Below are 57671 nucleotides of genomic sequence, written 5' to 3'. Positions count from 1 at the left end.
ACGGCGAGCACTCCGCCGCCGTGCCCGACGAACTCACCGACTACATCAAGTCCCGCGAGGGCTACGACTACTCCCACCACGGACGCAGCGGGAACCCCGACACCCGGTTCGTGCCCGACGAGATCGTCGACCGGTTCTGCCTGATCGGCACGGCCGAGCAGCACATCGAGAAGCTGAACGCCCTGCGTGAGCTGGGCGTCGACCAGTTCGCCCTGTACGACATGCATGACGCTCAGGAGAGCGTCATCGAGGCGTACGGATCCACGGTGATCCCCGCGGTGAACAGGTGACCAGCTGACGGAAGGCCTCAAGTCCGTCCCCTTCCCACCTCCCCGGGAAGTGGACCGCACCACCCGTCCCCACGGCGCCGCCCGCACGGCCTCTCCCGTCCCACCTCATCGATTGGCCTGCTCATGACCGACACCGTCCCCACGGGGCCGCCGATATCCCAGTCCGCCGACGCCGACGGCCGGATCGAACTCAGCCCCGGCGCCTTCCCCACCGACAGCCCCTTCGCCAACGAGGACCTGCGCCCCGTCGCCGTCTCCGAGCGCACGTGGACGACGTACAACTTCGCGGCGCTGTGGGTCTCCATGGCGCACTGCATCCCCAGCTGGACCCTGGCCTCCGGCCTGGTCGCCCTCGGCATGGACTGGAAACAGGCCGTCTTCACCATCGCCCTCGCCAACGTCATCGTGCTGCTCCCGATGCTGGCCACCGGGCACGCCGGACCCAAGTACGGCATCCCCTTCCCCGTACTGGCCCGTGCCTCCTTCGGGCTGCGCGGGGCCAACGTCCCGGCGCTGATCCGGGCGGCCGTGGCCTGCGGCTGGTTCGGCATCCAGACCTGGATCGGCGGCAGCGGCATCTTCGCCCTGGGCTCCAAGCTGACCGGCGCCGAGTGGGAGGACGCGGGGCGGATCGCGGGCAACCCCTGGCCGCTGTGGCTGTGCTTCGTGCTCTTCTGGGCGGTGCAGATCGCCATCATCCACCGCGGTATGGACTTCCTGCGGCGCTTCGAGAACTGGGCCGCGCCCGTCGTGATCGTCGGCGCGTTCGTGCTGCTGATCTGGATCTCCGTGCAGGCCGACGGCTTCGGCGCGCTGCTCGACCAGCCCTCGAAGCTGGGCTGGGGCGCCGACTTCTGGCCGGTCTTCTTCCCGTCCCTGATGGGCATGATCGGCTTCTGGGCGACCCTGTCCCTCAACATCCCGGACTTCACCCGCTTCGGCGCCAGCCAGCGGGCGCAGACCTGGGGCCAGTCCCTCGGACTGCCGACGACCATGACGCTCTTCGCGGTCCTCGCCGTGCTGGTCACCTCCGGCTCCGAGGCCGTCTACGGAGAGGCGATCTGGGACCCGGTGGCCCTCGCGGCCAAGGCGGACAACGCGTTCGGACTGTTCTTCGCGCTCGTCATCGTGCTGGTCGCCACGGTCTCCGTGAACATCGCGGCGAACGTCGTCTCACCGGCGTACGACCTGTCCAACCTGGCGCCCAAGTTCATCAACTTCCGTACGGGCGCGCTGATCACGGGTGTCATCGGCGTCCTGATCTTCCCGTGGAAGCTGATCTCCACCCCGGAGTTCTACATCTTCACCTGGCTCGGTGTGGTCGGCGGGCTGCTCGGCACGGTCGCGGGCATCCTGATCGCCGACTACTGGATCGTCCGCCGTACGGTCCTGCACCTCGCGGACCTCTACACGGCCGGCGGACGCTACTGGTACACCAACGGCTGGAACTGGCGGGCGGTGCTGGCCTTCGCGGTCGGCGGGATCCTGGCCGTCGGCGGCTCGTACTCGAACGTCGACGCCGAGGGGGCGAAGCTCGGCCCGTTCCCGGTCGACGGACTCATCCCGTTCCTCGAGCCGCTCGCGGACTACGGATGGGCGGTCGGGCTCGGCTCGTCGCTCGTGCTGTACGTCGCGCTGATGGCCCCCGTGGCACGGGCCGAACGGGAGGAGCGCGCCACCGGCCCCACCGAGGCCGGCTGACCGCGCCCGGCCGCGCCGGGAGCCGCCGCTACTGGGCGGCCTCCAGCGCGGCCATCCCCTCCTTGGCGGCCTTGATGGCACCCTTGTTGATCTCGTCCGTACCAGGTGCCTTCTTGCTCTCGAAGTCACTGCCGTTGTACGTGACGACCACCAGGGCGTTGGACGCGTGGACGATCACCATGCCCTCGCGGGTCTGCTGCTTGTCGTCGGTGGTGAGGTTCACCACCGAGTAGGCCTCGTCCCCGAGACCGGGAACCTCGCCCCCGCCGCTCTTCTCCGCGGTGCGCTGCTTGTAGGAGGCCAGGGCGGTCTCGTCGGACTTCTTGATCTCGTACGAGATGTCCAGCCAGCGGTAGTCGAATCCCTTGAGCGCGTTCCAGGAACAGGTGCGGCGCAGGGACTCGTCGGTCGAGGGGATCTCCTTGCCCGCCGTCTTCGCGCCGGGCACCAGCGAGGTCACCGTCTTCTTGGTCACGCCCTCGCAGGGCGCGGGAGAGTCACGGTAGGTGCGGGTCGCGGCGGCGGTCGCGGGTGCCGAAGGCGACGCCCCGCGGTCGGGCTCGGCCTTGTTCTCCGTGGTGGGAGACGCGGCGAGCGGCCCGGACGACAGCGCCCAGCCCGCCGTGGCGAGCACGACGACCGGCGCAAGACGCGCGGTGAGAGCGAGGGGAAGAGATCGCACGGCGCACATTTCGTGGGGGACGGTGCGGAGGGGTCCGCACGGCGGGCGGGACGCCAGTGTCACATGAGTGGCTGTAGGGCGGAAGTGAGAACTCGCTCCGTGGCCGCGCGGTGACAGGAACGCGCCCCCGCCCCTCGCCGGCCGCCACCGGTACGGCGGCGCCCGGGGCAGCGCCCGCCCGACGCGGTCCACAGCCGTGCACGCGCCGTACGCGATCAGCCGGACCGGACAGCGGTCCGCGTACGACGGCCCGGCCTGCGGGCCCTGCCGAGGTCGCCGTGCAACTCGGCCACGGGGCGGCTGAGTTGACGATACGGACCGACGGCGACGGGTCCGCCGGAGCGGGCGGAGACACCCGGTCGGGAGTGCCTCGTGCGCGCCGCGGACGCGAGGTCACCGCGTTCGCCGCCCGGGGCCTCACCGGCTGTGCCACGGGACGCGGTGGCGGAGGGAAGGCTTCCGGCGAGGCTCGTGTGATGATCTGCCCGTGATCGCGACACCCCCGAGAACGTCCCGGAGCGCCGCCCTCGCCTGCCTGCTGACCTTGACCCTGGCGTTGGCGGCGAGCGGGTGCGGGCTCTCCGCCGAACTGGAACGAGAGCGCAACCCCGAACTCAAGCCGCCACCGGCACCGTCCCCGACCGTGCGGCCGCCCCGGTCTCCGTCCCCGCCCCCTTCCCCGTCCTCGCCCCCGGGGCTCTCGCTCCCGGAGCCGTCGCCGGCCGTCTCCGCGGACCGCACCGGGAGCTGCCCGGCGTCCGGCCTGCGCTTCGAGGCCGACCAGGGCGACGCGGCGATGGGGCTGCGCGCCATGGGCCTGGACGTCACCAACTGCGGTGACCGGCCATACAGGTTGAACGGCTATCCGGCCGTCACCGTGCTGGACTCCTCGCGCGACCCCTTCCCGGGGGTACGGACCGTCGAGGGCACGGACAAGGTGTTCATGGCACCGCACGACCCGGGCCCCCGCGCGCTCACGCTGGCCCCCGGCGAGAGTGCGCACGCGTCCCTGTACTGGCGGATGAACAACACCTCCGGCGTATACCTGCGCGTCGCCCCGAAGAAGGGCGACGCCACGGTGACCGTGCAGCCGCCGTATCCGCTGGACATCGGCCCGGAGAACGTCCTGGGGACGACCGCCTGGCAGCCCGCGCGGCCCCGGTCCGTACAGCCCGCACAGCCCCGGTGACGGGGTCGGCCACGGGGGTTCAGACGTCGGCGGCGGCCGCGGTGGCCTCCAGGACGGCCATGGCGCTGGGCAGCTTCATCGCGGCCTGGGTCCAGGCGAGCGAGCGCGGCCCGTCGAGTACCTCACCGGAGACCTCGTCGCCCCGGTGCGCCGGCAGGTCGTGCAGGAACGACGCGTCCGGCCACCGGTCCAGCAGCGCGGCGTCGACATGGAACGGCCGGAACGTCTCCCGCCATGCGGGATCGTCCTTGCTGGTGCCCGTGGTCTGCCAGCGCGTCGTGTACACGACGTCCACGTGGTCCGGCACCTCGGCCACGTCGTGCGTCTCGCTCAGCACGGCACCCTTCTCACCGGCGATCCGGCGCGCCGTCCCGAGCACGTCCGCCGCCAGCCCGTACCCGGGCGGTGTGACGAAGACGGCACGGGCACCGGGCACCGGGGCGATGCCGTACGCCAGCGCCACGGCCGTGTTGTTGCCCTCACCGATGTACAGGAGGCTGAGACCGTCCAGGTCGCCGTGGACCAGGGCGAGCGTGGCCAGGTCGCACACCCCCTGGGTCGGGTGCTCCTCCGCAGCCATGGCGTTGATCAGCGGGAGCCCGCCCTCACGGGACAGCTCACGGAGCTCGTCGAGGGGGCCGGAGGTCCGGGCGACGAGCAGGTCCAGCATGGAGCCGAGGACCTGTGCCGTGTCGCCCACCGACTCCCCGGTGTCCAGCTGGAGATCGTGCGGCCCGTAGGCGATCGGCACGCCGCCGAGTCTCGCGATGCCCGTCTGGAAGGCCGTGCGCGTCCGTGTCGAGGTGCGGGTGAACAGCACGCCGCCCAGCCGCCCGCGCAGCGGCAGATCGTGCGCCCCGCGGTCGTGGAACAGCTCGACCGACCGTGCGACGAGCGTCCGGAGCGTGGCGGGATCCGTCTGGGCCAGCGAGAACAGCCCGCGCTCGGGGACGGCGTCCGGTCTGCCGTAGAGACGGTTCACTCGACATCCTTCCCTGACACCACTGCCCGTCGGCCACTGCCACTGCGAGGATGTCAGTACGCCGCCGGAGGGACACCGGCGAGAACCGGCCATGCCGTCGGCACCGACGGACGGAATCACCCGGTGCTCCTGCGGTCCGCGCCCCTCTCCGGGTGGTAGATCTGCCGCATGAGTACCTACGCCGACAAGCTCGCCCCGACGCCTGGAGAGCGTTCCGGCCGGGCGCCCGAGGGCGGGCCGCTGTCCATGGGGGTGGAGGAGGAGTTCTTCGTGGTCGACACACGGACGCAGGAACTCGTCGACAGCGCGGACCTGCTCGACCGGGTGTGCCGGGACGACACCGAGCACTACAGCTCGGAGCTGCGCCCCTGCATGGTGGAGAGCCGCACCGGCATCTGCTGGAGCCTGGCCGAACTGCGTACCGATCTACGGGCCAGGCGGGACGCGTTGACCGGTGCCGCGGCCGGCACGGGCACCTCCGTCGTCTCCTCCGGCACCTACCCGCCGGCCGACTGGCGGCGGGTGGGCTTCACGGACCGGCCCCGGTACGAGCACATCGCCGAGGCCTTCGCGCGGCTCGCCGACGAGCACCTGATCTGTGCCTGCCATGTGCATATCGGTGTCGAGGACCGTGACACCGCTGTCGAGGTGATGAACCGTGTACGGCGCTGGCTGCCCGTCCTGTCGGCCCTGTCGGCGAGTTCGCCGTTCTGGACGGAGCAGGACACGCGGTACGCGAGCTATCGCAGTACCGTCTGGTCCCGCTGGCCGATGGCCGGGGTGCCGCCCACCGTGTCCTCTTACGCCGACCACTGCGAGCGCGTCGGCCGGCTCGTCGGTACGGGAACCAGCGCCGACGCCGGGCAGGTGTTCTGGGACGTCCGGCCGGGCACCAAGTACCGCACGGTGGAGTTCCGCATCGCCGACGCCTGCACGACGATCGACGAGGCCGTCCTCCAGGCCGCTCTGTCGCGGGCGTTGGTCCACCGCTGTCTGACCGACATCGCGCGGGGCGACCCGGCTCCCGAGGTGGCTCCCGAACTGCTGAACGCGGCCAGGTGGCGCGCCGCCCGCTTCGGGCTCACCGAGAAGCTGATCGATCCCTCGACGGCCGAACTCGTCCCGGCCGCCGAGCTGGTGGACCGGCTGCTCGACCATGTCGGAGGGCCTCTGGTGGCGGCCGGGGACTGGGCGGAGGTCACCGCGCTCGTACAGCGGACTCTCCGGTGGGGAAACTCCGCCGACCGGCAGCGACGGGCTTTCGCCGACAGCGGCAGCCTCACCGACGTGGTCAAGCAACTGATCGCCGAAACGATGACCGACGAGAAGGGATGAGGCCATGAGGCCCGAGACCGAGTGTGTGATCACCGCCTACCCGGACGGCCCCTACGTGGTACGCGGAGCGCGGCGCGTCGTCGACGCGGACGGCAACGAGTTCGAGATCACCCGGCCGGCGGTCGCCCTGTGCCGCTGCGGGCTCTCCGGGCAGAAGCCGTGGTGCGACAGCACCCACAAACTGGCCCGCCTGCGCAGCCAGGCCCGGCGAAGGCACGAGCGCGAGCTTGAACACGGGCGCGAGCATGAGCACGAGCACGAGGCGGACTGATCCGGTCGACCATCCGGCCGTCCGGCCATCCGGCCATTGGGTCACCCGTCATCCGGTCGGCCGCAGTGTCGGCACCCCCTTCTGCCAGCGGCCGAGCAAGTAGTCGCAGGACGCCGCGTCAAGACCGGCCCAGGTCCGGGCGCCGAAGAGCACCTCGCGCGCCGCCGCAGGTTCCTGTGCCAGCAGTCCGCCCACCAGGTCGTGCAGCGCGATCATGTCGTGCACGGAGTCCGCGATCACGTGCTCGTCGAAGAAGTCCGTGGCCGAGGGGCCCAGACCGAGCCTGCGCAGTCCCTGAGCGACGTTCTTGTTGGCGAGCGCCGAGGTCAGCTCCGAGATCGCCAGGTGTCCCGCGACAGCCGCCCGCATCCGCCGGTGCAGGCCGAACATCGAACCGGCGTTGACCGCCGCCAGTGTCGGACCCGGCAGCGCGTCCAGGTACGCGCCGTAGCGGCTGTCCAGGTCCAGCGCGTCCATGGTGTTCCGGTACAGCACCGCGTGGATGCGGTCGGCCCGGCCGCTGCCGAACTCGTCGAACTCGACCTCCATCAGCGCGGCCTTGGCCTTCCCCGTCAGCCGCGGGACGGCCCAGGCGTGCGGGTCCGCCTCCTTGAGCTGGTAGGCCGACCGGTGGACGAGATAGTCCCGGAACTCCTGGCGGGTGGCCTCCTCGCGCAGATACCGCGACAACGACGGTCCGGGCTCGTCGGCCATCCGCCTCAGGGCCGCCACGGCGTCGGCCGCGCCCTCCGGCACGTCGAACCTGACGCGCAGCGCCGCCTCGAACTCCCGCTCCAGCCGGCCCCGCAGACCGAGCAGCGCGGGATGCCACTCCCAGCGGTCGTCCACGCCCGAGAACCCCCGGTAGTGCAGCTCGTAACACACGTACAGCGCGAGATGCAGGTCGTCGTCCGTGACCGGGTCCTCGGCGGTGACCGCGGGAGCCACGAACGGCCCCGGCTCGCCCGCCAGCGCGCGCAGGAGGGCCTCCGTCAGCGGGCCCCGCGGCGTCGGCAGCGGCGCGGCCTCGTGCTCCGAAGGCTCAGCAACGGTCTCTGCAACGTGTGCGCCCGCACCCATCCCAAGCCCCCTCATCACGCCGTCCGCGTACGGTCGACGGCCGACGGCCGTCCCGGTACGACCGACAGTAGAGCGAGGACCACCACCGTTCAATACCACCCGTAATCACTCATGTTCACAGTGTGATCGGAGGTGTGCCGGACGCCTGGGACGCCGAGGGCTCCACGGCGCCCGCCGACACAGGGCCGAGCTCTAACCTGAGGTCATGTTCACGACGCGACCCACGCTCCAGGGCACCTTCGGAATGGTCTCCTCCACCCACTGGCTCGCCTCGCAGTCGGCGATGGCGGTTCTTGAGGACGGCGGCAACGCGTACGACGCCGCCGTCGCCGCCGGTTTCGTACTGCACGTCGTCGAACCGCATCTCAACGGCCCCGCCGGTGAGGTCCCGATCATCCTCGCCCCGGCGGGCGGCGGGATACGGGTGCTGTGCGGGCAGGGCGTGGCACCGGGCGGGGCCACGATCGCCCACTACCGGGGACTCGGCCTGGACCTCGTCCCCGGCACCGGGCCCCTCGCGGCCGCCGTGCCCGGCGCCTTCGACGCGTGGATGATGCTGCTGCGCGACCACGGCACGAAGTCCCTGGCGGACGTCCTGAAGTACGCCATCGGCTACGCGGAGGACGGGCACGCGCCCGTGGAGCGCGTCGGCGAGACCGTGGACAGCGTACGAGTGCTCTTCGAGAGCGAGCCCGAGTGGGCGTCGTCCGCCGCCGTGTACCTGCCGGACGGGGAGCCTCCGCGGCCGGGCGAGCTGTTCCGCAACCCCGCCCTCGCCGCGACCTGGCGACGCCTGCTCGCGGAGGCGGAGGCGGAGGCGGAGGCGGAGGGGGCGGAGGCCGGGTCCGCAGCCCCCAGCTCACCCGGACCCGGACCCCGGCCCCGGGCGGGCGACAGCCGTGTCGCGGAGATCGAGGCCGCGCGGCGCGTCTGGCGCGAGGGATTCATCGCCGAGGCGCTGGTGCGGCAGGCGGCCCGGCCCACGCTGGACACCAGCGGCGAGCGCCACCGCGGCACCCTCACCGCGGCCGACCTGGCCTCCTGGTCGGCGTCCTACGAGGCCCCGGCCACCTACGAGTGGCGCGGCTGGACCCTGTGCAAGGCGGGCCCCTGGAGCCAGGGCCCGGTGCTCCTCCAGCAGCTGGCCCTGCTGCCGCCCGAACTGCCGCGGTACGGCTCCGCCGCGTACGTCCACCTGCTGATCGAGGGCTGCAAGCTCGCGATGGCCGACCGGGAGGCCTGGTACGGGGACGCGGGCGAGGTGCCCCTGGCGGACCTGCTGTCGCCGGAGTACAACGCCGGGCGGCGCGAGCTGGTCGGGGAGAAGGCCTCCCGTGAGCTGCGGCCGGGAAGTCCGGGCGGGCGCACTCCGCTGCTCAGCCACCACGCGCGCGCGGTGGCCACGGGGGAGCCCGGGTTCGACGTGCTCGCGGCGCCGGGGGCGGGGGAGCCGACGGTGGCCCGACCGCCGACCTCGCCCGTGCCCGGTGAGCCGGTCGTCTCGGCGGACGGCGGTACCCGGGGCGACACCTGCCACCTCGACATCGTCGACCGCTGGGGCAACATGGTCGCAGCCACGCCCAGCGGCGGCTGGCTGCAGTCCAACCCCGTCGTGCCCGAGCTGGGCTTCCCGCTCGGCACCCGGCTCCAGATGGCCTGGCTGGACGAGGGACTGCCGAACTCCCTGACCCCGGGCCGCCGTCCGCGTACGACGCTCACCCCGTCGCTCGCGCTGCGGGACGGCGTACCGGTCATGGCGTTCGGCACGCCCGGCGGTGACCAGCAGGACCAGTGGCAGCTGCACTTCTTCCTGGCCGTCGCCCTGCGCGCGGAGGTCCGCGGCGGCCTGGACCTGCAAGGCGCGATCGACACCCCGAACTGGCACAACGACAGCTTCCCCGGCTCCTTCCACCCGCGCGGCATGCGTCCCGGCAGCGTGACCGTCGAGTCCCGCACGGACCCCGGGGTCGTCGAGGAGCTGCGCCGCCGGGGCCACGACGTCCAGGTCGGCGACGCCTGGTCGGAGGGGCGGCTGTGCGCGGTGGCCCGGGACCCGCGGACCGGGGTGCTGTCGGCCGCGGCCAATCCGCGCGGGATGCAGGGGTACGCGGTCGGACGCTGACCTGTGCGCACCCGTTGTTCATGCCGATTCCACCCGTGATGCACCCACCAGGTGGGGATTGTCAGTGGCGCGTGCTCTCATGGAGGCATGATCGAACACATGGAAACCATCGACGAGTTTCTCGCACACCGCACCGCAGACGTCGAGGAGGCCGTGCGGAAGGCGGCCGCCGACGAGATCATGCCGCGCTTCCGGCAGCTCGAGGCGCACGAGATCGACGAGAAGAGCGGCCCGCACGACCTGGTCACGGACGCCGACCGCAAGGCCGAGGAGTACCTCACCGAGGTGCTGGTCAAGCTCCTGCCCGGCTCGGTGGTGGTCGGCGAGGAGGCCGTCCACGCCGACCCCGCGACGTACGAGGCGCTCCAGGGCGAGGCCCCCGTCTGGATCGTCGACCCGGTCGACGGCACGCGCCAGTTCGTGCACGGCGACCCCGGCTTCAGCACCCTGGTCGCGCTCGCCCAGGGCGGCGTGGTCCTGGCGTCCTGGACCTTCGCGCCGGCCCGTGAGCAGCTCGCCGTCGCGGTGCGCGGCCGGGGCGCCCTGCTCGACGGCGTACCCCTGCGGGCCGGCTCGCCCGCCCCGGGCCGTGACCTCGAAGTGGCCACGTCCCACCCGGACTACACGACGGACGACCAGAAGCGCGCGCTTCTGGGCCTGCGCACGCAGGGCGTCGCCCCGCGCCCCTGCGGCTCGGCCGGGCTGGAGTACCTCGCCGTCGCGCGCGGCGAGTTGGACGCCGTCGCGTTCTCCTGGGAGGCCGCCTGGGATCATGCGGCGGGGCTCCTGCTCGTCGAGGAGGCGGGCGGCACGCAGCTGACCCTCGCACAGGAACCGTTCCGGATAACCGGCGGCAACACCTTGCCGTTCACGGCGGCGCGGGACGAGGCCACCGCCCGCCGGGTCCTCGCACTGCTGTCCGGCGGTGTCTGAGCCCCGACAGCGTGGGGCTGAGGCAGGACCGCCGGCGGTCCGGCATATCCTGATCCTCCGTGGCCATCGGCTGACAAAGGAGTCCGAAGGTGCCGTCGATGCTCGATGCCGTCGTGGTGGGTGCGGGGCCGAACGGACTGACGGCCGCCGTGGAGCTGGCCCGCCGCGGCTTCTCCGTGGCCGTCTTCGAAGCGCGCGACACCGTCGGGGGAGGTGCCCGCACCGAGGAGCTGACCCTCCCGGGCTTCCGGCACGACCCGTGCTCGGCCGCGCACCCCCTGGGCATCAACTCGCCCGCCTTCCGCGCGATGCCCCTGGGCCGGTACGGACTGGAGTGGCTCCAGCCCGAACTGCCCATGGCGCACCCCTTCCTGGACGGCACGGCGGCGGTGCTGTCCCGGTCCGTGGCCGAGACGGCGGCCTCGTTCGGACCGCGCGACGCGGGCACGTACCGCAGACTCGTGGAGCCCTTCACCCACTCCTGGGACACGCTCGTGCAGGACTTCATGTCCCTGCCGCTCAGCGCGCTGCCCCGCGACCCGGTCACCCTGGCGCGCTTCGGTCTGGCCGGGCTGCCGCCCTCGACCTGGCTGATGCGCAGATTCCGCGACGAGCGGGCGAAGACGCTGTTCGCGGGGCTCGTCGGGCACGTCATGTCCCCGCTGGGCGGCTTCGCCACCGGTGCCGTCGGCCTCGTCTTCGCCCTGGCGGCGCACGCCCGCGGCTGGCCCGTCGCCCGCGGCGGCTCCCAGGCGATCTCCGACGCGCTCACCGCGTATCTGAAGGACCTGGGCGGCGCGGTCCACACCGACTACGAGGTCAAGCGCCTCGACGACCTGCCGCCCGCGCGCGCGTACGTCTTCGACACCTCGCCCACCGCGCTGAGCCGTATCGCGGGCTTCGGGCGGTACTACGAGCGGTACCGGTACGGGGCGGGCGTCTTCAAGATCGACTACGCGCTCGACGGACCGGTGCCGTGGACCGCGAAGGAGGCCCGCACGGCCGGCACGGTGCAGGTCGGCGCGGACCGCCACGAGATCGGGGCCGCCCTGCGCGCGGCCTCCCGGCAGGGGCGGACCTCCGACACGCCGTTCCTGATCACCGTGCAGCCCAGCGTCGTCGACCCGTCCCGCGCCCCGGCGGGCAAGCACGTGTTCTGGGCGTACGCCCATGTCCCGAGCGGCTGGACCGGAGACCTCACGGACACCGTCGAGCGCCAGCTCGAGCGGTTCGCGCCCGGCTTCCGCGACCGCGTCCTGGCCCGCGCCACGGCCGGCCCGCCCGAACTGGCCGCCCGCAACGCCAACTACGTGGGCGGCGACATCGGCTGCGGCGCGGCCTCGGGACTGCAACTGCTGCTGCGCCCCAAGCTGTCGCCGTTCCCGTACAACACCCCGCACCCGGCGGTGTTCATCTGCTCCTCGGCCACCCCGCCGGGCCCCGGCGTCCACGGCATGTCGGGACACAACGCGGCCAAGGCGGTCTGGCGGAGGCTGCGCCGGTGACCACCCTGGAGCTCGTACGGGGCGACATCACCCGGCAGAGCGTGGACGCGATCGTGAACGCGGCGAACTCCTCGCTGCTGGGCGGCGGAGGCGTGGACGGCGCCATCCACCGGCGCGGCGGCCCCGAGATCCTCGCCGAGTGCCGCAGGCTGCGCGCCGGGCACTACGGCAAGGGCCTGCGGACCGGTCAGGCCGTCGCCACCACCGCCGGCAGACTCGACGCGCGCTGGGTGATCCACACCGTCGGGCCGGTGTTCAGCCCGAGCGAGGACCGGGCCGAGCTGCTGGCCTCCTGCTACCGGGAATCCCTGCGGGTCGCCGACGAACTGGGCGCGCGGAGCGTCGCGTTCCCGGCCGTCTCCGCCGGGATCTACGGATGGCCGACGGCGGACGCCGCGCGTATCGCGGTCGGCACGGTGCGGCGCGCGCGGACACAGGTGGCCGAGGTCAGATTCGTGCTCTTCGACGAGCAGGCGTACGAGGCGTTCTCCGCCGCGCGCTCCGGCTGACCTGGCCTCAGGATCACACAGAGTCCGACAAGGTCATTGCTCTGATTGTGTTGGGGTCCTAGGGTTTTCTGTGCCCCACTAGGTGCCTTTGTCCTCAGCAGTCGCATTCTGGCCTGACATCACCTGCCGTATGTCAACCGCATCGATCAGCTTCGATCAGATCTGATACTCCCTCAGTTCGTGCATCCCGCTGTCGTACCGAGGAAGGCCACAGCATGCCGCACCCGCATCCCCACCCCCGCCTCCCGCAGCTCTCCCCTGTCAGCCGCCGCCGGCTTCTCGAGGGCGGAGCCGCCGTCCTCGGCGCGCTCGCCCTGCCCGCGTCGTCCCCCCTGGCCCACGCGGCCACCCGGCCGGTGGCGGCGGACGGCTCCCCGGAGTGGAACGGCGCCATCGACGTCTTCCAGGTGGGATCCGAGCCGCCGCACACCACCCTCACGCCGTACGCGGACGTCGGGCAGGCGCTGGCCGGCGACCGGGCCCGCTCGCCGTACCGGATGAGCCTCGACGGGAAGTGGCGGTTCGCCTACGTCGACCGCCCCGACGACCGGGACACCGACTTCTACCGCACCGACGTCGACGACAGCTCCTGGGACACCATCCCGGTCCCCTCCGCCTGGCAGCTGCACGGGTACGACTTCCCGATCTACATCAACATCACGTACCCCTACTGGGGTCCCAACGGCCAGGGCGAGGAGCCGCAGCCACCGGCCGCCCCGACCCGCTACAACCCGGTGGGCCAGTACAGACGTACCTTCACCGTCCCCGAGGGGTGGTCGGGGCGGCGGACGTTCCTGCACTTCGAAGGGGTCAAGTCCGCCCACTACGTGTGGATCAACGGAGAGCTCGTCGGCTACCGCGAGGATTCGTACACCCCCGCCGAGTACGACATCACCGAGCATCTCAAGCCCGGCACCAACCAGATCGCGGTGGAGGTCTACCGCTACTCGGACGGTGACTGGCTGGAGGACCAGGACATGATCCGGCTGAGCGGCATCTTCCGCTCGGTCCACCTGTACTCCACCCCGGCCGTGCACCTGCGCGACTTCAAGCTGGACACCCCGCTGAGCGACGGCTACCGAGCCGCCGAGCTGTCGGTCACCGCGAGCGTCCGCGACTACGGCGGCACGGACACGGGCGCAGGGGCGGGCGGCGGGGCTTCGTACTCCGTCGAGACCCAGCTCTACGACGCGCGCGGGCACGCCGTCTGGCCACGCCCGCTGCACCAGGCCGTCGACCTCGGCGGGGCCCCGGCGGGCGAGGACGTGACCGTGCGGGCCGCCAGGGCCGTGCCCGCGCCGAAGCTGTGGTCGGCCGAGGACCCGTACCTCTACACGGCCGTGCTGAGGCTGCGCGACCCGGCGGGCAAGGTCGTCGAGACGCTCTCGCACCGGGTCGGCCTGCGCGAGTTCGCGCTCACGGACGGGCTGATGCGCATCAACGGCCGGCCGGTCTCCCTGCGGGGCACCAACCGGCACGAGATGCACCCCGACCGGGGCACCGCGCTCACCCGCGCCGACCTGGTCCGGGACATCGAGATCGTGAAGCGGATGAACATCAACACCGTCCGCACCTCGCACTACCCCAACAACACCCTCTGGTACGAACTCGCCGACGAGTACGGCCTGTATCTCGTGGACGAGACCAACCTGGAGACCCACGGCATCCGGGACCAGTACCCGGGCGACCACGCCGACTGGAGCAGGGCGTGTGTGGCCCGCGCCCGGAACATGGTCCACCGCGACAAGAACCACGCCTCCGTCGTCATCTGGTCACTCGGCAACGAAGCCGGCGGCGGCAGCACCTTCGTCGCCATGCACGACTGGATCCGCTCGTACGACACCACCCGCGTCATCCAGTACGAGGGCGACGACCGGCCGGGGATCAGCGACATCCGCTCGGCGATGTACGAGAGCCCCGCGCGCATCGAGGCCCGCGCCGCGGACACCTCGGACACCCGCCCGTACGTCATGATCGAGTACGCCCACTCGATGGGGAACTCGACCGGCAACCTCAAGAAGTACTGGGACGTCATCCGCCGGCACGAGGTCCTGCAGGGCGGCTGGATCTGGGACTTCGTCGACCAGTCCCTGACCGAACCGACCCCGACCCGAGTCCTGTTCACCGAGTCAGGACCGGGCTCCGTGCACGGGGAGATCCAGGCGGGCAGCGCGACCTTCGACCGGAAGAACGGCCTCTCCGGCAGCACCGTCTTCGCCCGCGACACCGGCCTCGACATCACCGGCTCCCTGACGCTGGAGGCCTGGGTCACCCCGCACGTCACCGGCTACCACCAGCCGCTCGTCACCAAGGGCGACACGCAGTACGCCCTGAAGCAGACGAGCGAGAACCTGGAGTTCTTCATCCACAGCGACGGCGAGTGGATCAGCGCGACCTGGCCGCTCCCGGACGACTGGACCGGCGAGGAGCACCACATCGCGGGAGTCCTCGACACGGCGGCGGGCACGCTGACCCTCCATGTCGACGGCGCGGTCAGGGCCACCCGGAGCACCACCCGGCGGCCCTCCGTCAACACCGCGCCGCTCTCGCTCGCCACGGACGTCGACAACCCCACCCGGGAGTTCAGCGGCACCATCCGGCGGGCCCGCGTCTACGCCCGCGCCCTGTCCGCGGCCGAACTCGCGTCCGAGGGACGAGCCCCCGGCGACGACGGGGTGCGGTTCTGGTTCGACGCGGCGACCGTCCAGGTCACCGAGAAGCGCGCGAAGGAGCGCACGTACTTCGCGTACGGCGGCGACTGGGGCGACCACCCGAACGACGGCGCCTTCGTCGCGGACGGCATCGTCACCGCGGACCGCGCACACACCGGCAAGGCCGCGCAGGTCAAACAGATCTACCAGGCCGTCAACGCGGCCCCGGCGTCCGGGAAGACCCTCGCCGCCGGCGCGTCGGTCACCCTGACCAACGAGTATCTCTTCACGAACCTCCGTGAGTTCGACGGCAGTTGGGCCCTGGTCGCCGACGGCAAGGCCGTACAGCGCGGCAAGCTCAGCCGGGCCCAGCTGGACGTCCCGCCGCTCGGCAGCAAGGACGTCACTGTGCCGTTCAGGCTCCCGGCCACCCCGGCGCCCGGCACGGAGTACTTCCTGCACCTGTCCTTCACCCTCAAGGAACGCACGAAGTGGGCCAAGGCCGGCTTCGAGGTGGCCAAGCAGCAGCTCCCGGTCGACGCGGGCAGCCGGGCCGCGGCGCCCCTGCCCCTGGAGCGCGTGCCCGCCCTGCGCCACCAGGACGGCGAACGGTCCGTCACGGTGCGGGGGAAGGACTTCTCCGTCACCCTCGACAAGCGCACCGGCGTCATCACGTCGTACGAGTCCCGCGGCACCCGGCTGATCACCTCCGGGCCCGTGCCGAACTTCTGGCGGGCACCGACCGACAACGACCGGGGCAACAGCCAGCACCTGCGCAACCAGACCTGGCGCGACGCCGGGAGGCTGCGCGAGGTGACGGACGTCAGCGTCAGCGCCCTGCGCGACCGGGCCGTCCGGATCAAGGTCACCGGGACCCTGCCCACGACCACCGAGTCCACGTACACCACCACCTACACCGTCTTCGGCAACGGCGAGATCAAGGTCGACAACACCCTGCACCCGGGCGCCGCGAGCCTGCCCTACCTGCCGGAGGTCGGCACCCTGCTGTTCCTGCCGGGCCGCCTGGAGCACCTGCGCTACTACGGCCGCGGCCCCGAGGAGAACCACTGGGACCGCAACGACGGCACCGACGTCGGGCTGTACTCCGGGACCGTCTCCGAACAGTGGTCGCGCTACATCCGCCCGCAGGAGAACGGCAACAAGACCGACGTCCGCTGGGCCGCCCTGACCGACCGCGGCGGCGCCGGACTGCTCGTCTCCGGTGAACCGCTCATCGAGGTCAACGCCTCGCACTTCACTCCGGAGGACCTGTCGGTCGGCACGCGCCACGACTACCAGCTGACTCCGCGGGAGGAGGTCGTACTGCGCCTGAACCACCGGCAGATGGGCATCGGCGGTGACAACAGCTGGGGCGCGCACACGCACGACGAGTACAAGCTCTTCGCCGACCGGGACTACGCGTACACCTACCGGCTGCGCCCCCTGACCGACCTCGACGAGGCGATGGCGGCCTCCCGGCGGCCCACGGCGGGGGAGTTCTCCGGGTAGCGGCCGCGACACACCCACCTCACGGTCCCCGAAACCTTCGAGTTCGCGTACGCGGCGGACGTACTCTCACCCGAACCGGGGACGAACGGCGCGGGGCCGCACAGGTGGGGACATGATGCACCACGACGAACCGATCAGATCATTACCGGAGTTGCTGAGACACCATGCCGCCACGGCGGCGGACCGGATCGCGTTCTCGGACTCAGCGCGACGCGTGACGTACGGGGAACTGGAGCACCGCACCCGCAGGCTCGCCGCACACCTGGCGGGCGCGGGGCTCCGGCGCGGCGACCGGGTCGCGGTGGTGCTGGGCAGCCGCGTCGAGCTGGTGGAGAGCTGTCTGGCCGTCACCCGCGCGAGCGGGGTCGGCGTCCTGCTGAACCCCCGCTCCTCCGACGTCGAACTCGCCCGTCTGCTGACCGACAGCGGGGCGTCCGTGATCGTCACGGACGCGCCGAACCTGCCCCGACTGGCGCGCCTGGGTGCTGGGGTGGACCCACCGCGGGTACTGCTCACCGGGCCGGGGCCGGTGCCCGCGGACGCACCCGCCGGGACCGTGCTGTTCGACGAAGCCGTGGCCGGCGAAGGCGCGGCACCGGCACGTGACGACCTCGGCCTCGACGAACCGGCCTGGCTGCTCTACACCTCCGGAACCACCCATCGCCCCAAGGGAGTCGTGTCCACGCAGCGCGCCGCGCTCTGGTCGCCGACGGCCTGCTACGGGCCGGTCTTCGGCCTCTCGGCCGGTGACCGGCTGCTGTGGCCGCTCCCGTTGTTCCACAGCTTCGGGCACTCGCTCGCCGTACTGGGCGTCGTCGCCACCGGCGCGAGCGCGCACATCACGGGTGAACTACTGCCGCCAGGCGGGCTGTTGGGGGTGCTCGACGAGGCGCACCAGGGGCCCGAGGGGCCCTTCACGGTGCTGGCCGGGGTACCGGCGACCTACCACCGGCTGGTGTCGGAGGCGGGCGAGGCGAGCGAGGCCGGCCGACGCCCGCGCCCGCGCACGGGACTGCGGTGCTGTGTCGTCGCCGGTGCCCCGGGTCCGCCGGCGTTGCGGCACGAGGTCGAGGAGGCGCTCGGGGCGATGCTGCTGGACGGGTACGGCAGCACCGAGACCTGCGGGATGATCGCCGTGAACCGGCCGGAGGGCCCCCGGGTCGACGGTTCGTGCGGGCCCGAGGTGCCCGGCGTGGACGTACGGCTGGTCGATCCGCGCTCCGGGCACGACGTCGCGGACGGCGACGAGGGCGAGGTGTGGGTGCGCGGGCCGGGGCTCATGACCGGCTACCACCGTCAGCCCGAGGCGACCGAGGCCGTGCTGAAGGACGGCTGGTACCGCACGGGAGACCTGGCCCGGCGGGTCGAGCACGGCCACCTCGCCCTCACCGGCCGCGTCGGTGAACTGATCATCAGGGGCGGCGAGAACATCCACCCCACAGAGGTCGAACAGGCCCTGCTGAGCTGCCCCGGGGTGGCCGACGCCGTCGTGACCGGAGTCCCGCACGACGTCCTCGGCGAGGTGCCGGTGGCCTTCGTGGTGCCCGGCCCCGACGGACTCGACGCGCGGCGCGTCCTGCGGACGTGCCGGACACTCCTGTCCGAACACAAGGTGCCCACGGAGATCCATGAGATCGCCGCGGTGCCGCGTACGGCATCCGGCAAGATCCTCCGGCACGCCGTGGCGGGCCTCGCCCGGCCGACGCACGCGCCCGCCTCCACGTCCGCGCCCGCGCTGCGTGAGCGGCTGGCCGCCTTGTCGCCGGAGGAGGGCGAGGGGGTGGTCCGCGACCTCGTGCTCTCCGCGCTGACCGAGGCCGGCGGCGGGGAGCGGTCGTACGGGCGGCAGGACGGGGACCGCTCCTTCGCCGATCTGGGCCTCACCTCCCTGGGCGCCGTCACGCTGACCGACCTGCTGGGCGAGAGCGCCGGACTGCGCCTGTCGGCAACGCTTGTCTTCGACCACCCGACACCCGGCGAGGTGGCGCGCCACCTGCTGAGCGCGCTCTCGACGGCAGAGTCCGCTGAGCCGGCAGGAGCCGGCGCCGATGGTGTCGATGCCGGTGTCCCGGTCGCCGACGACCCCGTGGTCGTGGTCTCCATGGCCTGCCGTTACCCCGGGGACGTCGAGTCCCCCGAAGACCTGTGGCGACTGGTCTCCGAAGGCCGGGACGCCGTCTCGGACTTCCCGGCCGACCGAGGCTGGGACCTGGCGGCCCTGTACGACCCTGATCCGGACCGCCTCGGCACGTCCTACGCCCGTACCGGCGGATTCCTCCATGGGGCCACCGAGTTCGACGCCGGCCTGTTCGGCATCTCGCCGCGCGAGGCGCTGGCCATGGACCCGCAGCAGCGGCTGCTCCTGGAGACGTCCTGGGAGGTCTGGGAGCGCGCCGGGATCGACCCGGCGTCCCTGCGCGACAGCGACACCGGTGTGTTCGTCGGGGTGATGTACGGCGACTACGCCGACCGTCTGGGCACCGCGCCGCACGAGTTGGAGGCGCACCTGGGCCTGGGCTCGGCCGGCAGTGTCGCGTCCGGCCGGGTCGCCTACACGTACGGCCTGCGCGGTCCCGCGATCACCGTCGACACCGCGTGCTCGTCCTCCCTGGTGTCGCTGCACTGGGCGGCGCGGGCGCTGCGCTCGGGCGAGTGCTCGATGGCACTGGCGGGCGGGGTCACCGTGATGGCGACCCCGCGCTCGTTCACCATGTTCAGCAGGCAGCGCGGACTGTCGCCCGACGGCCGCTGCAAGTCGTTCTCCTCGTCGGCGGACGGCACCGGCTGGGGCGAGGGCGCCGGTCTCGTCCTCCTGGAGCGGCTGTCCGACGCCCGCCGCAACGGCCATCCCGTCCTCGCGGTGCTCCGGGGCTCCGCCGTCAACTCCGACGGGGCGTCCAACGGCCTCACCGCGCCCAACGGCCGGGCGCAGGAACGGCTCATCGCGCGGGCGCTCGCCGACGCCGGACTCCGCGCGGCTGACGTGGACGCGGTGGAGGGGCACGGCACCGGCACCACACTGGGCGACCCGATCGAGGCGGGCGCGCTGCTGGCCACGTACGGGCAGGGGCGTTCACCGGAGCGGCCACCGCTCTGGCTGGGCTCGGTGAAGTCCAACCTCGGACACACCCAGGCGGCGGCGGGGGTCGCCGGAGTCATCAAGATGGTGCAGGCCATGCGGCACGGGCGGCTGCCCGCGACCCTGCACGCCGAGACACCGTCACCGCACGTGGACTGGTCCGCCGGCCGGGTGGAACTGCTGACGGCGGCCCGGCCCTGGGAGCCGTCGGACCGGCCCCGCAGGGCGGGCGTGTCGGCCTTCGGGATAGGCGGGACCAACGCCCACGTGATCCTGGAGGAGGCCCCGGCCCCGCCCCCGGACCGCCGGCAGCCCGGGAACACCGCGTCGCCCTCGCTGCCCTGGCTGCTCTCCGGAGCCGACGAGTCCGCGCTGCGTGCCCAGGCCCGGCGACTGGCGGCCCAGGTGGCGGCCCGGCCCGGTCTCTCGCCCGTGGACTCGGCCGACATCGCCTACTCGCTCGCCGTGACGAGGCCGGCGCTCGCACACCGGGCCGCGGTGCCCGGGGGCGAGCGCGCGCTGCCCGCGCTCCGGGCGCTCGCCCGCGGCGACGGCGACCGGCACACCGTACGGGGTGTCGCCGAGCCGGGGATCCGCACGGCGTTCCTGTTCACCGGCCAGGGCGCCCAACGCGCCCGTATGGGACAGGACTTGAGCGAGTCCTTTCCCGTGTTCGCCGCCGCCTTCGACCAGGTGTGCGAGGCTCTCGACGGCGGTCTCGAACGGCCGCTGCGGTCCGTGGTGTTCGCCGAGGACGGCTCGCCCGACGCCCTGTTGCTCGACCGCACGGACTTCACTCAGGCCGCGTTGTTCGCCTTCGAGGTGGCGCTGTTCCGGCTGCTCGAATCCTGGGGCGTACGGCCTGAGTTCCTGGCCGGGCACTCGATCGGGGAACTGGTCGCGGCACACGTGGCCGGGGTGCTGGACCTGCCCGACGCGGCCCAACTCGTCGTGGCCCGCGGCCTGTTGATGCAAGCCCTGCCGACAGGCGGGGTGATGGTCGCGCTGGACGCCTCCGAGGCCGAGGTCGCTCCCGTACTGACCGCCCTCGCCGGCACGGACCTGGTCGCGATCGCCTCGGTCAACGGCCCGCGTTCCGTGGTGATCTCGGGTGCCCGGGACGCCGTACTCGCCGTCGCGGACAGGTTCGGCGAGCGCGGGCGCGGATCCACCCGGCTCCGGGTGAGCCATGCCTTCCACTCGCCGCTGGTGGAACCGATGCTGGACGAGTTCCGCCGCGTCGCCCGGCGGCTGACGTACCGGCGGCCCCGGATCCCGGTCGTCTCGACCGTGTCGGGCCGCCCGGCCGACACCGAGTCCGGTGAGCTCCGCTCGGCGGAGTACTGGGTACGGCACGCCCGGCTGCCGGTGCGCTTCGCGGACGCCGTGCGGTACCTCGACGAGGAGGAGCAGGTCGGGACCTTCCTGGAACTGGGCCCAGCGCCCGTCCTCACCGCGGCGGCCGAGGAGGTGCTGTCGTCGTCCGGCACGGAGGGCAGGGGCAGGCGGGCCGAGTGCGTCGCGGCCGTAGGGCCCGTGACGGGGCGGTCCGGCTCGCCGGAATCCGAGTCACTGCTCCACGCCGTGGCCCGTCTGCACGTGCGCGGTACGGGTGTCGACCGGGCCGCGGTGTTCACGGGCCCGGGAGTGCGGCGCGTGGAGCTGCCGACGTACGCCTTCCAGCGGCGCCGGTACTGGCTGGACGCACCCCGGCCCGCCGGACCCTCGGCTGCCGACGGCCCCGGGCATCCGCTGCTCGGCCCGGCGTTCACGGTGCCGGACACGGACCGGACGGTGCTGGCGGGCCGGCTCTCCACGGACGCGCAGCCCTGGCTCGGCGATCACCTGATCGCCGGGAAGGTGGTGGTCCCCGCGACGGCCTTCGTGGAGATGGCCGTACGCGCGGGCGACGAGGTCGGTTGTGACCTCCTGGAGGAACTCGTCGTCGTGGCACCGCTCGTGCTGCCCGACAGGACCGGTGTACGGGTCCAGGTCGTGGTCGGTCCTGAGAACGACTCCGGCGGACGTCCGGTCGACCTCTACTCGCGCCCGGAGAGGGCGACGGGGGAGGGCTGGACCCGGCATGTCACGGGGGTGCTCGGCAGGGCGCCCTCGGCGGCGGACCCGCCGGACGGCGACCTGGAGGTGTGGCCGCCCGAAGGTGCCGTCGCGATCGAACTGGCCGACGCGTACGAGTCGTTGGCCGACGGGGGAGTCGGGTACGGGCCCGCGTTCCAGGGCGTCGGCGCCCTGTGGCGGCGGGGCACGGAACTCTTCGCGGAGGTCCGGCTGCCCGAGGAGGAGGTGTCGGGCGCGGCGCGGTTCGGCATGCATCCGGCGCTGCTGGACGCGGCGGTGCACAGCATGTTGCTGGCCGAGCCAGGCACGGGTGCCGACCGTGGCTCCGACTCCGACTCCGACTCCGGCTCCGGCTCCGGCTCCGGTCTGGGGCTCGTGCGGCTGCCGTTCGTGTGGAGCGGGGTGCGGCTGTACGCCGAAGGGGCGGTCGCGGCGAGGGCGCGGCTGACGCCGACGGGACCCGGAGCGGTCACGGTGACGCTCGCCGACACGGCGGGGAAGCCGCTGGCCGTGGTGGGTTCACTGGTCACCCGGGAGGTGCCCGGCGGAGCCCCGGACGACACCGACGAGGTGGTGCGACGGGCGTTGCTGCGCCTCGACTGGCGACCCCGCGCCCTTCCCGCCGACCTGCCCGACGACGACACCGGCGGCGGGACATGGACACTGCTGGGCCAGGAGGGCTCGGAGAGTTCGGACGGCTCGGACGAACTGAACATCGGGGCGCACATCCCGGTGGCGGCGGCTGCGGGGACGGCCCGGTCGGCCACGGACGTCGTGGTCCTCACGGCCCTCACCTCCACGGCCGACCCCGGTCCGGTGGCCGCCACGCACCGGCTGACCGGCACGGTCCTGGAGGCGCTGCGGAACTGGCAGCGCGAGCCGGGACCGGCGGCGGCACGGCTGCTCGTGGTGACCCGGGACGCCACCGCACCGGACCCGGACCTCGCGGGCGCCGCCGTGTGGGGACTGGTGCGCACGGCCCAGTCGGAGACGACGCCGGGCCGTATCGTCCTGGCCGATGTGGACGGGCGCCCCGAGTCGTTACGGCTGCTCCCCGCGGCCCTCGCCACCGGCGAGCCCCAACTCCGCATCAGGGCAGGCCGGTTGACCGTCCCCCGGCTGACCCGCGGCGCCGTGGAACCGCACGGGACCGGCACGTTCGGTGCGGGCGGCACCGTGCTCGTCACCGGCGGCACCGGGGCACTGGGCGCCGAACTGGCCCGGCATCTGGTCACCGAGCACGGGGTGCGGCATCTGCTGCTCACCGGACGACGCGGCCCACAGGCGCCGGGCGCCGAGCAACTGCGCACGGAATTGGCGGAGTTGGGTGCGGCGGTGCGGGTCGTGGCCTGCGACGCGGCCGACCGCACCGCGTTGGCGGCGCTGATCGCCCGGTGCGACCCCCCGCTGAACGCCGTGGTGCACGCGGCCGGCGTGCTCGACGACGGCGTACTGGACTCGCTGACACCGGAGCGGATGGCGGCGGTGCTGCGGCCCAAGGTGGACGCCGCCTGGCACCTTCACGAGCTGACCCGCGAGCTGGACCTCTCGGCGTTCGTCCTGTTCTCCTCGGCGTCGGGGCTGCTCGGCCGGCCAGGACAGGGCAACTACGCGGCGGCGAACTCCTTCCTGGACGCGCTCGCCCACCACCGTGCCTCGCTCGGGCTGCCCGCCGTCTCCCTCGCGTGGGGGCCGTGGGGGCACGGCGACGGCATGGCGGCCCGGCTCCCTGACACCGCTGCGCTCCGGACGGCGCCGGGTGGGCCCGACCTGGTCCGGGCCCTGTCCCTCGCGCAGGGCATGGCTCTGTTCGACGCGGCGCCGGGTGACGGTGAGCCCGTACTGGCCCCGCTTCTCCTGGACCGGAGCACGCCCCGGTCCGCCGGCGTGCCGGTGCCTCCGTTGCTGCGGGAACTGGTCCGCGGCGCCCGCCCGGCAGCAGCCGCGTCCCATTCCGGAGCGGGAGCGGGAGCGGGAGCCGGAGCCGGAGCCGGGAGTGCGGCTGAGGCTCGGGCACAGGGCGCGTGGCGCGAGCAGTTGGCGCTGCTGCCGGGGGAGGAACGGGCGACCGCGCTGGAGAAGCTGTTGCGTGAGGCGGTCGCCGTGGTCCTCGGGTATCCCGACGGCGACACGCTGCCGACCGGAAGACCCCTGGCCGACCTCGGCTTCGACTCCCTGATGGCGGTCCAGATCCGCAACAGGCTGACCGTGGCCACAGGGCTGCGACTGCCCGCCTCGGTGGTGTTCGAGCACGCCACGACGGACGCGCTCGCCCGCCACCTGCTCGGCCTGCTCGCCGCCGACCTGTCCGACGACGAGAGCGCGACCGGGACCGCGACCGGGACCGCGGCCGAGACCGGGACCGGGACCGGTACCGAGACCGAGGCCACGGTCCGGCCCCCGCAGACGCTCGCCGCGCTCTACCGCGCGCTCTGCGCCAAGGGCGAGGAGGCGGCCGGCATGCACATGCTGGTCTCCGCCTCCCTGGCCCTGCCGACGTTCACGGCGGCCGGGAGCGAGGCCCACGCGCTGCCCCCGCTCCGCCGGGCCGAGGGCCTCCGTGACCGTCCGGTGCTCGTCTTTCTCGCCGGGCAGCACCCGCCCTTCACCGTCCCCGGCGGGGAGTTCGGGGACTTTCACCGCTCCTTCGAGGGCGAACTGGACGTCCTGGAACTCGTCCACCCGGGCCTCGGCGGGGGCGAAGCAGTCCCCGCCGACCGTGCGGCGTTCGCCCACACGCACGCCGAGACGGTGCTGCGGCAGGTCGGCGACCGGCCCTTCGTACTCGTCGGGGCGTCCACGGGCGGGGCCTTCGCCCACGCGGTGACCCGGCGGCTCGAAGAAGTCGGCAGGCCACCGGCGGGTCAGGCGCTGCTGGACACCTACCTGATCGACGAGGCCACCAGCCGGAAGGACTGGCTGCTGGCCCTGCCCGCCACCGTCGCGCCCCGCCTGTACGAGGACGCCGGCGCCGCGGCCATGGGTGCGTACGCCCGGATCTTCATGAACTGGGACCCGGAACCGGTCGACACCCCGACCCTGCTGGTCCGGGCCTCGCAGCCCACGCCCCGGATGGCGGCGGACCCCGGCGCCGAGGACTGGCGCACCCGGTGGCCGCTGCCGCACGAGGAGGTGGAGGTGCCGGGTGACCATCTGACCCTGCTCCAGGAGCACGCGCGAACGACGGCGTCCGCGGTCCGCGCCTGGATCAGGTCGGTGAGCCAGGCCGGTGAGACCGGTCGGTGAGGCATGGGGTGAGGCGGCGCGGTGCGTCAGGCAGATGTCGGATTCCCGCCAGCCATCGCCATGACCAAGGGTGATGCTGGGAGACATGCAGAACGGGATGCACACCGAGTCGGAGCGCTGTGTGCGGGCTGTCCAGTCGAAGGACGCCCGCTTCGACGGATGGTTCTTCACGGCGGTCCTGACCACACGGATCTACTGCCGGCCCAGCTGCCCCGTCGTGCCGCCGAAGCCGGAGAACATGACGTTCTACCCGAGCGCGGCCGCCTGCCAGCAGGCCGGTTTCCGGGCGTGCAAGCGGTGCCGCCCCGACACCAGCCCCGGCTCGCCCGAGTGGAACCAGCGGGCCGACCTGGTGGCCCGTGCGATGCGGCTGATCGGCGACGGGATCGTGGACCGCGAGGGAGTGCCGGGCCTCGCGACCCGCCTCGGGTACAGCACCCGGCAGATCGAACGCCAGCTCCTCGCCGAACTGGGCGCGGGACCGCTCGCCCTGGCCCGTGCCCAGCGTGCCCGGACCGCGCGCCTGCTCATCGAGACGACACCGCTGCCGATGGCGCAGATCGCCTTCGCCGCGGGCTTCTCCTCGATCCGCACCTTCAACGACACGGTCCGCGAGGTCTTCGCCCTGGCGCCGAGCGAACTGCGCACCCGGGCCCCCAGGAACGGCACCGGCTCCACCGGCACACCGGGGGTGCTGGACGTCCGGCTCCCCTTCCGCGCCCCGCTCAACCCGGACAACCTCTTCGGCCACCTCGTCGCCACCGCCGTACCCGGCGTGGAGGAGTGGCGCGACGGCGCGTACCGGCGCACCCTGCGGCTGCCGTACGGCCACGGTGTCGTCGCGCTCACGCCGAGGCCCGATCACATCGGCTGCCGGCTCGCCCTCGGTGACCTGCGCGACCTGACCGTCGCCATCAGCCGCTGCCGCCGCATGCTCGACCTGGACGCCGATCCGGTCGCGGTCGACGACCAGTTGCGTACGGACCCGGTGCTGGCGCCGCTCGTCGACAAGGCGCCGGGCCGTCGAGTGCCCCGTACGGTCGACGAGGCCGAGTTCGCGGTACGGGCCGTGCTGGGCCAGCAGGTGTCCACGGCCGCCGCCCGTACGCACGCGGCACGCCTGGTCACGGCTCACGGGGAGCCGATCGACGACCCCGGGGGCGGTCTCACCCACCTCTTCCCGTCCGTCGGCTCCCTGGCGGCCCTGGACCCCGGGGCGCTGGCCATGCCGGTCAGCCGCCGGACCACCCTCACCACACTCGTCGGCCGGCTGGCGGACGGCACCCTCAACCTGGGGGTCGAGGGCGACTGGGCGGAGATCAGGGCACAGCTGCTGGCCCTGCCCGGGTTCGGCCCCTGGACCGTGGAGGTCATCGCGATGCGCGCCCTCGGCGACCCCGACGCCTTCCCGGTCACCGACCTCGGAGTCCGGTACGCGGCAAAGGAGTTGGACCTTCCCGCCACCCCCGCCGCCCTGACGGCGCGCGCCGCGGACTGGCGGCCCTGGCGCGCGTACGCCGTCCAGTACCTGTGGGCGACGGGCACGCACCCGGTCAACTTCCTCCCCGAACAAGCCTGAACGAGAACGAGAAGGACCTAGTGAGTGAGAAGGACCTAGTGAGTGAGAACGACACAGTGAGCGAGAAGGACGCAGTGAAACAGCACACCGTCATCGACAGCCCGTACGGCCCGCTCACGCTCGTCGCCACCGACGGCGTCCTCTCCGGGCTCTACATGACCGACCAGCGCCACCGCCCGCCCGAGGAGACCTTCGGCCGGCCGGACGACACGCCCTTCTCCGAAGCGGCCGAGGAGCTACAGGCCTATTTCGCGGGCGAGTTGAAGGACTTCTCCGTGCGACTCCACCTGCACGGCACCGCGTTCCAGCGCTCGGTCTGGGAACAGCTGCGGAAGATCCCGTACGGCGAGACCCGTTCGTACGGTGAACTCGCGGACGCCCTCGGCAATCCGAAGGCGTCACGAGCGGTGGGCCTCGCCAACGGCAAGAACCCGCTGGGCATCATCGTGCCCTGCCACCGCGTGGTGGGCGCGGACGGCAGCCTGACGGGATACGGCGGCGGTCTGCACCGCAAGCAGCGACTGCTGGACTTCGAGCGGGGAGCGGCGGACGCGGCACTGTTCTGACGGTCAGGGGTACGAAAGGTCAGTGGACCCGGTGGCCGTTCTCCAGCTCGGCCGTTCCCGTTCCCTGCGTGAGCACGTCCAGGGCGGCGGTCACGCGGCGGCCCAGGGAGCCCGGCATGTACTGGGGCACGTCCTCGCGCGGGACCAGCCGCCAGGACAGCAGCTCCGACTCCTGGAGGCGGATCGACGTGAACTGCTCGTCCGACAGCACTCCACCGTCGTACAGGTACGCCACGATCGGCGGCCGCGCGGTGCCCGGCACCCAGTCCACCGCGAGCAGCCTGCCGAGCTCCAGGTCCAGGCCGATCTCCTCCAGCGTCTCCCGGTGGGCACCCTGCCGCGGGGTCTCGCCCAGGTCCGACTCGACGGTTCCGCCGGGCAGCGCCCAGCCCTCGCGGTAGTTGGGCTCGACGACCAGGACACGGCCCTCGGTGTCACGGAGGAGCGCGGCGGCGCCGACGAGCACACGGGGGAGGCCCGCGATGTAGGTGTCGTAGTCAAGGGTCGTCATCAGGGCAGCCTAGCGAGATCGACCGGGTGGCCCGCGCGGTCGTCACCCTCCCGACGGACGTACACCGCGTGTGTCGAGTCCCTGCCGCTGTCCGGGTCCTGAGAACCGCCCTGGGCAGCGGCACCCTCCTGCGGTTAGGGTCGCAGCGGCGCGACTGCCTTGACGTGTGCAAGGCCCGAGGAGCAAGGGGAACGCAAGGTGGCGGACGCTGCAGAGAACCGGACCGGCAGCCAGATCCAGCGAGTACTCATCGCCGCGGACAAGTTCAAGGGCACGCTCACGGCCGTACAAGTGGCCGAGCGGGTCACGGCGGGACTGCGCCGGGTCGCGCCGCACGTCGAGGTCGAGGCGCTCCCGGTGGCCGACGGCGGTGACGGCACGGTCGCCGCGGCGGTCGCCGCCGGGTTCGAGCGGCACGAGGTGCGGGTCGCCGGGCCGCTCGGGGGAGAGGTCGACGCCGCGTTCGCGCTGCGCGACGGGACCGCGGTCGTGGAGATGGCCGAGGCCAGCGGGTTGCAGCGGCTGCCCGCCGGGGTCTTCGCGCCGCTCACGGCGTCCACGTACGGGTCGGGTGAGCTGCTGCGGGCCGCGCTCGACGCCGGGGCGCGCACCATTGTGTTCGGCGTCGGCGGCAGCGCGACCACCGACGGCGGGGCCGGGATGCTGTCCGCGCTCGGGGCGCGGTTCCTCGACGAGGCCGGCGAGCCGGTGCCTTTGGGCGGCGGTTCCCTCGGGAAGCTCGCCACGGCGGACCTGGCCGGTCTCGATCCCCGGCTCACCTCCGTCGACGTGGTCCTCGCCAGTGACGTGGACAACCCGCTGACCGGGCCGAAGGGCGCGGCGGCGGTGTACGGGCCGCAGAAGGGCGCCTCGCCCGACGAGGTGGCGGTGCTCGACGCGGGGCTCGCGCACTTCGCCGCGGTCCTGGAGAAGGCGATCGGGGGCAGGGCCGCGGAGTACGCGGTGGCGCCCGGCGCGGGGGCCGCCGGCGGGATCGGGTACGGGGCTCTGGTGGGGCTGGGGGCCGGCTTCCGGCCCGGGATCGAGGTCATGCTCGACGTGCTGGGCTTCGCGCCCGCGCTGGAGCGGGCGACGCTGGTCATCACCGGGGAGGGGTCGCTGGACGAGCAGACCCTCCATGGGAAGGCTCCCGCCGGGGTCGCGGCGGCGGCGCGTGCGGCGGGGAAGGAGGTCATCGCCGTGTGCGGGCGGTTGTCCCTCGCGCCTGAGGCGCTCGGGCGGGCCGGGATCCGGCGGGTCTATCCGCTCACGGAGGTGGAGCCCGATGTCGGTCGGTGCATTGCGGATGCGGGGCCGATCCTGGAGCGGCTCGCGGAGCGTATCGCGGAGGACTTCCTCACCTGACGCGCACGTTTTGGTGGCCGCGATGGATGGGTGCGGGTTGGTGGGGGCTGGGCGCGCAGTTCCCCGCGCCCCTTGAAGGCGGGGCTTCGCCCTCGCCTCCCCGGGTGTGTGCGTCGGGTGCGGGTCGGGTGTGGCTGGTCGCGCAGTTCCCCGCGCCCCCACCACCCAGCCCGTCCGGCGTTTGAGGACGAGGCCGTTCAGGCCGATGTGGGGGGCTGGGGGCGGCAGCCCCCAGGGCGAACAAAGGCTTTCAGGACAAGCGGTACGCGTCCAGTGCCAGGGTCATCTCGATCAGGTCCCGTGGCCGCGCCAGCGACCGTGACGTCAGCTGTTCCAGGCGGCGCAGCCGGTTGAACACCGTGTTCCGGTGGCAGTACAGACGCCCCGCGGCCCGCCCCGCGGACCCCTCGCAGCACAGCCACGCGTCGAGCGTCTCCAGCAGCACCGCCCGGTCCGCCGGCTCCAGCTCCAGCAGGGCACCGAAGACGTCCGCCACCAGCCGCCCCGCCAGCTCGGGCTGGCTGACGACGAGCGCCGTCGGCATCCGCTGGTCGAGCCGTACGACGGCACTCGCGTCCGGCGCACACGTACGCAGCGCCAGCTCGGCGAGCCGCCGGGCCCGCCCCAGCTCGGCCAGCCCGGCGACGACGGGACTGATCCCGCCGGGCCCTGAACAGCGCCCGTCGAGCGCCCGCGCCACCCCGTCGAGGCCCTGCCCGGCCGCGAGAGCCACCACCCCCACCTCGCAGTCCGCCCGCATCCGCCACACGAACCGCAGCCCGTTCGCCTCCACGGGCCGCCGAACGGGCTCCCGCCGCTCCGAGCGCAGCACGACCACCGCGTACGGACCCCGCTCGGGCAGATCGAGCCCCGCGGCCGCCCGAGCCGCGAGACCAGGTGCCTCCTGCCCTTCGAGGAGCGCGTCGAGAAGCGCCTGGAGCCGCTCGTCGGTCCGCCGCCGAAGCTCCGCCTCGGTCGCCAGATACGCCTCGCTCGCCACCGCGGCCTGCGCGTCCACGGCGGACCACACCATGGTCGCCGACCGCATCAGCACCCCCAGCCGATCCGGCTCCCGCCCGGCCGCCCCCTCCAGCAGGGCGTCCCACACCAGATAGCCCGCGGAGCGGTACGCGTGCACCAACAGCTCCAACGGCAGCCCCTGTTGGGCCCGACGCCGCCCCGCGTCCTCCGCGTACTCCAGGTCACGGCGCGGCGCGTCCCGGCGCGCGGAGATCGTCTCGATCCCGATCCGCATCGCTTCCTCCGCCTCCCGCCACTGCTGGTCGTACGGCAGGAACTCCCCGTAGACCGGGGAGTGTTCGGCCAGTTGTCGCATGTGCTCGTCGACCAGCTCCGGCAGCCGCTCCAGCAGCGCCGCGCAGGATTCGCCGAGCACTTTCCAGTCATGACCGGTACGCCTTCTGCGGGCTCCCATGGCCGGAGGATGCCACCCCCGAGCCACCCCGCACAGGCCCCTGACACGCGGTGTTGTGCGCGCGCACAACGCGCGCCCGCGCCCGCTGGTCACCCGCAGCGATTCGCCCGCACCCCGTGGACGCGACGCTCCACCGGTGCTGTGGTGAGCGCCACACCGGCCGTGAGAACCGGGGTGCACGGCGATCAGGAGCGCTCGGGAGCGCGACGACAGGGGGAATGCCATGGGTGGTTCGGGGCTGGCCGTACAGGACCTGTCGGTCGGATACGGTCCGGTACGAGCACTGCGCCAGGTGTCCCTCGACGTGCCGGAGGGAGCCGTGGTCACGGTCCTCGGCGGCAATGGCGCGGGCAAGTCGACCCTGCTGCGGGCCATCTGCCGGACCCTGTCCTTCCACGGCGGCGCGGTCACCGGGGGCACGGTGAGCTACGACGGCCGCCGCCTCGACGGACTCTCGCCGGACCGGGTGGTCGCCGCCGGGATCTCCCAGATCCCGGAAGGGCGGCGGGTGTTCGCCCGGATGACCGTCGCCGACAACCTGCGGGCCGGGGCGCTCGGCGCCACCGGGAGCCGCGCGGAGCGGGCCGCCGCGCTGCGCCGTGTCCACGAACTGTTCCCCGTCCTCGCCGACCGCGCCCAGCAGCACGCCGGACTGCTGTCCGGCGGCGAACAGCAGATGCTCGCGGTCGGCCGTGCCCTGATGGCGGGCCCGAGAATGCTGCTCCTCGACGAACCGTCCCTGGGACTCGCCCCGTTGATGGCCGAGCGGATCGCCGAGACGGTACGGGAGATCAGCACGCAGGGCACCTCGATCCTGCTCGTCGAGCAGAACGCCGCCCTGGCCCTGCGGCTCGCCACCAGCGCCTACGTCCTGGAGGTCGGCGAAGTCACCCTGTCGGGGCCCGCGGACGAACTGGCCGCCTCCGACGAGGTGCGCCGCCGCTATCTGGGCGTCGTCGACGAGGACGCGGCGGCCGACGCCGGGCGGGCCGCCGCCACCCACCCGGCGCTGACCCGATGGAAGGGGTGAGCACCGCCATGCCGAACGACACGCCACCACCGCCCACTTCACCCGGACCCGGACCCGGACCCGGACCCGAGCCCGAACCCGGAGCCGAGTCCGCCTCCGGAGCCGACGCCGACGTGCCGACGCTCCACGTCCGGGACCTGACCGTGCGCTTCGCCGGGCTGACCGCCCTGGACGCCGTCGACTTCACCGTGCGCCCCGGCACCGTCCACGCCCTCATCGGCCCCAACGGCGCCGGAAAGTCCACCTGTTTCAACGTCCTGTCCGGGGTCTACCGCGCCACCGCCGGCAGCGTCCGCTTCGGCGAGCACGAACTGACCGGCATGCCCGCGCACCGCATCGCCGGTCTGGGCGTCGCCCGTATCTTCCAGAACCTCGCCCTGCCACCGCTCGCCACGGTCGAGGACAGCCTCCTGCTGGGCCGCCACCGGCTGACCCGCACCGGATTCCTCGCCGCAGGCCTGAGGCTGCCCGCGGCGGCCCGTGAGGAGCGCCGTCACCGTGCACGCGTGCGGGAGATCGCCGAGTTCGTCGGCATCTCGTCCTGTCTCGACCGCCCGGCCGGCTCCCTGCCGTACGGGCAGCAGAAGCTCGCCGAACTCGCCCGCGCCCTGTGCATGGAGCCGCGTCTGCTGCTCCTGGACGAACCGGTCGCGGGCATGACCGCCGACGAGCGCCGCCGGACCTCCGCCGTGATAGCGGGCGTCCGCGACAGCCTCGGCATCTCGATCGTCCTGGTGGAACACGACATGGGGGTGGTGATGCGGCTCGCCGACGCGGTGACCGTACTGGACTTCGGGCGCCGGATCGCGGACGGCGCCCCCGCCGACGTACAGAACGATCCGGCGGTCGTACGCGCCTACCTGGGGGAGCGCCCCGGGGGAGAGGAGACCGCGTCGTGAGCACCTTCGCCGAACTGCTCCTCAACGGAGTCTCGATGGGGTCGGTCTACGCCCTCATCGCCCTCGGCTTCGTGGTCATCTTCCGGGCCACCGAGGTCGTCAACTTCGCCCACGCGTCCCTGCTTCTCGCGGGCGGCTACGTCACCGCGACCCTCCACGACGACATCGGCTTCTGGCCCGCCCTGCTGGTCGGGATCGCCGGGGCCGCCGTGGTCGGGGCGGCCGTCGAGTTCCTGGTGATGCGCCGCTACCGGGGCTCCGACCACAGCGTCCTCGCCATCGTCACGATCGGGGTGGACATCCTGCTCACCACGGAGCTGACCCGCCGGATCGGCACCGACGTCCTGGCGCTCGGCGACCCCTGGGGCGACGCGGTCCTCACCCTCGGCCCCATCTCGCTGGCCCACACGCGCATCGCCGCGTTCGTCGCCGCGGGGCTGCTCATCACGGTCTTCCTGCTCGCGTTCCGGTACACCTCCTGGGGTGTCGCGATGCGGGCCGCCGCCGAGAGCCCGGAGACGGCCGCGCTGATGGGCGTACGGCTCGGGCGGGTGTCGCTCGGCGCCTGGGCGGTGGCGGGCGCGCTCGCGGCCGTGGCCGCCCTGTTCCTGACCGTCTTCCCGACGCCGGGCCTGGAGAGAGCCACCTCGCTCGCCGCGCTCAAGGCCTTCCCCGCCGCGATCCTCGGCGGCCTCGACTCCACCACCGGAGCGCTCGTCGGCGGACTGCTCGTCGGCGTCACGGAGTCCCTCGCGACCGGTTACCAGAGCGAACTCTCCTTCCTCGGGCGGGGGTTGGGCGACCTGGCCCCGTACCTGGTGATGACCGTGATCCTGCTGGTCCGGCCCGCCGGGCTGTTCGGCACGAAGGAGCTCGCCCGTGTCTGAAGCGCCCGTGTCCGAAGCCCTCGCCGGACCACTGCGGCTCGTCACCCGCACCCGTACGTACGTCTGGGGCGTCGGCGCTCTCCTCCTGCTGGCCCTGCCCTTCTACCTGGACCGGTTCTGGCTCCAGGCGGGCCTGTTCGCGATGGCCGCGGCGATCGGCGCGATCGGGATCAACCTGCTCACCGGCTCCACGGGCCAGCTGTCCATGGGGCACGCCTTCTTCCTCGCGGTCGGCGCGTACGGCTACTGCGTGTTCGCCGCGGACGGCGGTGACGGGCTGACCGGCCTGGGCCTGCCGTCCTGGCTCGCGGCCGTCCTCGCCGTGCTGGTCGCGGGCCTGGCGGGAGGCGTCTTCAGCCCCATCGCGGGCCGGCTGCGCGGCGCCTACCTGGGCATCGCCACCCTCGCGCTGATCTTCATCGGCCAGCACGTGCTGTTCAACGCGCGCGACCTCACGGGCGGCTTCAACGGCCGTGACGTACCGCCCCTGAGCCTGTTCGGGCTCACCTTCGACGACCGTGAGCTCCTCGTCGCGAACGTGCCGTTCGGCTCGGCCGAGAAACTCTGGTACGCGGGCCTCGTGCTGCTCCTCGGCTGCGGGCTCTTCGCCCGCGGGGTGCTGCGGGGGCGCCCGGGACGCGCCATGAACGCGATCCGCGACCACCGCGTCGCGGCCGGAGTCATCGGCGTCCCGGTGGCCCGCTACCGGGCCGCCGTCTTCGTCCTGTCCTCGATGTACGCGGGCCTCGCGGGCGTCCTGCTCGCCCTGGTCTTCCAGCGGACGGTGCCGGACTACTTCGGCATCACGCTGTCGCTCGAATACCTCGCCATGATCGTCATCGGCGGGCTCGGCTCGGTCTCGGGGGCGGTGATCGGGGCGGTCTTCGTCTCCGTGCTGCCGCAGCTGCTGACCCGCTACAGCGATGCGCTGCCCCTGGTCTCCGCCCCCGGTACGGGCGGGATCGCACCGGGCGAGGCATCCCGGTACCTCTACGGCGCCGCCGTTGTCGCGGTGGTGCTCTTCCTGCCCGGCGGCCTGGTCAGGGTGGCCGCCGGACGACGCTTCAGGACCGATCCAGGGGAGGAACGATGAGCACGACGAACGCGACCTACACGGCCAGGGTGGCCGCCGGAGCACTCGCGGCGCTGCTGGTGCTGTCCGGCTGCAGCTCGAAGGCCAAGGACGACGACGCCAAGGGCGACACGGCCGCGGGCGAGGTGAAGACCGGCCAGGGCATCTCGGGCAAGACCATCACACTGGGCGCCCTCACCGATATGACGGGGGTCTACGCGACCCTCGGCAAGAGCGTCACCCAGGCCCAGCAGCTCTATGTGAAGCAGCTGAACGCCGACGGGGGCGTGTGCGGCTACAAGGTGGCCCTCAGCGTCCGCGACCACGGCTACGACCCGCAGAAGGCCGTCTCCGGGTACACGGAGCTGGCGCCGAAGGTGCTCGGGTTCGCCCAGTTCATCGGCTCGCCGTTCGTCGCCGCGGTCGAGAAGCGCATCGACGGGCAGGACAAGGGCCTGGTCCTGCCGCAGGCGTGGTCGTCCGCGCTGCTCGGCAGCCCGTACATCCGGGTCATCGGGTCCACGTACGACATCGAGACGATCAACGCCGTCGACTTCCTGATGAAGGAGAAGGGCCTCAAGAAGGGTGACAAACTCGGGCACGTCTACTTCGAGGGCGACTACGGCGAGAGCGCGCTCATCGGCTCCAAGCACATCGCGAAGGAGGCGGGGCTGACCGTCGTCGAGCAGAAGATCAAGCCGACCGACAACGACATGACCGCGCAGGTCGCCGCCCTGAAGAGCGCCGGGGTCAAGGCCGTCGTGATCAGCGCGGGCCCCCGTCAGGCGGCCTCCCTGGTCGGTGTTGCCGCGGCCGGCGGCTTCGACGTCCCGATCATCGGCAACAACTCCGCCTTCGCCCCGCAGCTCCTGGCCACCCAGGCGGGCCCGGCACTGACGAAGAACTACTACGTGGCCTCGCCCTCGCTGCCCATCGGCGCGGACACCCCGCAGGCGAAGAAGCTGGTCGCCGACTACAAGAAGGCCTATCCGAAGGATGCCCTCGACAACGGTGTGGTCGCCGGCTGGACGGCCGCCTCCGCGTTCGGCGAGGCCCTGAAGAAGGCCTGCACGGCCAAGGACCTGACCCGGGAGGGCGTGGACAAGGCCCTGCTCACCATCGACGCCCTGGACACGGGCTTCGGCATTCCCCAGGACTTCACCGACCCCAAGGCGTCCTCCTCCAAGGAGAGCGTCATCCTCCAGCCCGACAAGTCGGTCACGGGCGGCATGAAGGTGGTCCAGGAGGCAGCGGCCTCGGACGCGGCAACGGCGTACACCCCGAGCGGCTGATCTTTCGGGGCGCGGACACCGTACGAACCGGCGGCAGCCGACACGGGAAGGGCCCCGAACCATCCGGTTCGGGGCCCTTCCCACACCACACGGCGGGTGACCGCTAGGGCAACTGCGTCGCCCTGGCCTCACGCCGGTTGCCACGGAAATTGTTCACCTTGCGAGCGGTGGCGAAGAGAGGGATGACCGCTCCCATCACCAGCTGCAACGCACACCCGGTCTGCAGCAGCAGCTGCCCACCGGGCGCGTCGAACGCCCAGGACACCAGCAGCGCCATGCTGAACACGATCCAGGAGAGCATCGCCACGGCGAGGCGCCCCCGCGGCTTCGGGTACTCGACCCGGCTCACCATGAGCCACGCCGTACCGATGATCGCCAGGAGCGTGGCGACGAACGGCAGCTCGAGCAGGACGATCGAGACGACCGTCAGCGCTCCGAACGGAGACGGCATGCCCTGGAAGGTGCCGTCCTTGACGGTGACACACGAGAATCTGGCCAGTCGGAGCACGACGGCCAGCAGGACCACGATCGCCCCCACCGCCGCCACTCGCTGGTGCGCGTCGTCGGCGACCATGCCGTAGACGAGGACGAAGTACGCCGGCGCCAGACCGAAGCTGATCAGGTCGGACAGGTTGTCCAGTTCCGCGCCCATGGGGGAGGAGCGCAGCTTGCGGGCCACCAGGCCGTCGAACAGGTCGAAGACCGCGGCGCACAGCATCAGGATCACGGTGGTGGCGGCACTGTGCCGCGCCATGCCCGTCTCCTGGCTGCCCGTGAGGTGCGGGATCAGGATGCCGGTGGTGGTGAAGTACACCGCCATGAAGCCACAGGTGGCGTTGCCGAGCGTGAGCGTGTCCGCTATCGAGAGGCGGAGAGAGAGGGGCATCTCCTCCTCGTCGTCCAGCTCATCGGCCTCCGGCACCCACCCGGCCTGCGTCTCGGGATCAATCACGGTCAATGCGAGTCACCCCAGCCACGGTCTTCTGACCGACCTCCACGTCGACCTCCACACCCTCGGGGAGGTAGATGTCGACGCGCGACCCGAAGCGGATCAGCCCGATGCGCTCGCCCTGCTCGACCTTCGTGCCCTGCGGGATGTACGGCACGATGCGCCGCGCGACCGCGCCGGCGATCTGGATCATCTCGATGTCGCCGAGCTCGGTGTCGAAGTGCCAGACAACGCGTTCGTTGTTCTCGCTCTCCTTGTTGAAGGCCGGGACGAAGCCGCCGGGGATGTGCTCGACGGACGCCACCGTGCCGGCCAGCGGCGCGCGGTTGACGTGGACGTTGAGCGGGCTCATGAAGATCGCGACGCGGGTCCGTCCGTCCTTCCACGGCATGATGCTCTGCACCACACCGTCGGCCGGGGAGATGACCCGGCCCTGGGTGATCTCGCGCTCGGGGTCGCGGAAGAACCACAGCATGCCCGCCGCGAGAGCGGTGGCGGGCACGGCCACGGCCTTGGCGGCGCCGGACTTGCGCGCGCGTACCAGGCTGAGGGCTGCGGTGGCGACGGTCGGGAGGAGCCACGGCGAGGCTCCGCGCGCAATACGTACGCCGGCCCGGCTGTCGCGTGGTGCAGAGGTTTGGCTGTGGGGCATGGATGACCTTCGTAGCGGATGATGCCGCACTGTGACTGGGGACGGCGGCTTTCCCGGGATGGTACCGGTCGCGGGCCACAACTGGGCAAGCCAGGAAGCCGAGTCGGCGTCCGAAGACAGCTGACGGGGTGTGATCTTCTTCTCGATGAAAACACCCCGAATCGGTATATCTAACCCTGGAGTCGATACTCTTCGAGCAGCCTGCGTCCGATGATCATTTTCTGGATCTCGGCGGTACCTTCGCCGATCAGCAGCATCGGTGCCTCGCGGTAGAGGCGCTCGATCTCGTACTCCTTGGAGAAGCCGTAGCCGCCGTGGATCCGGAAGGCGTCCTCAACCACCTCTTTGCAGTACTCGGAGGCGAGGTACTTCGCCATCCCTGCTTCGAGGTCGTTTCGCTCCCCGGAGTCCTTTTTGCGAGCCGCATTCACCATCATCGCATGGGCGGCCTCGACCTTGGTAGCCATCTCGGCCAGCTTGAACTGGATCGCCTGGTGCTGTGCGATCTGCTTCCCGAAGGTGTGCCGCTGCTGCGCGTAGGAAACCCCCAGCTCAAACGCACGCTGGGCGACACCGCAGCCACGCGCGGCCACATTGACCCGGCCGACCTCGACGCCGTCCATCATCTGGTAAAAACCTCGGCCGGTGGTGCCGCCGAGCACCCGATCGGCCGGAATGCGCAGGCCATCCATGATCAGCTCGGTGGTGTCGACACCCTTGTAGCCCATCTTGTCGATCTTCCCGGGGATGGTCAGGCCGGGGCGGACCTCACCGAAGCCGGGCTCCTTCTCCACCAGGAAGGTCGTCATCGACTTGTGGGGCGCGGTGCCCTCGGGGTGGCCTTCGTCACTCTTCACGAGAACGGCCACGAGCGTCGACGTGCCGCCGTTCGTGAGCCACATCTTCTGCCCGTTCAGGACGTACTCGTCGCCCTCCTTCACGGCCTTCGACGTGATGGCCGACACGTCGGAGCCGAGCGCCGGCTCGGACATGGAGAACGCGCCGCGCACCTCGCCCGCCGCCATCCGGGGCAGGAAGTACTCCCGCTGCTCCTGCGTGCCGTGCTGCTTGAGCATGTAGGCCACGATGAAGTGGGTGTTGATGATGCCGGACACCGACATCCAGCCGCGCGCGATCTCCTCCACGCACAGCGCGTAGGTGAGGAGCGACTCGCCCAGGCCCCCGTACTCCTCGGGGATCATCAGGCCGAACAGGCCCAACTCCTTGAGTCCGTCGACGATCGCCTGCGGATACTCGTCGCGGTGCTCCAGCTCGGTGGCGACCGGGATGATCTCCTTGTCCACGAAGTCCCGTACGGTCGACAGGATCTCCCGCTGGATGTCGGTCAGGCCGGCGGTCTGGGCGAGTCGCGCCATGGCTAGTTCTCCGTCTTCTGGTCGGCCGGGGCCTTCTTCGCCGCGGGGGCCTTCGGCTCCGGGCGGCCGGGCTGCTCGCCGCCGCGCTCCTTGATGTACGTCTCGGTGGGGACCATCACCTTGCGGCGGAACACGCAGACCAGCGTGCCGTCCTGCTTGTACCCCTTGGTCTCGACGTACACGATCCCGCGGTCGTTCTTCGACCGGGAGGGCGTCTTGTCGAGGACCGTGGTCTCGCCGTAGATCGTGTCGCCGTGGAAGGTGGGCGCGACGTGCTTCAGCGACTCCACCTCCAGGTTGGCGATCGCCTTGCCCGACACGTCCGGCACCGACATGCCGAGCAGCAGGGAGTAGACGTAGTTCCCGACCACGACGTTCTTGCCGAAGTCCGTGGTGCTCTCGGCGTAGTTGGCGTCCATGTGGAGCGGGTGGTGGTTCATGGTCAGGAGACAGAAGAGGTGGTCGTCGTACTCCGTGACCGTCTTCCCGGGCCAGTGCTTGTAGACGGCCCCGACCTCGAACTCCTCGTAGGTGCGTCCGAACTGCATGCTGCTCAGGCCTCCGGGGCTTCGAACTTCGACGTGCGCTGCATACCCGCGGCGCGGCCCTTGCCCGAGATGACGAGGGCCATCTTGCGGCTGGCCTCGTCGATCATCTCGTCGCCGAGCATCGCGGAGCCCTTCTTGCCGCCCGCCTCCGACGTGTAGTAGTCGTACGCGTCCAGGATCAGCTCGGCGTGGTCGAAGTCCTCCTGGGAGGGCGAAAAGATCTCGTTCGACGCCTCGACCTGACCGGGGTGCAGCACCCACTTGCCGTCGAACCCGAGGGCGGCGGCGCGCCCGGCGACCTCGCGGTAGCCGTCGACGTTGCGGATCTGCAGGTAGGGCCCGTCGATCGCCTGGAGGTTGTTGGCGCGGGCGGCCATCAGGATCTTCATCAGGATGTAGTGGTAGGCGTCCGCCGGGTAACCGGGCGGCTGCTCACCCACGACCAGCGACTTCATGTTGATCGACGCCATGAAGTCGGCCGGGCCGAAGATGATCGCCTCGACGCGCTGGGAAGCCGTCGCGATCTCGTTGACGTTGTTCAGGCCCTGGGCGTTCTCGATCTGCGCCTCGATGCCGATCTTGCCGACCTCGAAGCCCATCGTCTTCTCGATCTGCGTCAGGAGCAGGTCGAGCGCGATCACCTGCTGGGCGTCCTGGACCTTCGGCAGCATGATGCAGTCGAGGTTGGGTCCCGCGCCCTCCACCACCGTCACGACGTCGCGGTACGTCCACTGCGTCGTCCAGTCGTTCACGCGGACGACCCGTGTCTTGCCCGTCCAGTCGCCCTCGTTGAGGAACTTGACGATGGTGTGCCGCGCCTCCGGCTTGGCCAGCGGGGCGCACGCGTCCTCCAGGTCGAGGAAGACCTGGTCGGCGGGCAGGCCCTGGGCCTTCTCCAGGAAGCGGGGGTTCGAGCCGGGCACGGCCAGGCAGGAACGCCGCGGACGCAGGCGGTTGACCTGGGGGGCAGGGCTGGTCATGCGGGGACCTCCAGAGGGTCGAGCTTGTTCGCTTTCCGGATCTCGTCGACGATACGGCCGATGATTCCCGTGATGTCGAAGTCCTTCGGGGTGAAGACCGCGGCCACTCCCGCGGCCCTGAGCTGCTCGGCGTCGGCGTTCGGGATGATCCCGCCGGCGATCACCGGGATGTCGGCCGCGCCGGCCTCGCGCAGCCGCTCCAGCACGTCGGGCACCAACTGGGCGTGCGAGCCCGACAGGATGGACAGGCCGACGCCGTGGACGTCCTCGGCGACGGCCGCGGTGACGATCTCCTCGGGCGTGAGCCGGATGCCCTGGTAGACCACCTCGAACCCGGCGTCGCGGGCCCGTACGGCGATCTGCTCGGCGCCGTTGGAGTGGCCGTCCAGGCCGGGCTTGCCCACCAGGAAGCGGAGCTTGCCGACACCGAGGTCCCGCGCGGTCCGCTCCACCTTGCGGCGGACCAGGGCCATCGAGGAGCCCTCCTCGGCGGAGAACGCGACGGGCGCGGACGACACACCGGTGGGCGCGCGGAACTCGCCGAACACCTCGCGCAGGGCGCCGGCCCACTCGCCGGTGGTGACCCCGGCGCGGGCGCACTCCAGGGTGGCCTCCATGAGGTTGCCTGTGCCCTTCGCGGCCTCCTTCAGGCGCTCCAGGGCCTTGCACGGGCGCGGGTGGTTGAAGGGGGGCTGGTAGCGGGTGTCCCGCCAGTCCGCGAGGGCCGCGGTCACCCGGGCCTCGACCGCCGGGTCGACCGTCATGATCGCGGCGTCCAGGTCGGCGGTGAGCGGGCTCTGCTCGGTCGACTCGAAGATGTTGACGCCGACGATCTTCTCGTCCCCCGACTCGATCCGGGCCCGGCGCTCGGCGTGCGAGGAGACGAGCTGCGACTTCAGATAGCCCGACTCGACGGCCGCCATCGCGCCGCCCATCTCCTCGATCCGCCCGATCTCGGCGAACGAGTCCTCGACCAGCTGGGAGACCTTCGCCTCGACGACGTGCGAGCCCTCGAAGAGGTCCGCGTACTCCAGCAGGTCGCTCTCGTAGGCGAGCACCTGCTGCATGCGCAGGGACCACTGCTGGTCCCAGGGCCGGGGCAGGCCCAGCGCCTCGTTCCAGGCGGGGAGCTGGACGGCACGCGCGCGTGCGTCCTTGGAGAGGGTCACGGCCAGCATCTCCAGGACGATCCGCTGGATGTTGTTCTCCGGCTGGGCCTCGGTCAGGCCCAGGGAGTTGACCTGGACCCCGTACCGGAACCGGCGGTGCTTGGGGTCCTCGATCCCGTACCGCTCAAGGGTGATCCGCTCCCAGATGCGGCCGAACGCCCGCATCTTGCACATCTCCTCGACGAAGCGGACGCCCGCGTTCACGAAGAAGGAGATGCGCGCGACCACGTCGCCCTTGCGGTCCTCGGCGATCTGGCCGGACGCGAACACCGCGTCGAGCACGGCGATCGCGGTGGACATCGCGTACGCGATCTCCTGGACCGGGGTGGCTCCCGCCTCCTGCAGGTGGTAGCTGCAGATGTTGATCGGGTTCCACTTGGGGATGTTGTTGACCGTGTAGCAGATCATGTCCGTCGTCAGACGGAGGGAGGGGACCGGCGGGAACACGTGGGTGCCCCGCGACAGGTACTCCTTCACGATGTCGTTCTGGGTCGTCCCCTGGAGCTGGGTGACGTCGGCGCCCTGCTCCTCGGCGACGACCTGGTAGAGCGCCAGGAGCCACATGGCGGTGGCGTTGATGGTCATCGAGGTGTTCGTCCGCTCCAGGGGGATGTCCTGGAACAGCCGGCGCATGTCACCGAGGTGCGACACCGGCACACCGACCCGGCCGACCTCGCCGCGGGCGAGGATGTGGTCCGGGTCGTAGCCCGTCTGGGTCGGCAGGTCGAAGGCCACCGACAGACCCGTCTGCCCCTTGGCGAGGTTGCGCCGGTACAACTCGTTGGACGCCTCGGCGGTGGAGTGGCCCGCGTAGGTGCGCATGAGCCACGGCCGGTCCTTCGCTGGTCGCTCCTGCGGCGTCTGGCGCTCTGTCATCTTCGGACCTCAGACGTTCCGGAAGCGGTTGATGGCCTCGACGTGCTGGGCGCGCTTCTCCTCGTCGCGCACACCGAGGCCCTCGGCGGGCGCGAGTGCCAGCACGCCCACCTTGCCCTGATGGAGGTTGCGGTGCACGTCGTAGGCGGCCTGCCCGGTCTCCTCCAGCGAGTACACCCGGGAGAGCGTCGGGTGGATCTTGCCCTTCGCGACCAGCCGGTTGGCCTCCCATGCCTCGCGGTAGTTGGCGAAGTGCGAGCCGACGATCTTCTTCAGGGACATCCACAGGTAGCGGTTGTCGTACTCGTGGTGGTAGCCCGAGGTCGAGGCGCACGTGACGATCGTGCCCCCCTTGCGCGTGACGTACACGGAGGCGCCGAAGGTCTCGCGGCCCGGGTGCTCGAAGACGATGTCGACGTCCTCGCCGCCGGTCAGCTCACGGATGCGCTTGCCGAAGCGCTTCCACTCCTGGGGGTCCTGGTGGTGCTCGTCCTTCCAGAACCGGTAGTCCTCGGCGTTGCGGTCGATGATCGCGTCGGCGCCCATCGCCCGGCAGATGTCCGCCTTCTGCGGGCTGCTCACCACACAGATGGGGTTGGCGCCGCCGGCCAGCGCGAACTGCGTGGCGTACGAGCCGAGACCGCCGCTGGCGCCCCAGATGAGGACGTTGTCGCCCTGCTTCATCCCGGCGCCGTTGCGCGAGACCAGCTGCCGGTACGCGGTGGAGTTGACCAGGCCCGGTGCCGCGGCCTCCTCCCACGAGAGGTGACCGGGCTTGGGCATCAGCTGGTTGGACTTCACGAGCGCGATCTCGGCGAGTCCGCCGAAGTTGGTCTCGAAGCCCCAGATGCGCTGCTCGGGGTCGAGCATGGTGTCGTTGTGCCCGTCGCTGGACTCCAGCTCGACGGACAGGCAGTGCGCGACGACCTCGTCGCCGGGCCGCCAGGCGTTCACCCCCGGGCCGGTGCGCAGCACGACGCCCGCGAGGTCCGAACCGATGACGTGGTACGGCAGGTCGTGGCGCTTGGTCAGCTCGCTGAGCCGGCCGTAGCGCTCCAGGAAGCTGAAGGTGGACACCGGCTCGAAGATCGAGGTCCACACGGAGTTGTAGTTGACCGAGGAGGCCATCACGGCCACCAGGGCCTCGCCGGGGCCGAGTTCCGGCACCGGCACGTCGTCCAGGTGGATCGACTTGCGGGGGTCCTTGTCGCGGGTGCTGAGCCCGGCGAACATCTCCGTCTCGTCCTTGTGCACGGTGATCGCGCGGTAGGACTCGGGGAGGGGCAGGGCGGCGAAGTCGGCGGACGTGGCGGTCTGCGACTGGATCGCGTCCAGGATTTCCTTCACGGTGTTGCCTCCGGCGATGAGCGTCCGAGGAGAACGCTGAGGGTTACGTCGGCGTGGGTAGCTGCTGGCTGTGGCTGCTGGTGGGACGTGCCGTCGGTTCGGCGGAGGGTGGTGCTCGGCAGCGCTTTGTGGCGCGGAAGGTTGCCTGTGACGCAGGCGTCCGGGCACGCAGACCTTGGTTTGCGGGGACAGCCGGCGTACGAGGGATCTCTGCACGCCGGCCGCCCGGACCTCTTCAACGTATGGCACGGCGTGTCATCTAGCAAGGCACCGAGTGCCAAGAATTTCTCTCATTTGTCATCTGTCGGCAACAGATGAGCGATGATCGATCAGAAAAGGGCGCCCCCTCCGGAAGGGGGCGCCCTTTTATGGCTGTGCGAATAGGCTGCGCGAACCGGCTGTGCGAAAGCCCTACGACCGTTCCCTGAGTGCCTGCTCGATCGTGCGCATCACCTGGTGCAGGGGGGCGTCGACCCGGGCGACGGTGACCAGTACCTCGCCCTCCACGGACGCGGTGGACGCCGGGGCCGACTGCGGCCCGGTGTCCCGCCCGGCGCCGATCCCCGTACCGAAGGTCTTCCTGACGATCGAGAAGGCGTGGTCCAGCTGACTCTCGACGTCGCCCTGGCCGTCCGCCCGCAGCCACCTGCGCAGTACGTGGTTGTGGGCGGTGACCACGGCCGACGCGGCGACCTCCGCGAGCAACGGGTCGTCGTTGTCGTCGTCGTGCGCGTGCTCGTCGAAGTGCCCCAGCAGATAGCGGGTGAACAGCCGCTCGTACCGGGCCACGGACGCGATCTCCGCCTCCCGCAGCGTCGGCACCTCACGCGTGAGCTGGTAGCGCGAGACCGAGATCTCCGGCCGGGCCGCGTACATCTTCATGACTTCCTTGATCCCGCGGCACACCGTGTCCAGCGGATGCTCGTGCGCCGGAGCGGCGTTGAGCACCGCCTCGGCCCGGATCAGGGTGTCGTCGTGGTCCGGGAAGATCGCCTCTTCCTTGGAGCGGAAGTGCCGGAAGAAGGTGCGCCGGGCGACCCCGGCCGCGGCCGCGATCTCGTCGACGGTCGTCGCCTCGTACCCCTTCGTCGCGAAGAGCTCCATCGCGGCGGCCGCCAACTCGCGGCGCATCTTGAGCCGCTGGGCGGCGGCCCGGCCGCCCGCGGCACTCGCGGGGGTGTCGGACGCGGCGGGCGTACGGGAGGACTTGGCGGGCTGGGACATGCCCCGAACGTACTGCATGGACCCGGCGGAGCGCTCATGACCGGGTCTTTCTCCGGCCAGGGAGGGGACCGGGTCGGCGGGGCCGAGCAGACCGCCCCAGCCGGCGCGTTCGGCGAGCCGGTCCCCGCCTTCGGCGGCCGGTCCGTCCCCCTGCCCGTCCCCGGGGGCGGACAGGGGGGACCCGTTCCCGGTCGGGTCAGCGTCGCGCATGTTCGCGGAAGCCGCGGCCCGTCTTGCGGCCCAGGCAGCCCGCCGCCACCAGGTGCTCCAGGAGGGGCGCCGGGGCGAGCCCCGGGTCGCGGAACTCGCGGTGCAGCACCTTCTCGATGGCCAGCGAGACGTCCAGGCCGACCACGTCGAGGAGCTCGAACGGGCCCATCGGATAGCCGCCGCCGAGCTTCATCGCCGCGTCGATGTCGTCGAGCGTCGCGTAGTGCTCCTGGACCATCTTGATCGCGTTGTTCAGGTACGGGAACAGCAGCGCGTTCACGATGAACCCCGCCCGGTCCCCGCAGTCCACCGGGTGCTTGCGCACCTTCGCGCACACCTCGCGGACCGTCGCGTGCACCTCGTCGGCCGTCAGGACCGTCCGCACGACCTCGACGAGCTTCATGGCGGGCGCCGGGTTGAAGAAGTGCATGCCGATCACGTCCTGCGGACGCGAGGTGGCGCGGGCGCACGCGACGACGGGCAGCGAGGAGGTCGTGGTGGCCAGGATCGCGCCCGGCTTGCAGACCTTGTCGAACACCGCGAAGAGCTGCTGCTTGATCTCCAGGTCCTCCGCGACGGCCTCCAGCGCCAGATCGACCTCCGCGAAGGCGTCGTACGAACCCGCCGGGGTGATGCGGTCCAGGGTCCCGGCGGCCGCCTCGGCGGTCATCCGCCCCTTTTTCACGGAGCGCGCGAGCGACGTGCCGATACGCGCCTTGGCCTGTTCCGCCTTCTCCTCGCTGCGGGCGGCGAGGACGACCGCGTACCCGGCCTTCGCGAAGACCTCGGCGATGCCGGACGCCATCGTCCCGGATCCCGCGACGCCCACCGAGCGGACGGTCCGGCCGGCCGCCCCGGTCCCCGAGTCGGGCGGGGTCAGCGCGTCCCGGACGACGGTCGCGCTGCCCGGCGCGTCGTACGTGTAGAAGCCGCGGCCCGTCTTGCGCCCGGTCAGACCCGCCTCGCTGAGCTGCTTGAGCACGGGCGTCGGCGCGTGCAGCCGGTCGTGCGACTCCGCGTACATGGCCTCCAGGACCGTCCGCGCGGTGTCGACGCCGATCAGGTCGAGCAGGGCGAGCGGGCCCATGGGCAGCCCGCAGCCCAGCCGCATCGCGGCGTCGATGTCCTCGCGGCTGGCGTACTTGGCCTCGTACATCGCGGCGGCCTGGTTGAGGTAGCCGAAGAGCAGTCCGTCGGCGACGAAGCCGGGGCGGTCGCCGACCGCGACGGGCTCCTTGCCGAGTTCCAGGGCGAGGTCGGTCACGGCGGCGACGGCGCCCGGCGCGGTCAGCACCGACGAGACGACCTCGACGAGCTTCATCGCGGGCGCCGGGTTGAAGAAGTGCAGCCCCAGGACGCGCTCGGGGTGGGCCGAGTCGGCGGCCAGCCGGGTCACCGACAGGGCGTTCGTGCCGGTCGCCAGGATCGTCTCCGGGCGCACGACACCGTCCAGGTCCCGGAAGATCCGGTGCTTGATCTCGTACGACTCGGGAACCACCTCGATCACCAGGTCCGCCTCGGCCGCGGCCCGCAGATCGGTGGACGTGCGGAAGCGGGCCAGGGTGTCGTCGCGCTCCTGCCCGGTGAGGCGCCCGCGCTCCACGGCACGGGCGGTCGAGGACTCCAGCGCGCCGACGGCCTGGGCCGCCGCGGCCTCGCTGATGTCGATGCCGACGACCTCGCGGCCGGCGCGGGCGAGGATCTCGGCGATCCCGGTGCCCATGGTGCCGAGGCCGACGACGGCGACGGTCCTGAGCGGCGCCGCCGTCGGCGAGGAGGACAAGGGGGAGGAGGCGGAGGAGGGGGCGGACAGGGGAGTGGCCATCGCGGGACTCCAGGAATGAGTGACGACTGAGGGACGCACGGGTACGCCGAAGGGCGCACGGAGTGCGGAGGTTGTGAAAGTTGCGGGTGCTGCCGGGCAGCGAAGCGCACACGCCCGGTGCCGTCCGCGGGGGTGGAGCATCGGTCCCGCGAAACGGTGGAAGAGATTCCGGCCGGCCCTGTCCCGGGGCCGAGCCGTACTGAGGTACCTGAAGTACCGAACCGACCAGCTCCCTCACCACCCCGGAGGGTGCGAGGGTGTTCCCGCGGCGGCTGCGTCACCAGGCCGCCACGAGCAGATCCACGAGTGGGTGACTCGCTCGATTGAGCTTAACTCGTGAGTAACGAGCGCGCCAGCCCGTCTGTTCGCCGGATGCTTGTGACGTATGTCGCCGATGGCCTGTGCGTCTAGTCTCTGCGACATGGACGAAGAGTTGCGAACGCTCACCCAGCGCTTACGGCAGGAGGCGGGCGCGATGGCGTCCTTCTCGTACGAACGGCTGGCCTCGACCGAGGACCTCGACGAGCTGGCCGCTGTACTCATCGCTCCCGAACAGCCGCTCTGGGCGCGGGAACTGGCCGCCTTCCGACTCGGTGTCGCCGGTGACCGGCGGGCCTTCGAGGCGCTGGTCCTGCTGCTCAACCACCGTGATCCGCAGCGCTGCGCCTCCGCCGCGTACGCCCTGGCCCGGCTCGGCGACCCGCGCACCGCCCGCGCGGCGGCGGCCCTCGCCACCAACGAACTGCGCGTCGCCTACGCCCTCCATCCGGTACGGCTCCTGGTCGAGCTCCGCGCGCCCGAGTCCGTACCCGCGCTGATCACCACGCTCGCCCGCAGGTTCCGCCCGCACGACCCGTACCGCCGGGTCGCCGTCGCCTGCGTCGACGGGCTGGGCGCACTGGGCGACGAACGGGCCAGGCCCGTCCTGAACGAGGCGCTCGTCCACCCGGAGCTGGCCCGTGCCGCGGCCGACGCGCTGAAACGGCTCCCGGCCCAGCGAACGCCACGGGACCGTCACTAGACGGCTGCCGCAGACGGCTGCCGCTGCCGGTGCCGCGGAAACGGGCCGAGGGGGGACGCGGGACCGCCGGGGGTTCGCCCGGCGGGAGACGGGCGACCGGCAGGCGGACGAACGTCGCGGGATCCGAACTGCCGTCATCTCCGCGCACCTGGCCCGGTTCCTGCTCCCCGGCGGCCCCGCTGTGTGCGACCGCCCGGCTGGGTGCGACATGGGATTCGGGAAGTCGCCCGGCAGCGGCTCGGACCGCTGCCGTGGGGGGGTCGCACATTTCGCACGATAAGCGACGGCTGTGCGGGCCGACATCCCCCAGGCAGGGCGAACGGCCCCCTCAGATGGGCTGATTCACGGGCTACGAGGTCTCGCGCGGCAGGATTCCCAGCCGGTTCGCCGTGACCACCGCCTCCAGCTGACTGTGTGCGCCCAGCTTCACCAGGAGGCTCTTCACATGTCCGCGCACGGTGTGCCGGCTGAGGACGAGCCGGTCCGCGATCGCCTTGAGTCCGTGCCCCTGGGCGAGCAGGACGAGCACCTCGTGCTCCCGGCGGGTCAGCCCGTACCCGTTCCACCGCCGGGGCGGCAGCCGGGCCGTCAGCGTCGACTCCTCCACGAGCAGCTGGCCCGTGGCCGTCGTCCGGATCGCGGTGAGGATGTCCTCGAACGCGCTGTGCTTGGCGAGGAACGCCGAGGCACCCGCCGTCACCGCCCGCGCCAGCTGGTCGGGGGTCGCGTCCGCGGTCAGGACCACCACCCGTGCCGAAGGGTGGGCCTCCTTCAGGAGCCGGGTGCCGTCGATGCCGTCCGTGCCCGGCAGATGAATGTCCATCAGCACCACGGAGGGGGGCCGACGGGCCGCCTCCCGCAACGCCTCGTCGACCGTACCCACCGCATCGCCGCAGTCCAGGTCGGGTTGTGCCCCGATGGCGATGGCCAGGGCGTCGGCCAGTGCGCGCTGGTCCTCGACCACGAGCACGCGGATCATCCCGACCCTCCCCCTCCGGACGGCCGGCTCTCCCCGGGCCGGGCCGGCGATGCGCTTCGAGCGTAGTGCCGTACGCCCCCGGCGGGCCCGGCCGTACCTCGGAAATGCGCTCCCCGTATCTGGCCCAACAGGCTTGTCAAGGTTCAGAGTTGACGAGGAAACACCGGGCACGGCCGGTCAGGGGCAGGCGACGTGGGGTATGCCGGGGGCACAACCCGTGCGTACAGCGTGGCGGGCGGAAGCGGGGCGGGGGGTGGCCCTCGCCCGGACGGCCGACCCGCGCCTGATGCGCCGTGCGTACCTCCTGCCCGGCCGCTCTCGGACGTCCGGACGAAGCGGGGGGACATGCGGGGGGACATGAGAGGTATCGGTTCGGTGGACGGACCAGCGGCTCGGCGAAGGGGGCACGAGGGACGATCGCGATGACTGACGACGGGCGTCGGGACCTGTACGAGGCCATGATGCTGGCCGTGCCCGACGGCATCGTCGCGGTCGACGCCGACGGCCGGGTCCGGGCCTGCAACCCGGCCGCGGCGGCGCTGCTGGAGCGGTCCGCGGACGAACTGGTCGGCTCCGCGTTCGGCCTTCCGCTCGGCGACGGGCAGTCCGCCGAGGTCACGCTGGCCCTGCCGAACGGCGGCAACAAGGTCGTCGAGATGACGGTCACCCGTGCCCGGTTCGACGGCAGCCGGCTGTATGTGGCCGCGCTGCGCGACGGGACCCGCCGACAGCAGGCCGACCATGTGCTCCAGGCCGCGCTGGAGCACCAGAGCGCGGTCGTCGCGGTGGCCGCGCACCAGCTCCACAACCCGCTCGCCGCGCTGGGCGCCCTGGTGCACGTCCTCAGAGAACCGCCGCCGGACCTGACCGACGAGCGGCGCGCGGAGGTGATCGAGCGGATCGCGGAGCGCACGGCCCGACTGCAGGCGCTGGTCCACAAGCTCCTCACCGCCGCACGGATCGACGGAGCCTCGCAGCCGGGCGCGCCGGAGCCGGTGCAGGTGCGGGGCTTCCTGCTGGAACAGCTCGCGGAGTCCGGGGTCGTCGGCCGGGGACTGAGACTCGCCGTCCCGGCCCATCTGGTGGTGCGCGTCGACCGGGTGGGCTTCTCCGAGATCCTCGGCAACTACCTGGAGAACGCGTTCGCCCACGGCCTGGAACCCGTCGAGATCACCGCGCGGGAGAACGACGGGCGCGTCGAACTGCGGGTCGCGGACCACGGCCCCGGTGTCCCCGAGTCCTTCGTGCCGCACCTCTTCGAGCGCTACCGCCGCGACCCCGCCACCGCGGCGGCCACCGAGGGCACCGGCCTCGGCCTGTGGATAGCCCGCAGCCTGGCCAGGGCCGACGGCGGCGACGCCTGGTACGAGCCCGGCCGCCCGAGCGGCGCCGTGTTCTGCGTGAGCCTCCCCCAGGAACCGGGCCCGCCTCGGCCTCAGGCGGCGGCGAGGCCCGCTCCGCCCCCGCCCAGCAGCCGCGCGTAACGCACCTCGGGCACCTCGACGCCCTCGACCTCGAAGGGCTCCTCGGCGCCGTCCGCGGCGAAACCGGCGCGCTCGTAGAAACGGCGTGCGCGCACGTTCTCCCGGAGCACCCAGAGCAGCATCCGCTCGTGCCCCGTGACGGCGCAGCGCGTGAGGGACTCCCGCAGCAGAGCGCCGCCCGTGCCGCGCGCGGTCCGGTCGGGGTCGACGTAGATCGCGTACAACTCGGCGTCCCCGGTGCGCCGTTCGCCCTCGCGGTACGGGCCGTGGCAGGACCAGCCGACGACCTCGCCCGCGCGCTGCGCGACGAGATTCACCACGCCGGCCCCCGCCCGCTCGAAGTGGGCCCGCCGGCGCGGGAGTTCGTCCGCCACGGTGAGCCCGTCAAGGTACGGCTGAGGCATCAACCCCTGGTAGGCGCGCTGCCACCCGCGCACGCGGATCTCCGCGACGCGTGGACAGTCGGCCAGGGTCATCTCACGGATGCGCACGGGGGTGGGGGAGCGGTCCATGACAGCACCCTAGGCGGCGGCCCGCGAGGGCAGGTGGGGGGCGGAGGCCGGGGAGACGAGGCGGGCCGCTGGATCACGCGGGCAGGACCGCGAACGCCTTTATCTCCATCAGGAACTCCGGGCGCACCAGGGCGGCCACCTGCACGGCCGAGGCGGCCGGGAGGCGGTCCGGCGGGATGTGCGCGTCCCGGGCCGCGCGGACGGCCGGCATGTGTGCCATGTCCGTGACGAAGAAGGTCAGCTTGATCACGTCGTCGAAACCGGCGCCGGCTGCGGCCAGGCAGCGCCGCAGGTTCTCGAAGACCTGGCGGGCCTGCGCCGCCGGGTCGCCCGCGCCGACGAGGGCGCCGGCCTCGTCGAGCGCCAGCTGGCCCTATATCGCGACGAAGCGGCCCGTGCCCATGACGACATGCGAGTACGCGGCGGCGGGGGCGACCCCGTCGGGGGCGGGAATGCGGATCGGTCCGGTCATGGACCGATCCTGCATCACCGCACTGACAACGCCCCCGACGGGTCGCCGCCCGGTTGCCGGGCTCAGCTCCGGAAGCCGAGCAGCCCGTGCAGTGTCGCGCCGCGTGCGGACGAGGCCGGCGTCGCGCTCAGCGGCTCCGGGGCGGGCAGCGTGTCGCACACCGCGTCGGCCTCGCCGGCGCCGCGCGGGACCGTGCCGTCGGTCAGGTAGGCGGCCAGGTGCTTGTCCAGGCAGGTGTTCCCGCTCAGCGTGATGCCGTGGTTGCCGCCGCCCTCCTCGACCACCAGGCTGGAGTCCCGCAGCAGGTGGTGGACCGTGACCCCGCCCTCGTACGGAGTGGCCGCGTCCTCCGTCGCCTGGAACAGCAGCACCGGCGGCACCGCGTCGTTAGAGACGTCCACCGGCTCGGCCGGCTCCGTGGGCCAGAACGCGCACGGGGCGTTGTACCAGGCGTTGTTCCAGGTCAGGAACGGTGCCTTCGCGTACACCTCCCAGTTGTCGTCGCGCCAGTCGTCCCAGTCGCGCGGCCAGCTCGCGTCACGGCACTGCACCGCGGTGTAGACGCTGTAGCCGTTGTCGCCCGCCGCGTCGACGGCGCCGAAGTTCTCGTACGCGTCCACCAGCAGGTCGTCCTTCCCGGTCTTCACCCGGGCCGCGAACGCCTCGGCGAGATACGGCCAGTAGCCGTTGAAGTAGCCGCCCGGCGAGAAGGTGTCCTCCAGCTCGGAGGCGCCGACCGTCCCACCGGCCGGCTTCTTCGCCAGCGCCGCCCGCATCGCGTACCAGCTCTCCTCGATCTTCTCCGGATCGGTGCCGAGTCCGTACGTGGCGTCGTGCCGGGCGACCCACGCCATGAAGGCCCGGTGGCGGGAGTTGAAGGCGTGGTCCTGTGCGATGTTGTCGTCGTACCAGACACCGGTGGGGTCGACGACGGAGTCGAGCACCATGCGCCGTACCCGGTCCGGGTAGAGCTTCGCGTAGACGGCGCCCAGGTAGGTGCCGTACGAGTACCCGAAGTAGTTGATCTTCTTGGCGCCGAGAGAGCGCCGGATCGCGTCCATGTCCCGGACCGCGCTCACCGTGTCGATGTACGGCAGCAGGTCCTTGTGCTGCGTCGCGCAGGCCTTCGCGAAGGCCCGGACGCGGTCGAGGTTCGCCTTTTCCAGGGCGCGGCTGGTGGGCAGCGAGTCGGGGCGCACCGGGGCGAAGTGCCCCGGCCGGCAGTTCAGCGCTGGCTTGCTCGCGCCGACTCCGCGCGGGTCGAAGCCGATGACGTCGTACTGCGCCGCCACGCTCTTCGGCAGCGAGGCGGCGACGAACCCGGCGAGGGTCAGACCGCTGCCGCCGGGGCCGCCCGGGTTGACCAGCAGGGGCCCTTGATACGTCTTCTTCGAGGTGTGCGGCACCCGGGACAGCGCGAGCGTGACGGTCCGGCCGCGCGGGTTCGCGTGGTCGAGCGGCACCTTCAGGGACGCGCACTGGAGCGTCGGGTAGTTCTTGGTGGCGCACTTCTTCCAGGTGGGCTTCGCCGTGTCGGCGGACGGGCTGCTGGGCGGAGCGGCCACGGGGCCGGGGCTCGCGCCGGCCGGGACCGCGGCGATCATTCCGGCCACCACGGCGGCGGCACCGCACAGAGCGGCTGCGCGTCGGTTCACAAGGAATCGCCTCACATCGATGTACCGGGCAGGGCGCCGCGGGTGTCACGGCTTGGCCGTATCGTTCCGGGATGTGCGCCCGGAAGGACCGCTTCTGCCGAGATTTGACCCCATGGGGCCGCGGGATGCGTCCGGATGCCGGTCAGGGAGTGCCGGCCGGTACGGGTGAGTGCGCCGGTCACAGAAGGGTGAGCTGGGTGGGCTCCGGCACGGCCGGTGCGGGCACCGGGATCCTGCGGGGCATCCCCGCGCGCGTGGGGCCTATCCCGTACTCCTCGGCCAGCTCGTGCACCTGCCGGGTGATCCGGCGCTGGTACCACTTCGGGGCGTACGAGCCCTCCGCGTACAGCCGTTCGTACCGGCGCACCAGATGCGGGTGATGGTGTGCGAGCCAGCTCATGAACCACTCACGGGCCCCGGGCCGCAGATGCAGCACGAGCGGGGTCACCGAGGTCGCGCCGGACGCGGCGACCGCCCGTACCGTCGCGCGCAGTTGGGACGGGGCGTCGCCCAGGAAGGGGATCACCGGGGCCATCAGGACCCCGCAGTCGATGCCGTGCGCGCTCAGGGTGCGCACGACGTCGAGGCGGCGCTCCGGAGCGGGGGTGCCCGGCTCCACGGTCCGCCACAGGTCGAGGTCGGTGAAGCCGACGGAGACGGAGATCCCGACCTCGGTGACGGCCGCCGCCTGCTTCAGGAGGTCGAGGTCGCGCAGGATCAGCGTGCCCTTCGTGAGGATCGAGAAGGGGTTCGCGTGGTCGCGCAGGGCCGCGATGATGCCGGGCATCAGCCGGTAGCGGCCCTCCGCGCGCTGGTAGCAGTCCACGTTCGTGCCCATCGCGATGTGGTCGCCGAGCCAGCGCCGCGAGCCGAGCTGGCGCCGCAGCAGCTCAGGGGCGTTCACCTTCACCACGATCTGGCTGTCGAAGCCGAGGCCGGTGTCGAGGTCCAGATAGCTGTGGGACTTGCGCGCGAAACAGTAGACGCACGCGTGTGAGCAGCCCCGGTACGGGTTGACCGTCCACTCGAAGGGCATCCGGGACGCCCCCGGCACCCGGTTGACGACCGACCGGGCCCGGATCTCGTGAAAGGTGATGCCACGGAACTCCGGCGTGTCGAACGTACGGGTCGTCACCGCGTCCGCGCCGAACAGAGCGGGGTCTGAGGGGTTCGCGGACGGGTTTCCGCCGGATTCCACTGCGAGGTTCTCCCACCGCATGACGCCTCCTCGATAGCACTGACCACAGAATAGAACACATGTTCCCTTGATCGTGCGAACTCGTATTCGAGCGTCGGCGTGTCGCCGCTGTGCCGCCGCCCTGTCCTCGGCTTGTCGATCGGCGCGTCCGGGATGCGCGCGCGCCATGCGGACGGCCGCGCGCTTCCTTGAGGGACCCCGATTTGGGCGGCTCGGCCGCGTGATGGTTGGCTGAGCCTTGACGCCCGAGATCCCGAGTGCTGGAGGAACGCAATGGCGCAGGTCGAGGCCACCACAGAACGAGTCGTAGCGGGCCGGCCGGACGACGTGTTCGATGCGCTGGCCGACTACGACGGCACGCGTTCGACCCTCCTGACCGAGCACTTCAGCGAGTACGAGGTGCGCGAGGGCGGTGACGGCGAGGGGACCCTCGTCCACTGGAAGCTCCAGGCCACCAGCAAGCGGATCCGTGACTGCCTCCTTGAGGTGAGCGAGCCCACCGACGGCGAACTCGTGGAGAAGGACCGCAACTCCTCGATGGTCACCACCTGGCGGGTCACCCCGGCCGGTGAGGGCGCGTCCAGGGTCGTCGTCACCAGCGTCTGGAACGGCGCCGGCGGCATCGGCGGCTTCTTCGAGAAGACCTTCGCGCCCAAGGGGCTCGGCAGGATCTACGACGGGGTGCTGGCGAACCTCGCCGCCCACGTGGAGAAGTAGTTCCCCCGACACCCTCGACGCTCTTCGTGGGAGTCGGGCGGGAACCTCCGCGCGATTCTCACGCTCACCGTTTCGAGTGGTTTTCAGTACGGCTCAGTTGTACGCCGTAGGGCTCCGACCGGCGGATACGTCCGCAGGGCCGCTCTCAGGGCGACTCGTCGCGCTTGCTCCCAGATGTCGTGTAATGCGAGAAATGGGCCGCGCAAGCGCGACGAGGGGAGCAGCACGTGGGCCAGACGGCTCTGTTGGAGAGCGGACGAGACGGTTCGGCTCCGGTCCCTGACACACACCTGGCGCCACCGGACCTCCCGCGGCCACCGGTGCGGGCACAGGCACCGGCAGATGAACGGACGGCGGCCGAGGCGCAGTTCGAGGCGCTCAGTCCGCGCCGTGTGCGCATGGTCTTCTTCGCGCTCATGCTGGCGCTGCTGCTCGCCGCGCTGGAGCAGATGATCGTCGCCACCGCGCTCCCCAGGATCGTCGGGGAGCTGCACGGCCTCGACAAGATGTCCTGGGCGATCACCGCGTATCTGCTCACGTCGACCGTGGGACTGCCCGTCTACGGCAAGCTCGGCGATCTCTACGGCCGCAAGGGCGTCTTCCACTTCGCGATCGTCGTCTTCGTCGTCGGCTCCGCGCTGGCCGGCTGGTCGCGCACCATGGACCAGCTGATCGCCTTCCGGGCCCTCCAGGGCGTGGGCGCGGGCGGCCTCATGATCGGTGTACAGGCGATCATCGCGGACATCGTGCCGCCCCGGGAGCGGGGCCGCTTCATGGGGCTGATCGGCGCCGCGTTCGGCCTCGCCTCGGTCGCCGGACCACTGCTCGGCGGGTACTTCACCGACCACCTCTCCTGGCGGTGGTGCTTCTACATCAACGTGCCCTTCGGTCTGCTCACGCTCGCCGTCGTGGCCGTCGTCCTCGAACTGCCGAAGCCCACCGTCAAGCCGAGGCTCGACGTCCTGGGCGCCCTGCTGCTCGCCGCCGCCTCCACCTGCCTGGTGCTGCTGACCAGTTGGGGCGGCACCCAGTACGCGTGGGGCTCGCGGACGATCCTCGGGCTCACGGCGGGAGCCGTCGTCTCGGCCGGTCTCTTCCTGATCGCCGAGCACCACGCGGCCGAACCCCTCATCCCGCTCCGGCTGTTCCGTGACGGGGTCTTCAACATCACCTCCCTGGTGGGCGTGATCGTCGGGGTCGCCCTCTTCGGCGCGGCCAGCTATCTGCCCACGTACCTGCAGATGGTCGACGGCGCCACCGCCACCGAGTCCGGTCTGCTGATGCTCCCGATGATGGGCGGCATCGTCGGCGCCTCGGTCGTCTCCGGCCAGCTCATCAGCCGCAGCGGCCGCTACCGGATCTACCCCGTCCTGGGCGGCGCCCTGTCCGTCATCGGCATGTGGCTGCTCTCCCGGCTCGAGACCGACACGTCCCGGCTGTACTACAGCGTGTGGATGGCCGTGCTCGGCGCCGGGATCGGCCTGGTCATGCCGGTGCTGATCCTCGCCGTGCAGAACTCCGTGCACCCGCGCGACCTCGGCACCGCGACCAGCGCCAACAACTACTTCCGGCAGATCGGCGGCAGTGTCGGCGCGGCCGTCTTCGGCACGCTCTTCGCCTCCCGGCTCGCCGACTCGCTCGCCGAACGGCTGCCCGCCGGAGCCGGCCTGCCGGACCCCGAGTCCATCACCCCGCAGCTCGTCCACGCGCTGCCCGCCGAGCTGCGGGAGGGCTACATCGCGGCGTACGCCGACGCGATGCCGCGGATCTTCCTCTATCTCGTGCCGGTGCTCGTCGTGGGCCTGCTCGTCGCCCTCTTCCTCAAGGAGAAACCGCTGGTGTCCCACCACATCCCCACCCCGGCCCCCGAGACCGCGGCCGCCGGCACCGGGCCCGTCAACCCCGCCGTCCCGGGCGCCCGTTCGTCGTACGCCGCCGGGGTCCCGGTCTGCGGCACCGTGCAGCACCCCGACGGCACCGTCGTGCCCCGCGCCGCACTCACCCTCATCGACATCGCGGGGCAGCAGATCGGCCGGGGCGCGAGCGGCGCGGACGGACGGTACGCGCTGTCCACGCCGGGATCAGGGTCGTACGTCCTGATCGCCGCGGCCGGCGGCCACCAGCCGCAGGCGGTCAGCGTCACCGTCGGGGAGCGGCCCGTGGAGCTGGACGTGGTGCTCGGCGGTGCGGGACGGCTGGCCGGGAGCGTCGTCACCGCGGACGGTACGCCGGTGCGGGACGCGACCGTCACGCTCACCAACGTGCACGGCGAGGTGGTCGCCACGACGCGCAGCGGACGCGAGGGCGGCTATGTCATCACGGAACTGGTGGCGGGGGAGTACACGCTGGCCGGGAGCGCGCCGGCCTTCCGTCCGGCCGCGCTGCCGGTCAGCGTGCAGGCCGCACGGGAGACCCGGCAGGACGTCGAGCTCGCGGGCGGGGCGGTGCTGCGGGGGACCGTCCGGGCGAGCGGGGGACGGGCCGTCGAGGACGCGCGGGTGACGCTGCTGGACGCCGCCGGGAACGTGGTGGACACGTTGACCACGGGCAGCGACGGGGCGTTCCGGTTCATCGACCTCTCGTCGGGGGAGTACACGGTGATCGCGGCCGGGTACCCGCCGGTGGCCACCGTGCTGCAGGTGGCCGGGGGCGGCAGGACCGAGCGGGACCTCCAGCTG

General features: G+C 71.9%; 41 protein-coding genes and 1 pseudogene (2 of these 42 only partly in view). 23 read left to right on the top strand and 19 right to left on the bottom strand.

From position 1 onward, the window contains the following. On the top strand, positions 1–290 hold the 3' end of the coding sequence (locus ACLVWQ_RS22090) for a TIGR03842 family LLM class F420-dependent oxidoreductase (RefSeq protein ID WP_414110825.1). 730 nt of this gene lie to the left of the window's left edge; only the last 290 of its 1020 coding nucleotides appear in the window; its start codon lies beyond the left edge, outside the window; the stop codon is at positions 288–290. Between the two features lie 123 nt (positions 291–413). Next, positions 414–1991 (top strand): NCS1 family nucleobase:cation symporter-1, encoded by a 1578-nt coding sequence (locus tag ACLVWQ_RS22085; RefSeq protein WP_414110824.1) that lies wholly within the window; start codon positions 414–416, stop codon positions 1989–1991. A gap of 28 nt (positions 1992–2019) precedes the next feature. Here the strand turns inward: ACLVWQ_RS22085 and ACLVWQ_RS22080 are convergent, their stop codons facing one another. After that, on the bottom strand, positions 2020–2682 hold the full coding sequence (locus ACLVWQ_RS22080) for a hypothetical protein (RefSeq protein WP_414110823.1): 663 nt from the start codon (positions 2680–2682) through the stop codon (positions 2020–2022). A gap of 478 nt (positions 2683–3160) precedes the next feature. On the opposite strand from ACLVWQ_RS22080, the gene ACLVWQ_RS22075 reads away from it, so the two are divergent. Continuing rightward, positions 3161–3862, top strand: a complete 702-nt coding sequence (locus tag ACLVWQ_RS22075) for a DUF4232 domain-containing protein (protein WP_414110822.1) — start codon at positions 3161–3163, stop codon at positions 3860–3862. Positions 3863–3881: 19 nt separating this feature from the next. On the opposite strand, the gene ACLVWQ_RS22070 is transcribed toward ACLVWQ_RS22075, so the two are convergent. Next, entirely contained in the window at positions 3882–4844 is a 963-nt protein-coding gene (locus ACLVWQ_RS22070; protein ID WP_414110821.1) for an ornithine carbamoyltransferase, read from the bottom strand. Positions 4845–5012: 168 nt separating this feature from the next. Here ACLVWQ_RS22070 and ACLVWQ_RS22065 point away from each other — a divergent pair, with 168 nt between their 5' ends. Further along, positions 5013–6179 carry a glutamate--cysteine ligase gene (locus ACLVWQ_RS22065; protein ID WP_414110820.1) on the top strand — a complete coding sequence of 389 codons (1167 nt, stop codon included), beginning with the start codon at positions 5013–5015 and terminating at the stop codon, positions 6177–6179. A 4-nt stretch (positions 6180–6183) separates the two neighbouring features. Then, positions 6184–6450, top strand: a complete 267-nt coding sequence (locus ACLVWQ_RS22060; RefSeq protein WP_414110819.1) for a CDGSH iron-sulfur domain-containing protein — start codon at positions 6184–6186, stop codon at positions 6448–6450. A 48-nt stretch (positions 6451–6498) separates the two neighbouring features. Here ACLVWQ_RS22060 and ACLVWQ_RS22055 read toward each other — a convergent pair whose 3' ends face one another. After that, the gene (locus tag ACLVWQ_RS22055) at positions 6499–7530 is read right to left on the bottom strand and encodes an iron-containing redox enzyme family protein (protein ID WP_414110818.1); all 1032 of its coding nucleotides are present in this window, start codon (positions 7528–7530) and stop codon (positions 6499–6501) included. Positions 7531–7735: 205 nt separating this feature from the next. Between ACLVWQ_RS22055 and ACLVWQ_RS22050 the strand changes: the two genes are divergently transcribed. From ACLVWQ_RS22050 to ACLVWQ_RS22015, 8 genes are all read left to right on the top strand, one after another. Next, complete coding sequence (locus tag ACLVWQ_RS22050) at positions 7736–9652, top strand: gamma-glutamyltransferase family protein (protein WP_414110817.1); 1917 nt, start codon at positions 7736–7738, stop codon at positions 9650–9652. Between the two features lie 87 nt (positions 9653–9739). Continuing rightward, positions 9740–10585 (top strand): inositol monophosphatase family protein, encoded by an 846-nt coding sequence (locus ACLVWQ_RS22045; protein ID WP_414110816.1) that lies wholly within the window; start codon positions 9740–9742, stop codon positions 10583–10585. A 98-nt stretch (positions 10586–10683) separates the two neighbouring features. Beyond that, positions 10684–12090 carry a phytoene desaturase family protein gene (locus tag ACLVWQ_RS22040; RefSeq protein WP_414110815.1) on the top strand — a complete coding sequence of 469 codons (1407 nt, stop codon included), beginning with the start codon at positions 10684–10686 and terminating at the stop codon, positions 12088–12090. Continuing rightward, positions 12087–12599, top strand: a complete 513-nt coding sequence (locus ACLVWQ_RS22035; protein ID WP_414110814.1) for an O-acetyl-ADP-ribose deacetylase — start codon at positions 12087–12089, stop codon at positions 12597–12599. The genes ACLVWQ_RS22040 and ACLVWQ_RS22035 overlap by 4 nt, the downstream gene beginning before the upstream one ends. Positions 12600–12814: 215 nt before the next feature. Then, positions 12815–16759: a glycoside hydrolase family 2 TIM barrel-domain containing protein gene (locus tag ACLVWQ_RS22030; RefSeq protein ID WP_414110813.1), complete on the top strand. Its 3945-nt coding sequence runs from the start codon at positions 12815–12817 to the stop codon at positions 16757–16759. 115 nt (positions 16760–16874) lie between these two features. After that, the gene (locus tag ACLVWQ_RS22025; protein ID WP_414110857.1) at positions 16875–25163 is read left to right on the top strand and encodes a type I polyketide synthase; all 8289 of its coding nucleotides are present in this window, start codon (positions 16875–16877) and stop codon (positions 25161–25163) included. Positions 25164–25248: 85 nt separating this feature from the next. After that, positions 25249–26742, top strand: a complete 1494-nt coding sequence (locus ACLVWQ_RS22020) for a DNA-3-methyladenine glycosylase 2 family protein (RefSeq protein WP_414110811.1) — start codon at positions 25249–25251, stop codon at positions 26740–26742. 74 nt (positions 26743–26816) lie between these two features. Beyond that, positions 26817–27308 (top strand): methylated-DNA--[protein]-cysteine S-methyltransferase, encoded by a 492-nt coding sequence (locus ACLVWQ_RS22015; protein WP_414110810.1) that lies wholly within the window; start codon positions 26817–26819, stop codon positions 27306–27308. 19 nt (positions 27309–27327) lie between these two features. Here ACLVWQ_RS22015 and ACLVWQ_RS22010 read toward each other — a convergent pair whose 3' ends face one another. Further along, the gene (locus ACLVWQ_RS22010; protein ID WP_414110809.1) at positions 27328–27819 is read right to left on the bottom strand and encodes an NUDIX domain-containing protein; all 492 of its coding nucleotides are present in this window, start codon (positions 27817–27819) and stop codon (positions 27328–27330) included. Between the two features lie 198 nt (positions 27820–28017). Between ACLVWQ_RS22010 and ACLVWQ_RS22005 the strand changes: the two genes are divergently transcribed. Further along, a complete protein-coding gene (locus ACLVWQ_RS22005) occupies positions 28018–29184 on the top strand; it encodes a glycerate kinase (RefSeq protein ID WP_414110808.1) in 1167 nt (388 codons plus the stop codon). Between the two features lie 250 nt (positions 29185–29434). Here the strand turns inward: ACLVWQ_RS22005 and ACLVWQ_RS22000 are convergent, their stop codons facing one another. Continuing rightward, on the bottom strand, positions 29435–30619 hold the full coding sequence (locus tag ACLVWQ_RS22000; protein WP_414110807.1) for a PucR family transcriptional regulator: 1185 nt from the start codon (positions 30617–30619) through the stop codon (positions 29435–29437). A gap of 223 nt (positions 30620–30842) precedes the next feature. On the opposite strand from ACLVWQ_RS22000, the gene ACLVWQ_RS21995 reads away from it, so the two are divergent. The 5 genes from ACLVWQ_RS21995 to ACLVWQ_RS21975 are packed head-to-tail and all read left to right on the top strand — an operon-like array spanning position 30843 to position 35799. Continuing rightward, entirely contained in the window at positions 30843–31649 is an 807-nt protein-coding gene (locus tag ACLVWQ_RS21995; RefSeq protein ID WP_414110806.1) for an ABC transporter ATP-binding protein, read from the top strand. Between the two features lie 8 nt (positions 31650–31657). Continuing rightward, positions 31658–32548: an ABC transporter ATP-binding protein gene (locus ACLVWQ_RS21990; protein ID WP_414110805.1), complete on the top strand. Its 891-nt coding sequence runs from the start codon at positions 31658–31660 to the stop codon at positions 32546–32548. Further along, positions 32545–33435, top strand: a complete 891-nt coding sequence (locus tag ACLVWQ_RS21985; protein WP_414110804.1) for a branched-chain amino acid ABC transporter permease — start codon at positions 32545–32547, stop codon at positions 33433–33435. Before ACLVWQ_RS21990 ends, ACLVWQ_RS21985 begins: the two co-directional genes overlap by 4 nt. Before the next feature lie 7 nt (positions 33436–33442). Next, positions 33443–34528: a branched-chain amino acid ABC transporter permease gene (locus tag ACLVWQ_RS21980; RefSeq protein ID WP_414110856.1), complete on the top strand. Its 1086-nt coding sequence runs from the start codon at positions 33443–33445 to the stop codon at positions 34526–34528. Then, positions 34525–35799, top strand: a complete 1275-nt coding sequence (locus ACLVWQ_RS21975; RefSeq protein ID WP_414110803.1) for an ABC transporter substrate-binding protein — start codon at positions 34525–34527, stop codon at positions 35797–35799. Before ACLVWQ_RS21980 ends, ACLVWQ_RS21975 begins: the two co-directional genes overlap by 4 nt. Before the next feature lie 103 nt (positions 35800–35902). Here the strand turns inward: ACLVWQ_RS21975 and pssA are convergent, their stop codons facing one another. The 9 genes from pssA to ACLVWQ_RS21930 form a co-directional block, all read right to left on the bottom strand. Then, positions 35903–36721 (bottom strand): CDP-diacylglycerol--serine O-phosphatidyltransferase, encoded by an 819-nt coding sequence (pssA, locus tag ACLVWQ_RS21970; RefSeq protein ID WP_414110855.1) that lies wholly within the window; start codon positions 36719–36721, stop codon positions 35903–35905. Positions 36722–36743: 22 nt separating this feature from the next. Beyond that, on the bottom strand, positions 36744–37400 hold the full coding sequence (locus ACLVWQ_RS21965; RefSeq protein WP_414110802.1) for a phosphatidylserine decarboxylase: 657 nt from the start codon (positions 37398–37400) through the stop codon (positions 36744–36746). Positions 37401–37570: 170 nt separating this feature from the next. Then, positions 37571–38776, bottom strand: coding sequence for an acyl-CoA dehydrogenase family protein (locus ACLVWQ_RS21960; RefSeq protein ID WP_414110801.1), 1206 nt, complete (start codon positions 38774–38776; stop codon positions 37571–37573). A 2-nt stretch (positions 38777–38778) separates the two neighbouring features. Beyond that, entirely contained in the window at positions 38779–39324 is a 546-nt protein-coding gene (locus tag ACLVWQ_RS21955) for a MaoC family dehydratase (protein WP_414110800.1), read from the bottom strand. 5 nt (positions 39325–39329) lie between these two features. Then, positions 39330–40304: an HpcH/HpaI aldolase/citrate lyase family protein gene (locus tag ACLVWQ_RS21950; protein WP_414110799.1), complete on the bottom strand. Its 975-nt coding sequence runs from the start codon at positions 40302–40304 to the stop codon at positions 39330–39332. Next, positions 40301–42349 (bottom strand): protein meaA, encoded by a 2049-nt coding sequence (locus ACLVWQ_RS21945; RefSeq protein ID WP_414110797.1) that lies wholly within the window; start codon positions 42347–42349, stop codon positions 40301–40303. Before ACLVWQ_RS21945 ends, ACLVWQ_RS21950 begins: the two co-directional genes overlap by 4 nt. Before the next feature lie 9 nt (positions 42350–42358). Then, positions 42359–43696, bottom strand: a complete 1338-nt coding sequence (ccrA, locus tag ACLVWQ_RS21940; protein WP_414110796.1) for a crotonyl-CoA carboxylase/reductase — start codon at positions 43694–43696, stop codon at positions 42359–42361. A 411-nt stretch (positions 43697–44107) separates the two neighbouring features. Further along, a complete protein-coding gene (locus ACLVWQ_RS21935) occupies positions 44108–44920 on the bottom strand; it encodes a TetR family transcriptional regulator (protein ID WP_414110854.1) in 813 nt (270 codons plus the stop codon). Positions 44921–45116: 196 nt separating this feature from the next. Continuing rightward, the gene (locus ACLVWQ_RS21930) at positions 45117–46955 is read right to left on the bottom strand and encodes a 3-hydroxyacyl-CoA dehydrogenase family protein (protein ID WP_414110795.1); all 1839 of its coding nucleotides are present in this window, start codon (positions 46953–46955) and stop codon (positions 45117–45119) included. Positions 46956–47376: 421 nt separating this feature from the next. Between ACLVWQ_RS21930 and ACLVWQ_RS21925 the strand changes: the two genes are divergently transcribed. Next, positions 47377–47976, top strand: coding sequence for an adenylosuccinate lyase (locus tag ACLVWQ_RS21925; RefSeq protein WP_414110794.1), 600 nt, complete (start codon positions 47377–47379; stop codon positions 47974–47976). A 349-nt stretch (positions 47977–48325) separates the two neighbouring features. Here the strand turns inward: ACLVWQ_RS21925 and ACLVWQ_RS21920 are convergent, their stop codons facing one another. Further along, entirely contained in the window at positions 48326–48955 is a 630-nt protein-coding gene (locus ACLVWQ_RS21920; RefSeq protein ID WP_414110793.1) for a response regulator, read from the bottom strand. Positions 48956–49377: 422 nt separating this feature from the next. Between ACLVWQ_RS21920 and ACLVWQ_RS21915 the strand changes: the two genes are divergently transcribed. Further along, positions 49378–50439 (top strand): ATP-binding protein, encoded by a 1062-nt coding sequence (locus ACLVWQ_RS21915; protein ID WP_414110792.1) that lies wholly within the window; start codon positions 49378–49380, stop codon positions 50437–50439. On the opposite strand, the gene ACLVWQ_RS21910 is transcribed toward ACLVWQ_RS21915, so the two are convergent. The 4 genes and pseudogenes from ACLVWQ_RS21910 to ACLVWQ_RS21895 form a co-directional block, all read right to left on the bottom strand. Continuing rightward, positions 50391–50951: an N-acetyltransferase family protein gene (locus ACLVWQ_RS21910; RefSeq protein ID WP_414110791.1), complete on the bottom strand. Its 561-nt coding sequence runs from the start codon at positions 50949–50951 to the stop codon at positions 50391–50393. The two genes, ACLVWQ_RS21915 and ACLVWQ_RS21910, sit on opposite strands and share 49 nt — an antisense overlap. Before the next feature lie 73 nt (positions 50952–51024). Further along, positions 51025–51423 (bottom strand): annotated as a pseudogene (locus ACLVWQ_RS21905) (RidA family protein). A gap of 62 nt (positions 51424–51485) precedes the next feature. Beyond that, positions 51486–53078, bottom strand: a complete 1593-nt coding sequence (locus ACLVWQ_RS21900; protein ID WP_414110790.1) for an alpha/beta hydrolase — start codon at positions 53076–53078, stop codon at positions 51486–51488. A gap of 178 nt (positions 53079–53256) precedes the next feature. Continuing rightward, entirely contained in the window at positions 53257–54297 is a 1041-nt protein-coding gene (locus ACLVWQ_RS21895) for an Rv2578c family radical SAM protein (protein WP_414110789.1), read from the bottom strand. 252 nt (positions 54298–54549) lie between these two features. On the opposite strand from ACLVWQ_RS21895, the gene ACLVWQ_RS21890 reads away from it, so the two are divergent. Next, entirely contained in the window at positions 54550–54993 is a 444-nt protein-coding gene (locus ACLVWQ_RS21890; protein WP_414110788.1) for an SRPBCC family protein, read from the top strand. Between the two features lie 320 nt (positions 54994–55313). Beyond that, positions 55314–57671: the 5' portion of an MFS transporter gene (locus ACLVWQ_RS21885; RefSeq protein WP_414110853.1), read on the top strand. It continues 15 nt past the right edge of the window; 2358 of the gene's 2373 nt are visible here — the first part of the coding sequence; the start codon lies at positions 55314–55316; its stop codon lies off the right edge, out of view.

The organism is Streptomyces sp. CWNU-52B, from assembly GCF_047444975.1.
Taxonomy (GTDB): domain Bacteria; phylum Actinomycetota; class Actinomycetes; order Streptomycetales; family Streptomycetaceae; genus Streptomyces.
Note: the sequence above shows the minus strand (reverse complement) of the source record. Positions and strands in the feature narration are given on the sequence as shown.

Bases quoted from the DNA above. Each gene is read 5' to 3' on its own strand.
- ACLVWQ_RS22080 (WP_414110823.1), bottom strand. From the start codon at position 2,682: ATGTGCGCCGTGCGATCTCTTCCCCTCGCTCTCACCGCGCGTCTTGCG.
- ACLVWQ_RS21995 (WP_414110806.1), top strand. From the start codon at position 30,843: ATGGGTGGTTCGGGGCTGGCCGTACAGGACCTGTCGGTCGGATACGGT.
- ACLVWQ_RS21965 (WP_414110802.1), bottom strand. From the start codon at position 37,400: ATGCCCCACAGCCAAACCTCTGCACCACGCGACAGCCGGGCCGGCGTA.
- ACLVWQ_RS22060 (WP_414110819.1), top strand. From the start codon at position 6,184: ATGAGGCCCGAGACCGAGTGTGTGATCACCGCCTACCCGGACGGCCCC.
- ACLVWQ_RS22045 (WP_414110816.1), top strand. From the start codon at position 9,740: ATGATCGAACACATGGAAACCATCGACGAGTTTCTCGCACACCGCACC.
- ACLVWQ_RS21955 (WP_414110800.1), bottom strand. From the start codon at position 39,324: ATGCAGTTCGGACGCACCTACGAGGAGTTCGAGGTCGGGGCCGTCTAC.
- ACLVWQ_RS22030 (WP_414110813.1), top strand. From the start codon at position 12,815: ATGCCGCACCCGCATCCCCACCCCCGCCTCCCGCAGCTCTCCCCTGTC.
- ACLVWQ_RS21920 (WP_414110793.1), bottom strand. From the start codon at position 48,955: ATGATCCGCGTGCTCGTGGTCGAGGACCAGCGCGCACTGGCCGACGCC.
- ACLVWQ_RS21915 (WP_414110792.1), top strand. From the start codon at position 49,378: ATGACTGACGACGGGCGTCGGGACCTGTACGAGGCCATGATGCTGGCC.
- ACLVWQ_RS22055 (WP_414110818.1), bottom strand. From the start codon at position 7,530: ATGGGTGCGGGCGCACACGTTGCAGAGACCGTTGCTGAGCCTTCGGAG.
- ACLVWQ_RS21930 (WP_414110795.1), bottom strand. From the start codon at position 46,955: ATGGCCACTCCCCTGTCCGCCCCCTCCTCCGCCTCCTCCCCCTTGTCC.
- ACLVWQ_RS22085 (WP_414110824.1), top strand. From the start codon at position 414: ATGACCGACACCGTCCCCACGGGGCCGCCGATATCCCAGTCCGCCGAC.
- ACLVWQ_RS22020 (WP_414110811.1), top strand. From the start codon at position 25,249: ATGCAGAACGGGATGCACACCGAGTCGGAGCGCTGTGTGCGGGCTGTC.
- ACLVWQ_RS22065 (WP_414110820.1), top strand. From the start codon at position 5,013: ATGAGTACCTACGCCGACAAGCTCGCCCCGACGCCTGGAGAGCGTTCC.
- ACLVWQ_RS21895 (WP_414110789.1), bottom strand. From the start codon at position 54,297: ATGCGGTGGGAGAACCTCGCAGTGGAATCCGGCGGAAACCCGTCCGCG.
- ACLVWQ_RS22050 (WP_414110817.1), top strand. From the start codon at position 7,736: ATGTTCACGACGCGACCCACGCTCCAGGGCACCTTCGGAATGGTCTCC.
- ACLVWQ_RS22040 (WP_414110815.1), top strand. From the start codon at position 10,684: ATGCTCGATGCCGTCGTGGTGGGTGCGGGGCCGAACGGACTGACGGCC.
- ACLVWQ_RS21925 (WP_414110794.1), top strand. From the start codon at position 47,377: ATGGACGAAGAGTTGCGAACGCTCACCCAGCGCTTACGGCAGGAGGCG.
- ACLVWQ_RS21890 (WP_414110788.1), top strand. From the start codon at position 54,550: ATGGCGCAGGTCGAGGCCACCACAGAACGAGTCGTAGCGGGCCGGCCG.
- ACLVWQ_RS21975 (WP_414110803.1), top strand. From the start codon at position 34,525: ATGAGCACGACGAACGCGACCTACACGGCCAGGGTGGCCGCCGGAGCA.
- ACLVWQ_RS22000 (WP_414110807.1), bottom strand. From the start codon at position 30,619: ATGGGAGCCCGCAGAAGGCGTACCGGTCATGACTGGAAAGTGCTCGGC.
- ACLVWQ_RS21950 (WP_414110799.1), bottom strand. From the start codon at position 40,304: ATGACCAGCCCTGCCCCCCAGGTCAACCGCCTGCGTCCGCGGCGTTCC.
- ACLVWQ_RS22010 (WP_414110809.1), bottom strand. From the start codon at position 27,819: ATGACGACCCTTGACTACGACACCTACATCGCGGGCCTCCCCCGTGTG.
- ACLVWQ_RS22025 (WP_414110857.1), top strand. From the start codon at position 16,875: ATGCACCACGACGAACCGATCAGATCATTACCGGAGTTGCTGAGACAC.
- ACLVWQ_RS21935 (WP_414110854.1), bottom strand. From the start codon at position 44,920: ATGTCCCAGCCCGCCAAGTCCTCCCGTACGCCCGCCGCGTCCGACACC.
- ACLVWQ_RS21945 (WP_414110797.1), bottom strand. From the start codon at position 42,349: ATGACAGAGCGCCAGACGCCGCAGGAGCGACCAGCGAAGGACCGGCCG.
- ACLVWQ_RS21910 (WP_414110791.1), bottom strand. From the start codon at position 50,951: ATGGACCGCTCCCCCACCCCCGTGCGCATCCGTGAGATGACCCTGGCC.
- ACLVWQ_RS21960 (WP_414110801.1), bottom strand. From the start codon at position 38,776: ATGGCGCGACTCGCCCAGACCGCCGGCCTGACCGACATCCAGCGGGAG.
- ACLVWQ_RS21990 (WP_414110805.1), top strand. From the start codon at position 31,658: ATGCCGAACGACACGCCACCACCGCCCACTTCACCCGGACCCGGACCC.